General features: G+C 67.0%; 48 protein-coding genes (1 of these 48 only partly in view). 19 read left to right on the top strand and 29 right to left on the bottom strand.

The window, feature by feature from the left end; all coding sequences use genetic code 11:
* Positions 1 to 379 precede the first annotated feature (379 nt).
* From ASD86_RS23185 to ASD86_RS23195, 3 genes are all read right to left on the bottom strand, one after another.
* Complete coding sequence (locus ASD86_RS23185) at positions 380 to 3949, bottom strand: M1 family aminopeptidase (RefSeq protein WP_056116592.1); 3570 nt, start codon at positions 3947 to 3949, stop codon at positions 380 to 382.
* Between the two features lie 13 nt (positions 3950 to 3962).
* A complete protein-coding gene (locus tag ASD86_RS23190) occupies positions 3963 to 4859 on the bottom strand; it encodes an ABC transporter ATP-binding protein (RefSeq protein ID WP_056116594.1) in 897 nt (298 codons plus the stop codon).
* Between the two features lie 323 nt (positions 4860 to 5182).
* On the bottom strand, positions 5183 to 6067 hold the full coding sequence (locus ASD86_RS23195; protein ID WP_056116595.1) for an AraC family transcriptional regulator: 885 nt from the start codon (positions 6065 to 6067) through the stop codon (positions 5183 to 5185).
* A 115-nt stretch (positions 6068 to 6182) separates the two neighbouring features.
* Between ASD86_RS23195 and ASD86_RS23200 the strand changes: the two genes are divergently transcribed.
* From ASD86_RS23200 to ASD86_RS23220, 5 genes are all read left to right on the top strand, one after another.
* Complete coding sequence (locus tag ASD86_RS23200; RefSeq protein WP_056116598.1) at positions 6183 to 6956, top strand: SDR family oxidoreductase; 774 nt, start codon at positions 6183 to 6185, stop codon at positions 6954 to 6956.
* 146 nt (positions 6957 to 7102) lie between these two features.
* Positions 7103 to 7387 carry a hypothetical protein gene (locus ASD86_RS23205; protein WP_056116600.1) on the top strand — a complete coding sequence of 95 codons (285 nt, stop codon included), beginning with the start codon at positions 7103 to 7105 and terminating at the stop codon, positions 7385 to 7387.
* Between the two features lie 14 nt (positions 7388 to 7401).
* Positions 7402 to 8601, top strand: coding sequence for a low temperature requirement protein A (locus ASD86_RS23210; RefSeq protein ID WP_056116602.1), 1200 nt, complete (start codon positions 7402 to 7404; stop codon positions 8599 to 8601).
* Positions 8602 to 8682: 81 nt separating this feature from the next.
* A complete protein-coding gene (locus ASD86_RS23215) occupies positions 8683 to 9198 on the top strand; it encodes a DUF3304 domain-containing protein (RefSeq protein ID WP_056116604.1) in 516 nt (171 codons plus the stop codon).
* A gap of 365 nt (positions 9199 to 9563) precedes the next feature.
* Entirely contained in the window at positions 9564 to 11108 is a 1545-nt protein-coding gene (locus ASD86_RS23220; protein ID WP_056117332.1) for a BCCT family transporter, read from the top strand.
* Positions 11109 to 11171: 63 nt separating this feature from the next.
* On the opposite strand, the gene ASD86_RS23225 is transcribed toward ASD86_RS23220, so the two are convergent.
* Both ASD86_RS23225 and ASD86_RS23230 read right to left on the bottom strand, forming a co-directional pair.
* The gene (locus ASD86_RS23225; protein ID WP_056116606.1) at positions 11172 to 11588 is read right to left on the bottom strand and encodes a hypothetical protein; all 417 of its coding nucleotides are present in this window, start codon (positions 11586 to 11588) and stop codon (positions 11172 to 11174) included.
* A 253-nt stretch (positions 11589 to 11841) separates the two neighbouring features.
* On the bottom strand, positions 11842 to 13215 hold the full coding sequence (locus ASD86_RS23230; RefSeq protein WP_056116608.1) for an MBL fold metallo-hydrolase: 1374 nt from the start codon (positions 13213 to 13215) through the stop codon (positions 11842 to 11844).
* Positions 13216 to 13582: 367 nt separating this feature from the next.
* Here ASD86_RS23230 and ASD86_RS23235 point away from each other — a divergent pair, with 367 nt between their 5' ends.
* Together ASD86_RS23235 and ASD86_RS23240 are read left to right on the top strand one after the other, a co-directional pair.
* Positions 13583 to 15688, top strand: a complete 2106-nt coding sequence (locus ASD86_RS23235) for a M13-type metalloendopeptidase (RefSeq protein WP_157477061.1) — start codon at positions 13583 to 13585, stop codon at positions 15686 to 15688.
* Positions 15689 to 16010: 322 nt separating this feature from the next.
* A complete protein-coding gene (locus tag ASD86_RS23240; protein WP_082578656.1) occupies positions 16011 to 18146 on the top strand; it encodes a M13-type metalloendopeptidase in 2136 nt (711 codons plus the stop codon).
* Positions 18147 to 18300: 154 nt separating this feature from the next.
* On the opposite strand, the gene ASD86_RS23245 is transcribed toward ASD86_RS23240, so the two are convergent.
* Positions 18301 to 18705: a hypothetical protein gene (locus tag ASD86_RS23245; protein ID WP_056116612.1), complete on the bottom strand. Its 405-nt coding sequence runs from the start codon at positions 18703 to 18705 to the stop codon at positions 18301 to 18303.
* 308 nt (positions 18706 to 19013) lie between these two features.
* On the opposite strand from ASD86_RS23245, the gene ASD86_RS23250 reads away from it, so the two are divergent.
* On the top strand, positions 19014 to 21026 hold the full coding sequence (locus ASD86_RS23250; protein WP_056117338.1) for a M13 family metallopeptidase: 2013 nt from the start codon (positions 19014 to 19016) through the stop codon (positions 21024 to 21026).
* A 279-nt stretch (positions 21027 to 21305) separates the two neighbouring features.
* On the opposite strand, the gene ASD86_RS23255 is transcribed toward ASD86_RS23250, so the two are convergent.
* The 4 genes from ASD86_RS23255 to ASD86_RS23270 are packed head-to-tail and all read right to left on the bottom strand — an operon-like array spanning position 21306 to position 27488.
* Complete coding sequence (locus ASD86_RS23255) at positions 21306 to 24074, bottom strand: bpX6 domain-containing protein (RefSeq protein ID WP_157477063.1); 2769 nt, start codon at positions 24072 to 24074, stop codon at positions 21306 to 21308.
* Complete coding sequence (locus ASD86_RS23260) at positions 24067 to 25929, bottom strand: hypothetical protein (RefSeq protein WP_056116617.1); 1863 nt, start codon at positions 25927 to 25929, stop codon at positions 24067 to 24069. Before ASD86_RS23260 ends, ASD86_RS23255 begins: the two co-directional genes overlap by 8 nt.
* Before the next feature lie 3 nt (positions 25930 to 25932).
* Complete coding sequence (locus ASD86_RS23265; RefSeq protein WP_056116619.1) at positions 25933 to 26349, bottom strand: hypothetical protein; 417 nt, start codon at positions 26347 to 26349, stop codon at positions 25933 to 25935.
* Positions 26346 to 27488, bottom strand: coding sequence for an AAA family ATPase (locus ASD86_RS23270; protein WP_056116621.1), 1143 nt, complete (start codon positions 27486 to 27488; stop codon positions 26346 to 26348). Before ASD86_RS23270 ends, ASD86_RS23265 begins: the two co-directional genes overlap by 4 nt.
* 262 nt (positions 27489 to 27750) lie before the next feature.
* On the opposite strand from ASD86_RS23270, the gene ASD86_RS23275 reads away from it, so the two are divergent.
* The 3 genes from ASD86_RS23275 to ASD86_RS27345 are packed head-to-tail and all read left to right on the top strand — an operon-like array spanning position 27751 to position 30517.
* Positions 27751 to 29118: an ATP-binding protein gene (locus tag ASD86_RS23275; RefSeq protein ID WP_056116623.1), complete on the top strand. Its 1368-nt coding sequence runs from the start codon at positions 27751 to 27753 to the stop codon at positions 29116 to 29118.
* Positions 29118 to 29594, top strand: coding sequence for a hypothetical protein (locus ASD86_RS27340; RefSeq protein WP_056116624.1), 477 nt, complete (start codon positions 29118 to 29120; stop codon positions 29592 to 29594). The genes ASD86_RS23275 and ASD86_RS27340 overlap by 1 nt, the downstream gene beginning before the upstream one ends.
* The gene (locus tag ASD86_RS27345; RefSeq protein ID WP_056116626.1) at positions 29591 to 30517 is read left to right on the top strand and encodes a tetratricopeptide repeat protein; all 927 of its coding nucleotides are present in this window, start codon (positions 29591 to 29593) and stop codon (positions 30515 to 30517) included. Before ASD86_RS27340 ends, ASD86_RS27345 begins: the two co-directional genes overlap by 4 nt.
* A gap of 10 nt (positions 30518 to 30527) precedes the next feature.
* Here the strand turns inward: ASD86_RS27345 and ASD86_RS23290 are convergent, their stop codons facing one another.
* The 3 genes from ASD86_RS23290 to ASD86_RS23300 all read right to left on the bottom strand — a co-directional run bounded on the left by ASD86_RS23290 (position 30528) and on the right by ASD86_RS23300 (position 32075).
* A complete protein-coding gene (locus tag ASD86_RS23290) occupies positions 30528 to 30830 on the bottom strand; it encodes a hypothetical protein (protein WP_157477065.1) in 303 nt (100 codons plus the stop codon).
* Between the two features lie 43 nt (positions 30831 to 30873).
* Entirely contained in the window at positions 30874 to 31602 is a 729-nt protein-coding gene (locus ASD86_RS23295; protein WP_082578658.1) for a rhomboid family intramembrane serine protease, read from the bottom strand.
* Between the two features lie 92 nt (positions 31603 to 31694).
* Complete coding sequence (locus tag ASD86_RS23300; protein ID WP_082578659.1) at positions 31695 to 32075, bottom strand: MGMT family protein; 381 nt, start codon at positions 32073 to 32075, stop codon at positions 31695 to 31697.
* Between ASD86_RS23300 and ASD86_RS23305 the strand changes: the two genes are divergently transcribed.
* Positions 32074 to 32481, top strand: coding sequence for a hypothetical protein (locus tag ASD86_RS23305; protein WP_046656072.1), 408 nt, complete (start codon positions 32074 to 32076; stop codon positions 32479 to 32481). The two genes, ASD86_RS23300 and ASD86_RS23305, sit on opposite strands and share 2 nt — an antisense overlap.
* Positions 32482 to 32896: 415 nt before the next feature.
* Here ASD86_RS23305 and ASD86_RS23310 read toward each other — a convergent pair whose 3' ends face one another.
* Both ASD86_RS23310 and ASD86_RS23315 read right to left on the bottom strand, forming a co-directional pair.
* Entirely contained in the window at positions 32897 to 34024 is a 1128-nt protein-coding gene (locus ASD86_RS23310) for an inorganic phosphate transporter (protein ID WP_056116634.1), read from the bottom strand.
* Between the two features lie 10 nt (positions 34025 to 34034).
* The gene (locus ASD86_RS23315) at positions 34035 to 34661 is read right to left on the bottom strand and encodes a DUF47 family protein (protein WP_056116636.1); all 627 of its coding nucleotides are present in this window, start codon (positions 34659 to 34661) and stop codon (positions 34035 to 34037) included.
* Positions 34662 to 35068: 407 nt separating this feature from the next.
* On the opposite strand from ASD86_RS23315, the gene ASD86_RS23320 reads away from it, so the two are divergent.
* Together ASD86_RS23320 and ASD86_RS23325 are read left to right on the top strand one after the other, a co-directional pair.
* Positions 35069 to 36409 (top strand): hemolysin family protein, encoded by a 1341-nt coding sequence (locus ASD86_RS23320; protein ID WP_056116638.1) that lies wholly within the window; start codon positions 35069 to 35071, stop codon positions 36407 to 36409.
* Entirely contained in the window at positions 36393 to 37088 is a 696-nt protein-coding gene (locus tag ASD86_RS23325; protein WP_056116640.1) for an exopolysaccharide biosynthesis protein, read from the top strand. Before ASD86_RS23320 ends, ASD86_RS23325 begins: the two co-directional genes overlap by 17 nt.
* 265 nt (positions 37089 to 37353) lie before the next feature.
* Here ASD86_RS23325 and ASD86_RS23330 read toward each other — a convergent pair whose 3' ends face one another.
* The 3 genes from ASD86_RS23330 to ASD86_RS23340 all read right to left on the bottom strand — a co-directional run bounded on the left by ASD86_RS23330 (position 37354) and on the right by ASD86_RS23340 (position 41448).
* Positions 37354 to 39486 carry an EAL domain-containing protein gene (locus tag ASD86_RS23330; RefSeq protein WP_056116642.1) on the bottom strand — a complete coding sequence of 711 codons (2133 nt, stop codon included), beginning with the start codon at positions 39484 to 39486 and terminating at the stop codon, positions 37354 to 37356.
* Positions 39483 to 40361: a phosphate/phosphite/phosphonate ABC transporter substrate-binding protein gene (locus tag ASD86_RS23335; protein ID WP_056117341.1), complete on the bottom strand. Its 879-nt coding sequence runs from the start codon at positions 40359 to 40361 to the stop codon at positions 39483 to 39485. The genes ASD86_RS23330 and ASD86_RS23335 overlap by 4 nt, the downstream gene beginning before the upstream one ends.
* A 217-nt stretch (positions 40362 to 40578) precedes the next feature.
* Positions 40579 to 41448, bottom strand: a complete 870-nt coding sequence (locus ASD86_RS23340) for an RNA methyltransferase (protein ID WP_082578660.1) — start codon at positions 41446 to 41448, stop codon at positions 40579 to 40581.
* Positions 41449 to 41544: 96 nt separating this feature from the next.
* Here ASD86_RS23340 and ASD86_RS23345 point away from each other — a divergent pair, with 96 nt between their 5' ends.
* Positions 41545 to 42363, top strand: a complete 819-nt coding sequence (locus ASD86_RS23345) for an inositol monophosphatase family protein (protein WP_036102003.1) — start codon at positions 41545 to 41547, stop codon at positions 42361 to 42363.
* 106 nt (positions 42364 to 42469) lie between these two features.
* Here ASD86_RS23345 and ASD86_RS23350 read toward each other — a convergent pair whose 3' ends face one another.
* From ASD86_RS23350 to ASD86_RS23395, 10 genes are all read right to left on the bottom strand, one after another.
* On the bottom strand, positions 42470 to 42886 hold the full coding sequence (locus ASD86_RS23350; RefSeq protein WP_056116644.1) for a hypothetical protein: 417 nt from the start codon (positions 42884 to 42886) through the stop codon (positions 42470 to 42472).
* A complete protein-coding gene (locus ASD86_RS23355) occupies positions 42883 to 43755 on the bottom strand; it encodes a class I SAM-dependent methyltransferase (RefSeq protein WP_056116646.1) in 873 nt (290 codons plus the stop codon). The genes ASD86_RS23350 and ASD86_RS23355 overlap by 4 nt, the downstream gene beginning before the upstream one ends.
* 207 nt (positions 43756 to 43962) lie before the next feature.
* Positions 43963 to 44928, bottom strand: coding sequence for a protein translocase subunit SecF (gene secF, locus ASD86_RS23360; RefSeq protein ID WP_056116648.1), 966 nt, complete (start codon positions 44926 to 44928; stop codon positions 43963 to 43965).
* Between the two features lie 16 nt (positions 44929 to 44944).
* Positions 44945 to 46807 carry a protein translocase subunit SecD gene (secD, locus tag ASD86_RS23365; protein ID WP_056116650.1) on the bottom strand — a complete coding sequence of 621 codons (1863 nt, stop codon included), beginning with the start codon at positions 46805 to 46807 and terminating at the stop codon, positions 44945 to 44947.
* 58 nt (positions 46808 to 46865) lie between these two features.
* Complete coding sequence (gene yajC / locus ASD86_RS23370; RefSeq protein ID WP_056116652.1) at positions 46866 to 47219, bottom strand: preprotein translocase subunit YajC; 354 nt, start codon at positions 47217 to 47219, stop codon at positions 46866 to 46868.
* Between the two features lie 276 nt (positions 47220 to 47495).
* Positions 47496 to 48602, bottom strand: a complete 1107-nt coding sequence (gene tgt, locus ASD86_RS23375; RefSeq protein ID WP_056116654.1) for a tRNA guanosine(34) transglycosylase Tgt — start codon at positions 48600 to 48602, stop codon at positions 47496 to 47498.
* Positions 48603 to 48761: 159 nt separating this feature from the next.
* Complete coding sequence (queA, locus tag ASD86_RS23380) at positions 48762 to 49811, bottom strand: tRNA preQ1(34) S-adenosylmethionine ribosyltransferase-isomerase QueA (protein ID WP_056116656.1); 1050 nt, start codon at positions 49809 to 49811, stop codon at positions 48762 to 48764.
* 443 nt (positions 49812 to 50254) lie between these two features.
* On the bottom strand, positions 50255 to 50857 hold the full coding sequence (locus tag ASD86_RS23385) for a response regulator transcription factor (protein ID WP_036101987.1): 603 nt from the start codon (positions 50855 to 50857) through the stop codon (positions 50255 to 50257).
* The gene (locus ASD86_RS23390) at positions 50854 to 52038 is read right to left on the bottom strand and encodes a sensor histidine kinase (protein WP_056116658.1); all 1185 of its coding nucleotides are present in this window, start codon (positions 52036 to 52038) and stop codon (positions 50854 to 50856) included. The genes ASD86_RS23385 and ASD86_RS23390 overlap by 4 nt, the downstream gene beginning before the upstream one ends.
* A gap of 298 nt (positions 52039 to 52336) precedes the next feature.
* Complete coding sequence (locus ASD86_RS23395; RefSeq protein ID WP_056116660.1) at positions 52337 to 52534, bottom strand: hypothetical protein; 198 nt, start codon at positions 52532 to 52534, stop codon at positions 52337 to 52339.
* Positions 52535 to 52960: 426 nt separating this feature from the next.
* Between ASD86_RS23395 and ASD86_RS23400 the strand changes: the two genes are divergently transcribed.
* The 4 genes from ASD86_RS23400 to upp all read left to right on the top strand — a co-directional run bounded on the left by ASD86_RS23400 (position 52961) and on the right by upp (position 56047).
* On the top strand, positions 52961 to 54460 hold the full coding sequence (locus ASD86_RS23400; RefSeq protein WP_056116663.1) for an aminotransferase class III-fold pyridoxal phosphate-dependent enzyme: 1500 nt from the start codon (positions 52961 to 52963) through the stop codon (positions 54458 to 54460).
* A gap of 103 nt (positions 54461 to 54563) precedes the next feature.
* Positions 54564 to 54806 carry a hypothetical protein gene (locus tag ASD86_RS23405; RefSeq protein ID WP_056116665.1) on the top strand — a complete coding sequence of 81 codons (243 nt, stop codon included), beginning with the start codon at positions 54564 to 54566 and terminating at the stop codon, positions 54804 to 54806.
* A 75-nt stretch (positions 54807 to 54881) separates the two neighbouring features.
* On the top strand, positions 54882 to 55280 hold the full coding sequence (locus ASD86_RS23410; protein WP_235567878.1) for a hypothetical protein: 399 nt from the start codon (positions 54882 to 54884) through the stop codon (positions 55278 to 55280).
* Positions 55281 to 55411: 131 nt separating this feature from the next.
* Positions 55412 to 56047 (top strand): uracil phosphoribosyltransferase, encoded by a 636-nt coding sequence (upp, locus tag ASD86_RS23415; RefSeq protein ID WP_056116669.1) that lies wholly within the window; start codon positions 55412 to 55414, stop codon positions 56045 to 56047.
* Positions 56048 to 56391: 344 nt separating this feature from the next.
* Here upp and ASD86_RS23420 read toward each other — a convergent pair whose 3' ends face one another.
* A protein-coding gene (locus ASD86_RS23420) for a TMEM43 family protein (RefSeq protein WP_056116671.1) crosses the window boundary here: on the bottom strand, positions 56392 to 56736 show its 3' portion. Its footprint extends 441 nt past the window's final position; 345 of the gene's 786 nt are visible here — the last part of the coding sequence; its start codon lies off the right edge, out of view; it ends in the stop codon at positions 56392 to 56394.

Below are 56736 nucleotides of genomic sequence, written 5' to 3' on the forward strand. Positions count from 1 at the left end.
CGGTGGCGCGCGGCGCACATCCATGTGCGCCGCCCTTCGGGTGTCCTGTTGCTAACGCGAGTTGCAAGCCTCGCAGCGCTGGATGAACTGCGCGGCTGCGGACTCAAGCAAAGGCCATATGAGCTACCTGTAGGAGCGGCGCAAGCCGCGACCGCGAAATCCCGACTACGGCGCAGATCTCGACACCGCTTCGCGAGCCGGATACGTCGCCGGGGCAGAACAACAGAGGTGCAAAGGGCAAAAAAAGCAAATCCCCCGCGCACGGGGGATTTGTTTACCGCATCGTTGTAACGCCGGGCGTCCGCCCCCCCTTTTGCAAAGGGGGCATGCGGTTCACCGAGAAAAGCCCGATCTCGGCCGCCTATCTACACCAACCCAATCACAACTTCTTGCGATTATCCGCCGGCACCCGATCAATCAACTTGTTGTACGGATCGAACCCGACCTCGTACGGCGCCTGATCGACCACCACCGTCACCGTCTGATCGTTCTTGGTGATGCGACGACGCTCCAGCGACAACACCTTCTCGTCGCCCTCCTTGCCCGACGGCCCGCGCGCGAACACGCCGATCTCGATCCAGTCGTCCAGCGGCGCGGCGGTCTCCTTGCCCTTGCCGTCGGCGTACAGCTTGGCCGCGTGCAAATTCAAAGTGACCTCGTACTTGCCGTCGGGGCGCTTCTTCGAACTCGCCTCGACCACGCGGTTGTCGTAGAAGCTGATCTTCTCGAACAGGTCGGTGATCAGCTGCTGCTGCTCGGGCTTGGCTTCCGCGCGCAGGTACTCCAGCAACTCGGCCGAAGTGGTGTACGGCGGGTTCTGGTAGCCCTTGTCCTCCAGGAAGCGCTTGAGCGCGCGATTGACCGTCGCTTCGCCCAGTTCCTCGCGCAGGCGATAGAACACCAGCGAGCCCTTGCGGTAGTGGATGTACTGCTGGTTCTCGACCCGGTACAGCGGCAATTCCTCCAGACGCTCGCCGCCGCGCTCGGACAGGTAACGGTCCAGTTCGTACTTGAGGAAGCGGCGCATCTTGGCCCGGCCGTATTCCTTCTCCATCACCATCAGCGCCGAATACTGCGACAGCGACTCCGACAGCATGGTCGAACCCTGCACGTTGGCGCCGATCACCTGATGCGCCCACCACTGGTGCGCGACCTCGTGCGCGGTCACGTAGAACACGTAGTCGACCGCCTCGGGATCGCGCAGGTCGGCGACGAAGCCGATCGATTCGGAGAACGGGATGGTGTTGGCGAAGCTCTGGGCGAAACGCGAGTAGCCCGGGAACTCAAGGATGCGTACCTGCCGATGCTGATACGGGGTGAAGTTGGCCTGGAAATAATCCAGCGACTTCTTGACCCCGTCGATCATGCGATCGACGTTGTAGGCGTGCTTGGGATCGTAGTACACCTCGATCGGAATGCCGGCGTGCTCGGCGCGGCGCACGTCCCAGCGCGCCGACAGGTACGAGTAGAACGGCAGCATCGGCCGGTCCATCGCATACTCGAAGCAACGGCGGCCCTCGCGACGGAACTCGCGCTTGAGATAGCCCGGCGACAACGCGATCTGGTCCGGCGCGGTGCACACCGTGGTCTTGAAGTCGATCCAGTCGGCATCGGCGGCGATGTAGTGGTTCGCGCGCGCGGCCTGATCCTCCAGCTTGGGCATGCGCGGCGCTTCGCCGAGGCCGCGCTTACGGCGTTCGTTGCGGTCGCTGAGCTGGCGGCCTTCGCTGTAGCCGAAGCTCGGAAACACCGCCGAGTTGAAGAAGCTGCCGTTCGCGACGATCTGGGTATTGCCCGGTTCGTTGGAGAAGCCGCGCTGGGCATAGGACTGGACGAAGTTCAGCTGACGGTGTTCGCCCGGCTGCATCGGTTTGTCGAGGCGGTAGATGCGATAGCCCACGCGTGCATCGTCATGGATCAGCTTGGCGCCGCCGAATTCGAGCTTCTCGACCGTCGCCTCGGGATCGACCGCGATATGGAACTCGGCGATCGGCGCGGCGTGCTGGTTGACGATCTCGTAATGACCGCGGGTGCGCACGCTGAGAGTTTCCGGACGCAAGTCGACTTCGTTCTCGACCGCGACGATCCGCGGCTGCGGCAGGTTGTGGTACTTGCGGTAGTCCTTCTCGTAACGCGCCTGCTCGTCCATCGCCACGTCCGACGGCACGTAGCGGTTGAGCACGTTGGTGTTCCAGAAGATCCAGCCGCCGGCCGCAACCCAGGCCAGCACCGCGACCGCGAGGGTAACGCCGCGGCCGCCGCGCAGGCGCGAACGCGCCAGCTTGATGCGTTCGCGCAGGCTCGGCGCCACGCCGCGCACCCAGAACGCCGCGGCCAGCAGCATCAAGGCGAGCAGCAGCAGGCCCCAATAGGTCTGGAACCACAGCCGCGCGCCGAGGAACTGGCCGTAGCCGTTCATGTCGGAATACGGCGCGGCCGGTGCGTTGGCGTAGTTGTAGAGGTTGTGTTCGAAGTGCATCAGGCCGAGCGTGGCCTGCAGGATCACCACCACGATCAACAGGCCGTAGCCGATGAACTTGTTGTTGGTCAGCACCTGCAGCACCAGCGCCAGCCCGCCCATCAGCACGAACGGAATCGCGTCGAGCAGCAACTGCTTGACGTAGAGCAGCGGCTCCAGGGTGCTGTAGCCCTTGAACAACTGCATGACCATCGAGGCCACGCCGCCGATCGCCTGGAACACCAGCACCACCGCGATCAAGGCGATGAACTTGCTCAGCAACGGCAGCCAGTTGGGCACCGGCATGGCGTCGCTGACTTCGGCCAGCTTGACTCCGCGTTCCTTGAACACCAGTTCGCCGGCGTAGAACATCACCACGAAGATCAGCATGAAGCTGTAGCTGCCTTGCAGCGCGGTGAGCATCAGCGAGGTGGTCGGATAGGTCTTGGTGCCGAAGATGCTCTGGACCGAGCCGGCGCTGGCCAGGAAGCTGGTCACGGCGAAGGCGAGCATGATCAGGAACGGCACGCTCTTGAGCACGCCGACGGTATCGAAGCGCAGCGCATGCAGGAACTGGGTGCGCACGGTCGCGGCCGCGAACGTCGGCTGCACTTTCGGCGCCGGCTTACCGGCGCTTTGCGTGTCGACCGCCACGGCCTTGCGCTTGCGCCGGAACCAGGCCTTGCCGGTACCGGTGCGCTGCGGTTTGAACAGGGCGAACGCGGCGGCGATCATCGCCACGCCGACGCCGAGCCACAGCGCGCGATTGACCAGCAGATAACCGGCGATCGCAGGCAGGCGGGTGTTGAGTTCGGGCGCGGACCAATAGCGGACCGTGCGCCGGAACGCGGTCAGGCCGAACGGGTCCATCATCGTCGCCAGCCACTCGTTGTCGAGATCGGCGAGCAGGCTGTTGGCCACGCCGCGCAACACGAAGAAGCCGATCACGCCCAAATACACGATCAACAGGCTGCGCCCGGTGACCGCCAGCAGCGCCAGCAAGGCGCCGATGAATATCAGGTTGGGCAGCACGAACACCGCGAAACTCCACAGGTACGGCTGCAGCGAGAACGCGCCGACCCGCTCGGGATCGACCCAGGGCATGTACGGCGCGATCAGCAGGCCGACGGTGATCATCAAGAACACCAGCAGGCTCGCCGCCAGCGCGCCGGCGAAGCGGCCGATCAGGAAGTCGCGCTTGCGCATCGGGCTGGAGAAGAACAGGTCGGCGGTGCCCAGTTCGAAATCGCGCAACAAGGCGCCGGACACGAACACCGCGATCACCAGCAGCCCGAGCAGGCTGAACATGCCGTAGAAAGTGGCGATGGTGGTCGGCGCATTGCGGTTGACGTTGCCGACGCCGCCGCCGATCTGGATCGCGTCGCTGGAGGCGGCGCCGAAGGCCATCAGGCCGAACAGCAGCGCGAACAGCCATAGCAACGGCGAGCGCAGCTGCTGGCGCAGCTCGAAGCGGAAAAATTCAAGGATCATCGGGATGCTCCGCTCAGGCCGCGACGCGCGCGTGCTGGCGCAGGCGCTGGAAGTACACGTCTTCCAGATCGGGCGCGACGCGTTCGAAGCCCTCCTCGGGCGAGTCCGGACTGAACACGTGGATCACTGGCTGGCCGCCGACCAGTCGGGTCGACAGCACGGTGAAACGGGTTTCGTAGCTCGACAAGGTGGTCTTGCTGACCTGCTTGCGCCAGACCTGATCGCTGAGCGCGGCGATCGCCGCGTTCGGCTCGCCGCTGAGCAGCACCTTGCCCTTGTTGATGATGGCCATGCTCGGGCACAGGTCGGTGACGTCCTCGACGATGTGGGTCGACAGGATCACCGCGACGTTCTCGCCGATCTCCGCCAGCAGGTTGAGGAAGCGGTTGCGTTCTTCCGGATCGAGGCCGGCGGTGGGTTCGTCGACGATCACCAGGCGCGGATCGCCGAGCAGCGCCTGGGCGATGCCGAAGCGCTGGCGCATGCCGCCGGAGAAGCCGCCGAGTTTCTGCTTGCGCACGTTCCACAGGTTGACCTGGTGCAGCAGGCCGTCGACCACTTCGCGGCGCTGCTTGCGCTGGGTCAGGCCCTTGAGCACGGCGAAGTGTTCGAGCAGGTCGAGTGCGCTGACCTTCGGGTACACGCCGAAATCCTGCGGCAGGTAGCCCAGTTGCCGGCGCACCGCGTCCTTGTCGCGCAGCACGTCGATGGCCGGGCCGTCGCCGTTGTCGAGGATCGCGCTGCCGGCGTCGGCCTCCTGCAAGGTCGCCAGGGTCCGCATCAGCGAGGACTTGCCGGCGCCGTTGGGACCGAGCAAGCCGAACATGCCGCGCGGAATGTCCAGCGAAATGCCGTCGAGCGCGCGCACGCCGTTGGCATAGGTCTTGGTGAGGTCGCGAATGGTCAGCATGCGGCGGGCTCCAGGGAAAAGGACTCGGCCGCGGCGGTGGCGCGGCCCGTGCAGATTGAGACGATGCTAGTAAGACGATCCTAGCCAGAAAACGTGACCCGGCCATGGGCGCTTGGTCGGCATGACCGATGGCAGGGCCGGGTCGCGCGCGCGGCGGACGCGATCGTCGACGCCATCATGCTGGAGCGCGGGCGCGCCCGCGCCATGTCCGAATGGTCAGCGTGACCGACGACAGGGATCGCCGCGCATGGGTAGGGAGTGGCGGCCGATCTGCGTTGGCGACCAAGGTCGCGGCGCTCACGGACCGGCGCGCGTGTCCGCGCTCAGCCGCGCTGGCGGTACTCGCTCGGGGTGATGCCGTACTGCCGCTTGAACACCGCCGACAGATGACTGTGGCTGGAGAAACCGCTGCCGATCGCGATCGTGGTGATGTCGTCGTCGCCGCGGCGCAGGCGCGTGCAAACGCGTTGCAGGCGCTGCCCGAGCACGTACTGGATCGGCGTGGCGCCGAAACTGGCGCGAAACGCGATCAGCAAGCGATGAGTGCTCAGGCCGGTCAGCGCGGCCAACGCGGCCAGACGGATCGGCTGGTCCAGATGCGACTGGATATAGTCCTCGACCCGTTGCCGCTGCGGCTCGCTCAAGCGCGGCGCCAGTTCGCGCAACGGTCGCGGCGGCGCGGCGCCGCCGTGTTCGCGCAGCAGATGCAGGCACAGGCTCTGGCTCAACGCCTCGCACAGCATCGCCGCGAGGTCGTCGGATTCACCGCTCAGTTGGGCGAGCCGAGCAGCCAGCGCATGCACCAGCGGGTCGTGGTATTTCATGCGCGCGGCCAGGCCGGGGTAGCGGGCCGGGTCGATGGTCAGTTCGGCGTAGGCGATCTCGCCGCCGCGGGCCTCGCCCTGGTAACGCCGGCCCGCCGGAATCAGCCACAGGTCGCCCACCGCGGCCGGCGCGCGCAGGCGGCCGACGCCGTCGATGCGGGTTTCGAGCCGGCGCATCGCGCCGTCGAGATGCACGATCAAGGTGTGGCGGTCGTGATGCACGCTCCACTGGGTCGGCTGAGCGATGCGTTCGGTGGCGAAGGCGAACTGCACCCCGTCGCCCAGCGTCAGCTCGCGGCGCATCACCTCGCGCTGGCCCGGCCCATGGCCGGGCACAACCGGGATCGCCGGCGGCGGCGGAGAAACTGACAGCGCGTCGGACATCGTGAAAGCACCGGGGACCCAGGCCGATGTAAACACGACTTCGGTCACATGCGCGTCAACGCGGCGGGTGGCCAGCGCCCTCACTCACTCCCCTGTTTACCGGAGCAAGCACCCCATGCCCAACCGTTCCCTCACCGGCAAGGCCGTCGTCATCGGCGGCGGCGCCAAGAACCTCGGCGGCCTGATTTCGCGCGAACTCGCCGCCGGCGGCGCCGGCGCGATCGCCGTGCATTACAACAGCGACGCCACCCGCGCCGCGGCCGAAGACACCGTCGCCGCGGTGCGCGCGGCCGGCGCCTACGCCTTCGCCCACCAGGGCGACCTGACCCGACCCAGCGAGGTCGCCGCCCTGTTCGACGCGGCCAAGACGCGGTTCGGCAAGCTCGACATCGCCATCAACACCACCGGCATGGTCATCAAGAAGCCGCTGATCGAAGTGACCGAGGACGAATACGACCGGATGTTCGCGGTCAATTCCAAGGCCGCGTTCTTCTTCATCCAGGAAGCCGGCAAGCAGCTCGCCGACGACGGCAACATCTGCACCATCGTCAGCTCGCTGCTGGCCGCGTACACGCCGCTCTATGCGGTCTACCCCGGCAGCAAGGCGCCTATCGAGCACTTCACCCGCGCCGCGTCCAAGGAGTTCGGCGAACGCGGCATCTCGGTCAACGCGGTCGGCCCGGGGCCGATGGACACGCCGTTCTTCTATCCGGCCGAGTCGAAGGAATCGGCCGCCTACCACGCCACCGCCGCGGCGCTGAGCAGCCGCACCAAGAGCGGGCTGACCGAGATCGCCGACATCGCGCCGCTGATCAAGTTCCTGGTCAGCGACGGCTGGTGGATCACCGGCCAGACCATTTTCGCCAATGGCGGTTACACCACGCGTTGAGGCGGCAAGACCGTCGGCGCGTGCGTGCGCGCCGCATGCACGCGCCGCGGCCAACCATGAGCGCGGTAAATGGTTGGCTGCGCACGATATGCCGACAACCGCGCTAAGGTGACCACGACAGAGCGCCATCGACCCAGGGGATCGGCATGCACACGGTACTGGTGATACTCGGCGGTTTCGCCCTGCTGGCGCTGTGCCTGCTGGCCGCGCGCGTGCTCGTCGGCCCCGGCACGGCCCCGTTGCGCAGCGCGATCAGGATCTTCCTGCCGCTGTGGTTGATCGGCGCGGGCATCAACATGGCGGTCGGCGTGATCCACGCCGGTTACAGCGTGGCCGAGGAACTGCCGATCTTCCTGCTGATCTTCGCCGTGCCGGCCGCGGTCGCGCTCCTACTTGGGTGGATACTGTCGCGAACCCGATCCACGCCCTAGCCCAAGGCCGCGCCATGACCGACCAACGCCCCACCCTGCTGCGCAGCCGCGAAGGCCACGCCAAGGTCGGCTATGCCGAACTGTTCTTCGACCTGGTGTTCGTGTTCGCGGTGACCCAGCTGTCGCACACCCTGCTCGAACACCTCAACCCGGTCGGCGCCCTGCGCACCGGCCTGTTGTTCCTCGGCGTGTGGTGGCTGTGGATCTACACCTCCTGGGTCACCAACTGGCTCGACCCGGAGAAAGTGCCGGTCCGGATCATGATCTTCGGGCTGATGCTCGGCGGCCTGCTGCTGTCGTCGTCGCTGCCCGATGCGTTCGGCGAACGCGGGCTGATCTATGGCGCGGTGTTCGCCAGCATGCAGGTCGGCCGCAGCACCTTCATGCTGTGGGCGTTGCGCGGCGGGCGCAGCCCCGGCAATTTCCGCAACTTCATCCGCATCACGTTATGGCTGCTGGTATCGGCGGCGTTCTGGATCGGCGGCGGCCTGGCCGAACCCGAGGCGCGGGTCGGCTGGTGGCTGATCGCGGTGGCGATCGAATACCTCGGGCCGATCGCATTCTTCCGCGTGCCCGGCCTGGGCCGCTCGACCCTGTCGGACTGGGACGTGGAAGGCGGCCATCTGTCGGAACGCTGCGGCTTGTTCATCATCATCGCGCTCGGCGAATCGATCCTGATCACCGGCGCGACCTTCGCCAAGCTCGACTGGAACCCGACCACCGTCGCCGCGTTCTGCATCGCCTTCCTCGGCAGCGTGGCGATGTGGTGGATCTATTTCGACAGCGGCGCGGCGCGCGGCGAACACCGCATCGCCCACGGCGACGACGTCGTCCATCGCGCGCGCCTGGCGCGTTTGGCCTACACCTACATGCATCTGCTGATCGTCGGCGGCATCATCGTGTGCGCGGTCGCCGACGAACTGGTGCTGGTCCATCCCGATCACGCCGACGCCGCCGGCATCGCCGCGATCGTCGGCGGCCCGGCGCTGTACCTGCTGGGTTGCGGCTTGTTCAAATGGGTGACCAATACCCGCCGGTTCCCGCCGATTTCGCACTGCGCCGGGTTGCTGATGCTGGCGGCGCTGTGGTTCGCCAGCGCGCCGCTGCACTTGTCGGCGTTGATGCTCGGCGCGGGCACGACGCTGGTGTTCGTGATCGTGGCGGGGTGGGAGACCGCGGCGTTGCGGCGGATGCCGGCGAGCGCGACCCACTGAGTCCATGCTTCTTGGTCAGGCGCTCGCTGTCGACGACGCGACGGTCACGCCACTCAACAACGCCGAAGACGACAACACACTATGAGCCTGTGGAAAAAACCGCTGATGGGCCTGCTATGCGCAGGCACGATGGCATTGGCGGCCTGCGAAGATCCGATGACGATCGCATCGATCACCGGCTACAACCACAACACCGAAGCATTGGGGCTGCACGTCCAGGGATTCTCGGTCGATGACGCGAGCGGCTCGAACGCCGAGCCCGAGGGCGGGGCCGGCGCCACTTGCTGCGTCCAGATACCCAAGCGCTGGCACCCTGGGTTACAGGCCAAGGTGAAATGGAGCTACAGCCGTCTGGCGAACGACAAGCGCCCGATTCCTCCTCCGCGCGAAGCCACGGTGGGTATTCCCGATTACAACGCGAGAGGGCCGGGCTCGCTGCAGGTTCACTTCTACCCCGACGACAAGATCAAGATCGTGATCAGCAGCCTCGGCATCGAGCATCCGTACTATCCGATGAGCGAAACGGACAAGCGTCCTTGGCAAACCAGCAAGGAGCGCCTCGAATACCTGCGCGCCAACCCGGAACAGAAAGACTGAGGCACATCCCCAGAAAGAGCGATATCGGGGGACAGATGCGAGTCGCGCCACCCGGATTTTTCCCGCGCACCGCACTATCGCGACAGCGTGAAGGCCGAAAAACTCACGTCTGTTAAAATCGCCCCGCTCCGCGCACCGCACCGGACTTGCACGTCCGCTTGCGCCGTCACCGCTACGGCCATGGCTCGCAGCGCGGATCGCCCTCAACAGCCTTGCTGTCGACTCACCCGCCCGCTGATCGCGGCGGTGATCGCGCGTGCGTGATGCGCGCGTCGACGCGGCTGTGCCTCATGCCTGTCAACGCGCCGCGCGCGTCCGGCACGCCTCACGCGCGCGATGCGTCGCGCGCCTGTCTGGAGTGGATTTTGGTTTTCCGACTTTCGATCGTTCTGCTCGCCGCGCTGGTGGCCGCCGGCGTGCTCGCCCCGCAATCGTTCAACGAAACGATCCAGCACGCGCTGTCGCTCACGGTGGCGCGGGCCGGCTGGTTGTACCTGTTGATCGTGTTCGCCTCGCTGCTGTTCCTGCTGTATCTCTCGCTCGGCCGCTTCGCCGATCTGCGCATCGGCGGCGACGACGCCGAGCCGGAATTCTCGCGCCTGAGCTGGCTGTCGATGCTGTTCGCCGCCGGCATGGGCATCGGCCTGGTGTTCTGGGGCGCGGCCGAACCGGTGTCGCATTACCTGCATCCGCCCGAAGGGCTGACGGCGCAGAGCATGCCGGCCGCGCGCGCATCGATGCGCTACGTGTTCTTCCATTGGGGCCTGCATCCGTGGGCGGTGTACGCGCTGGTCGGGCTGGCGATGGCGTGGTTCCAGTTCAACCGCGACGGCCGCGGCCAGATCAGCGATTTGCTGCAACCGGTGATCGGCCGCTGGCACCAACGCTGGCCGGGCCAGTTGATCGATGTCGCGGCGGTCGTCGCCACCGCGATCGGCGTGGCGACCACGCTGGGCTTCGGCACCGTGCAGATCAGCGCCGGGCTGGCGCGGGTGTTCGGCCTGAGCGTGACCCCGGCGCTGCAACTGTGCGTGGTCGCGGTGGCGTTCGCGCTGTACATGGCGTCGAGCCTCACCGGCCTGCACCGCGGGATCAAATGGCTGAGCAATCTCAACCTCGCCCTGGCCGCGCTGTTGCTGGCGTTCGTGCTGGTGGCCGGGCCGACCAGTTTCATCTTCGAGACCTTCACCACCACCCTGGGCAGCTACATCAACCAGTTGCCGAACATGAGCCTGCGCATGGCGCCGTTCTCGCGCGATCCCTGGGTCGGCGAGTGGACGATTTTCTACTGGGCGTGGTGGATCGCCTGGGCGCCGTTCGTGGGCAGCTTCATCGCCCGCATCTCGCGCGGCCGGCGCGTGCGCGAGTTCGTGTTCGGCGTGGTGCTGGTGCCTTCGCTGATGAGCTTCGTGTGGTTCGCCGCGTTCGGCGGCAGCGCGCTGTGGGCGCAGATGTTCGGCGGCGGCGACCTGGCCGGCGCCTTGAGTCAGGGTTACGAGCAGGTGCTGTTCGCCTTGCTCGAAAGTCTGCCGTGGGCGCCGCTGTTGATGGCCGCGGCGATCGCGCTGTTGATGCTGTTCTTCGTGACTTCGGCCGACTCGGCGACCCTGGTGTTGGCCAGCATGTCCAGCGAGGACCGCGCCGATCCACCGCTGTCGCGACGCGCGACCTGGGGCGTGATCCAGGCGCTGATCGCGGTCGCGCTGTTGCTGGCCGGTGGCCTGGACGCGTTGCAGGGCGTGATCATCATCGCCGCGTTGCCGTTCGCGCTGCTGCTGGTGCTGATCATGTGGTCGCTGTATCGGGTGCTGGATCAGGACTATCTGCACAAACAGCGCGAGGCCGCGCGCTTCCGGCATGCGATGCAGCGCTGGATCGCGCGCGAGAACGATGGCGCGGCGCCGCCCTAACGACGCGCACGCCGCTCAGCGTGCAGAAAGCTCAACTTGCGAGCGACGCAGCGCGCAAGTTATTCAGCGCGAAAGCCGACGCAACGCGATGCCGAGCGCGATGCGATAACTCATCGCCAGATCGCCGTTGATCACGATCGTCGCCAGCGGCGGCGCGTGCGCATGCAGGCGTTCGTCCAGCGTGGTAGCGCTGGCGTCGTGAACTTCGATGTAAGCGCTGGGCAATTCGTCCAGCGCCTGACGCAGGGCGTCGGGTTCGGCCAAGGCTTGCGGCGCGAGCTCGCCCGGGTCGAGCAGCACGAATTCGCTGCGGCGACGGCGCGCGGCGCGCAGGCTGCCGACCAGCTCGCGCAGGCTGGCGCAGGGGCGCAGCTCGAGGTTGCGGCCGACCGCCGCGGCGAGGCCGCGCAGTTCGAGCAGGAATTGCGATTGCAGCGGTTGCGAAGACAGATGACGGCCTTGCAGAATCAGGATGCTCACGGGAAGTGTTGACGGGGAAGACGCCGACAGCTTGCGCGCGGGTCCGGTAAAGCTTCCATGCCTTCGCCGCGCCGGCCGCATAAATTCTGCGCAAATCGTTGCGGTCATTGTTCGCCGCGGCCTCAACCTGCACGATGGGCCGGCATCTGCGAGGTCAGCGCGCGTGCGCGCAATCGCCGCCGCGCGGTAAAAGCCCGCGCCCGCTGGTTGCTGGCCGCATCGCGCCGGCCGCGATCGGGCGCGGCGCACTCGCCTACACCTCCAGCGTCATCCCCGGCCGCGCCAACGCCACCTTGGTGCCGAAGCGTTCGCCGATTTCCCCGGCCAGCGCCTCGCGCGCCTTGTCTTCGCCATGCACCAGCACCAGCGGCGGATGGCCTTCGATATTCCCGTACCACTCGATCAAACCGTTCTGATCGGTATGCGCAGACAAGCCGCCGATGGTGTGGCGCTGCGCCTCGGCGCGGGTGTCGCGACCGTGGATGCGCACCCACTTGGCGCCCTCGACCAGCCGTCGGCCGATCGTGCCCTCGGCCTGATAGCCGACGAACACCACATGGGTCTGCGGCTTGCCGAGGTTGTGTTTGAAGTGGTGCAGGATGCGGCCGGCGTTGGCCATGCCCGAGCCGGCGATGACGATCGCGCCGCGTTCGATCTGGTTGATCGCCATCGAGTCCTGCGCCGATTCGGTCAGCTGCAGGTTCGGCAGATGGAACGGATCGGGCTTGTGCTTCCACACCCGCAGCGCGTCTTCATCGAACAGTTCGACATGGCGGTCGTAGACGCCGACCACCTTGCTCGCCATCGGGCTGTCGAGAAAAATCTTGAAGCGGCCGACGTTCCACTCGTCCCAGTATTTGGCGAACCAGTACAGCAACTCCTGGCTGCGGCCGACCGCGAACGCCGGGATCAGCACGTTGCCGCCGTCGTTCCAGGCCGCCTCCAGAATGCGGCCGAGTTCGAGGATGGTCTCGGCGCGGTCCTTATGCAGGCGATCGCCGTAGGTCGATTCCATCAACACCAAGTCGGCTGTGTCGATCGGCGCGGGGTCGCGCAGGATCGGCGTGCCCTTCGGCCCCAGATCACCGGAGAACACCAGCTTGCGACCATCGGCGAACAGCTCGACCACCGACGAACCCAGGATGTGCCCGGCCTCGCGGAACTGCACCGTCACGCCCGTCAGGATTTCGCGGCGCGTGTCGTAGGGCAGCGGCTGCACCCGTTGCATGGTCGCTTCGACGTCTTCGCGGGTGTACAGCGGCAGCAGTTCGGGTTCGCCGTGCGCGCGCCTGCGATTGCCGCGCTCGGCCTCGCTTTCGGCGATCGAGGCTGAGTCCAGCAGCATGATCCGCATCAGGTCGGCGGTCGCAGCCTGGGCGAAGATCGGCCCGCGGAACCCACGCTTGACCAGCAGCGGCACGCGGCCGATGTGATCGATATGAGCGTGGCTGATCACCAGCGCGTCGAGCGTCGCCGCATCGAACGCGAACGGATCGAGATTGCGCAGTTCGGCCTCGGGGCTGCCCTGGATCATGCCGCAGTCGAGCAGGATGCGATGACCGGCGGCCTCGACTTCGTGCAGGGAGCCGGTGACCTCGCCGGCGGCGCCGTGAAAGTGGACGCGCATTGCTATCGACTCCTTCGCTGAGTGCGGCGGCCGGGCGCGGCCGCAGTGTGGGTCTGGAACTTAGCATGCAGGCGATGCGGGCGAGGTCGCGCCCTCGATCCGAGGCGAACCCGCCGATCCCGCGCACCCCACATGACTGACGACACCCTTCCGCGCGCGCGAACGGGTTTATCGTCGGCCGATCACGTTGAGGGCCGACGACGACGGGCCGCATCGAGAGCCATCGCCAGTCACGCAGGCGTCGCAGCCGTGGGCGTTCGCGCCATCGCCGCTGCATCGTGGCCGCCGCCACGCCGCCGTTTCGTTCACAACCCCGATCTGCGCCACGTCAGATCCTTCCCATGCCCGTCGGCCCGGAGTCTCACTGATGCCCATGAAATCGTCCCCCCTGCTGCTGTCGCTGGCGATCGCCGCCGCGCTCGCGGCCTGCAGCAAGCCCGAAACCCCGGCTCCGGCCGCGAGCGCGCCCGCGGCCAAGCCCGCCGAAGCCACCGCGCTCACGATCGACGAAAGCCAGCTGCCGCAGCCGGTGCGCTTCGCCGTCGGCGATCTCGATCCGGCCAAGAACGCCTGCGACAACCTCGGCGAGTACGTCAACGGCCGCTGGTTCGCCGCCAATCCGATCCCCGGCGATCGTTCGTCCTGGGGCGTGTCCGACGTACTGGCCGAACGCTCGCTGGCGGTGCAGCACCAACTCGCGCAGCAGGCCGCCGCCGATCCCAAGGCCAGCGGCATTGAAAAGCTGATCGGCGACCTGTGGTCGACCGGCATGGACGAAGCCAAGATCAACGCCCAAGGCCTCACGCCCGTGCAGGCCGACCTGGCCGCGATCGCCGCGCTCGACAGCCCGGACAAGATCGCCGCCTACCTGCGCAGCAGCGCCGCGCAAGGCCATAACGTGGTGTTCGATTTCGGCGCCGAGGCCGACTTCAAGAATTCCTCGATGAACATCGCCTTCGCCACGCAAGGCGGCCTGGGCCTGCCCGACAAAGGCTACTACTTCGACAAGGACAAGCACGACAAGCTCGCCGCGTACCAGCAGCACATCGCCAAGGTGCTGGAGCTGTCGGGCGTCGCCGCGGCCGATGCCGCGCAGCAGGCCAAGGCCGTAGTCGATTTCGAAACGCGGCTGGCGCGCGCGTCGCTGTCGAGCGAACAACTGCAGCGCGACGTCGCCCTGTACTACCAGCCGATCAGCGTCGCCGCCGCCAACGAACTCACGCCGAATTTCTCGTGGACCAAGTTCTTCGAATCGCAGGGCGTGGCCACGCCGGCGCAGTTCTCGCTGGCGATGCCCGACTTCCACAAGGAAGTCAGCAAGATGATCGCCGACACGCCGGCGGCGACCTGGCAGGCGTATCTGCGCTATCACACCGTCGACGACGCTTCGCCGTACCTGGCCGACAACTTCGTCGCCGAGCACTACGAGTTCCACAACAAGACCATGCGCGGGCAGAAAGAACCCAAGGCGCGCTGGAAGCGCGTGCTCGGCGACATCGACGATCAGGCCGGCGAAGCGATGGGCCAGTTGTACGTCAAGGTCGCGTTCCCGCAGCAGTCCAAGGCGCAGATGGAAACGCTGGTGCAGGGCCTGCGCACCGCGCTCAAGACACGGATCGAGAATCTGAGCTGGATGAGCGATGAAACCAAGAAGAAAGCGCTGGAGAAATGGGCCAGCTTCACGCCCAAGATCGGCTATCCGGACAAGTGGCGCGACTGGTCGGGGCTGAAGACCGATCGCGACAGTTATTACGCCAACGCCCAGGCAGCCAATCGTTTCAATTACCAGTGGAACCTGAGCAAGATCGGCAAGCCGGTCGACAAGACCGAATGGGGCATGTCGCCGCAGACGGTCAACGCGTACTACAACCCGCTGCAGAACGAGATCGTGTTCCCGGCGGCGATTCTGCAACCGCCGTTCTTCGATCCCAAGGCCGACGAGGCCACCAACTACGGCGGCATCGGCGCGGTGATCGGCCACGAGATGACCCACGGTTACGACGACCAGGGTTCGCGTTTCGGCCCCGACGGCAATTTCAACAACTGGTGGACGCCGGCCGACGCCAAAGGTTTCGCCGAGCGCAGCGCCAAGCTGGTGCAGCAGTTCGATGGCTACCAGGCCGCGCCCGGGTTGAAGGTCAACGGCAAGCTGACCCTCGGCGAGAACATCGCCGACCTCGGCGGCATCGCCACTGCGTACGATGCGATGCGGCTCGCGGTCGGCGACACGCCCGATCCCAAGACCGACGGCCTCAGCCGCGACCAACGCTTCTTCTACAGCTTCGCCACCAGCTGGCGCGATCGCTACACGCCGGACATGCTCAAGGTACTGGTCAATTCCGACCCGCACGCGCCGAGCGATTTCCGCGCGATCGGCGCGCCGTCGAACCTGCCGGCGTTCGCCGCGGCGTTCTCGTGCAAGGCCGGCCAGCCGATGGTGCGCGGGGCTGGTGAGCAGGTCGTGATCTGGTGAGATGTTGAAAAAACAGTGGAGAGGAGTGAGGAGTGAGTCAGAGCGGCTTTGCTCGTTTCTCACTCCTCTTTCTCGTTTTCCTCGCCGCAGCGTGAGTAAGCGACGAGCGGCCTTTACTCACTCCTCACTCCTCTCAACTCGTTCCTCGCTTCCCGCCTCGCTTCCCGCCAGACGGGGCAAAACTGAACGGCCCCCGCCCCACCCCACATGACCTTCGACACCCTTCTCACGAGCGGAACGGGACTATCGTCCGCCCGTGTCCTGGCTGCGACCTCACCTCGTGGTCGGAAATCCGCGACAATTCCCGATTCGTTTCTCGCCTATGCCTTCCCGGCTGGAGCCCGCTGTGACCTTCAAGAAACCGCAAGTCCTGCTGTTGTCCCTCGCCATCGCCACGGTCGTGGCCGCCTGCGGCAAGACCGAAGCCCCCGCGCCGACCGCGCCGGCCGACACCACCGCCGCCGCGCCCGCCGAGGCCACCCTCAAGCTCGACGAAAGCAAGCTGCCGCCGGTCAACCGCTTCCTGGCGACCGACCTGGACACCACCAAGGACGCCTGCACCGATTTCGGCGGCTACGTCAACGGCAAGTGGCTCGCCGCCAACACCATCCCGAACGACCGCACCTCGTGGGGCGCGTTCGAAATGCTCGATGAGCGTTCCAACGCCGTGCAGCGCCAGCTCGCCGAGCAGGCCGCCGCCGACACCAAGGCCACCGGCGTGGAGAAGATCGTCGGCGACCTGTGGGCCACCGGCATGGACGTGGCCAAGGTCAACGCCCAGGGCCTGGAGCCGCTGAAGGCCGACCTGGCCAAGATCGACGCGGTCGACAGCCCGGAAAAGATCGCCGCCTACCTGCGCGATGCCGCCGCGACCGGCGACAACAACCTGTTCGGCTTCGGCGCCGAAGCCGACTTCAAGGATTCGGCCAACAACATCGCCTACGCCTCGCAGGGCGGCCTGGGCCTGCCGGACACCACCTACTACACCGACGCCAAGCACAAGGACAAGCTCGCCGCGTACGAAGTCCACGTCGCCAAGGTGCTGGAACTGGGCGGCGCGAAGCCCGAAGACGCCGCCAAGCAGGCCAAGGACGTGATCGCGTTCGAAACCCGCCTGGCCAAGGCCTCGAAGTCGCGCGAAGAACTCTCGCGCGATGTCTCGCTGTACTACAACCCGGTCAGCCCGGCGCAGGCCGACGAACTGACCCCGAACTTCTCCTGGACCAAGTTCTTCGAATCGCAGAAGGTCGCCGTGCCGGCGAAGTTCTCGCTCGCGGTGCCGGCGTTCCACCAGGAAGTCAGCAAGATGATCGGCGAACTGCCGGCCGCGCAGTGGCAGGCCTACCTGCGCTTCCACGCGATCGACGGCGCCTCGCCGTACCTGTCGGAAGCGTTCGTCAACGAAAGCTTCAACTTCTACAACAAGACCCTGCGCGGCCAGAAGGAACTCAAGGAGCGCGGCAAGCGCGTGCTCGACACCATCGAAGGCCAGACCGGCGAAGCGATGGGTCAGCTGTACGTCAAGGTCGCTTTCACGCCTGAGTCCAAGGAGCGCATGCAGAGCCTGGTCAAGAACCTCAGCGAGGCCCTCAAGGCGCGCATCGAGAACCTGTCCTGGATGAGCGCGGACACCAAGAAGAAGGCGCTGGAGAAGTGGGCGAGCTTCACCCCGAAGATCGGCTACCCGGACAAGTGGCGCGACTGGAGCGGCCTGAGCACCGGCCGCGACAGCTACTACGCCAACGTCAAGGCGGCCAACGAGTTCAACTACAAGTGGAACCTGAGCAAGATCGGCAAGCCGGTCGACAAGACCGAATGGGGCATGCCGCCGCAGATGGTCAACGCCTACTACAACCCGTTGCAGAACGAGATCGTGTTCCCGGCCGCGATCCTGCAGCCTCCGTTCTTCGATCCGAAGGCCGACGACTCCGCCAACTACGGCGGCATCGGCGCGGTGATCGGCCACGAAATGACCCACGGTTACGACGACCAGGGCTCGCGTTTCGGACCGACCGGCAACATGGAAGTGTGGTGGGCGCCGTCGGACGCGAAGGCGTTCTCGGGCCTGACCGACAAGCTGATCAAGCAGTTCGACGGCTATGAAGCCGCGCCGGGCGCACACGTCAGCGGCAAGCACACCCTGGGCGAGAACATCGCCGACCTGGGCGGCCTGGCCACCGCGTACGACGCGATGAAGAAGGCCGCCGGCGACACGCCGGACCCGAAGACCGACGGCTTCACCCGCGAGCAGCGCTTCTTCCTCAACTGGGGCACCGTGTGGCGCCGCAACTTCACCCCGGAAGAGCTGAAGGTGCGTCTGCAGACCGACGAGCACGCGCCGGCCAACTTCCGCGCGATCGGCGCGCCGTCGAACCTGCCGGCGTTCGCCGCGGCGTTCTCGTGCAAGCCTGGCCAGCCGATGGTGCGCGAAGGCGACAAGCAGGTGGTGATCTGGTGAGGAACGCGGCGCGGGGATAGTCCCGCACCAACGCGAATCGCCTGACGAAGGCCCGGGGATTCCCGGGCCTTTGTTTTTTGGGCGTTTTGTGGCTTCGAGAGGCGGCTCGTCTACGCCGGCAGGCCATCGGCGCGGTGTGTCCGCGCGCGATCGCTCACGCCTCGCTCCAGCTCAGGTACTCGCCGTGCGCGGCGGTGAAAAACCGCATCCGCGCCGCGACGATGTGGGCGAACCACGGGCGATGGACGCCTTCGACCGCGAAACGGAAGACCTCGCCACCGTTGCCGTCGAAGAAGCGCTCGCGCATCTCGTCCGGCAACGTGGCTGGATCGATGTTCGAGAACACATGCGCGTCGGTGGCGGTGCGCCAGGTCATCGGGCAATCGAGATAGCCCACATCGCCGAACTCGATCTGCAGCTGGTAGCCGCAGCTCACGTCCAGGGTGCCGCGGACGATCAGGCTGACCTCGTCGTAAGCGACCAGATGAAAATCCATCCACGGGTAGGCCCGGATGGCCGCGTCGAGCGCCTGCTCGCCGGTTTTGTAGTCTGGGGTCATGGGTATCCGGATGTACGCAACGCGTCGCCGAGTCTACTTCGATCGACTGCCCGTCCTGTCCAAACACCCTCTTCAAGCTCCCTCTCCCGCTTGCGGGAGAGGGTTGGGGTGAGGGCCCGCCTCAAGCAGCGACAGTTCACATCCCGCGCACCCTCATCCGCCCTTCGGGCACCTTCTCCCGCGTTGCGGGAGAAGGACCGCATGCACCGTCCCAGCACAACCGCACCGCCCGCCACAACCGCCAAACCCGTTCATCGCCTCACCCGCCCCAGTTGTTAAACTCCCGCATCCCCAGGATGGAATACGCGATGTCGACCCTACGCCCGCTTGCCTGTGCCCTCGCCCTGAGCCTGATCGCCGGCCTGGCCTCGCCCGCCGCCGATGCCGCCAAGAAGAAGGCCGCCGCCAAGCCGAAGGCGCCGGCCGCCGCCAACGCCTGCGGCGATTTCTACGCCAGCGCCAACGCCGATTGGCTGCGCGCCAACCCGCTATCGGGCGCCGCATCGGTGTCCTCGCTGGAAACCCTGGCCGCCAACGCCCGCCGCCAGCAGCTGGAACTGCTCAACAGCGCGATGACCGCGCCGCAGGGCAACGTGCAGAAGCTGCTCGGCGACTTCTGGGCCAGCGGCCTGGACGAAGCGGCGGTCGAACGCGACGGCTCGCAGCCGATCGCACCGCTGCTCGGCCGCATCAACGCGATCAAGAAGGCCAAGGAAATCCCGGCCTCGATCGCCGCGCTGCATCAGGTCGGCATCCCGGTGCTGTTCAACTTCGGCGCCGACATCGACCTGCAGGACCTCGACCGCCACATCGGCTACTTCAGCCAGGGCGGCCTCGGCCTGCCCGACCCGGCCTATTACACCCGCAGCGACGCCGACACCCGCCAGCTGCTCGGCCACTACAACAACTACGTGCAGAAGATCCTGACCCTGACCGGCACGCCGAAGGAAAAACTCGCGGCCGAGTCGCAGCAGGTGATCGACCTGGAAACCCGCATCGCGCGCGCGTCCAAGGCGCTGCCGGACCTGCGCGATCCGCGCGCCAACTACGCGCCGGTGCAGGTCGCCACCCTGGCCAAGACCTACAAGGGCCTGCAGCTGGCCGACTTCCTCAAGGCCCAGGGCGTCAGCGACGACAGCGTCTCGCTGGCCAACCCGCAGCTGTTCGCCGAACTCGACAAGCTGCTGGGCAGCCTCAAGCCCGACCAGTGGAAGACCTACCTGCGCTGGCGGGTCGGCGATTCGATGGCGCCGTACCTGGCCAAGCCGTTCCGCGACGCCGAATTCGATTTCCGCGGCAAGGTCCTGCGCGGCCAGCGCGAACAGCCCGCGCGCCAGCAGGCCGTGCTCGACGCGATCACCCTCGCCGCCGGCCCGATGGTCGGCCACGAATACGCCGCGCGTTATCTGCCCGCCGCCACCGACGCGCGCGCCGAGCAGATCGCCTCGCAGGTGCGCGAAGCGCTGGGCAAGGACGTCGACGCCGACACCCGCTTCAGCGAGGCGGTCAAGAACGAAGCCAAGGCCAAGCTGGCCAAGCTCAAGATCGAAGTCGGCACGCCCAAGCGCGACCTGGATTACACCGTGCAGCCGATGGGCCGCGGCAGCTTCGGCAGCAACATGCTGATCGCCTCGACCTGGCGCCATCGCGAGGAAATGAAGCGCATCGGCCGCGGCAACGCCGACCGCCGCTGGGACGTGCTGCCGCAGGAGCCGTCGCTGGCCTACGACATCGCCCAGAACCGCCTGATCGTCACCGCCGCGATGCTGCAGGCGCCGGTGCTCGACATGAGCAAGCCCGAAGCCGCGCAGTACGGTTCCTACGGCGCGCTGGTCGGCGCCGAACTGACCCACGGCATCGACGGCCGCGGCCGCTACGTCAACGCCAAGCAGGAAGTGCGCGACTGGTGGACGCCGACCGAAGTCGCCGCCTGGGAAGCGCTCGGCAGCCGCGTCGCCGCGCAGTACAGCGCCGAATCGTATCCGGGCCTGACCGCGACCAAGATCAACGGCGGACAGGTGCGCGAAGTCGCGATCGCCGATCAGGCCGGCGTCGAACTCGCCTGGTCGGCCCTGCATGCCGCTCAGCCTTCGGCCAGCAAGGACGCCAATCAGGCGTTCTTCCGCGCCTGGGCCGGCCTGTGGGCGCAGCAGCTGAGCCCGGAAGTCGCCGCCCAGCGCGCCGCCACCGGCATCCACGCGCCGGGCCCGGCGCGCACCAACGTGCCGCTGTCCAACCTGCCCGCGTTCGGCGAAGCCTTCGGCTGCAAGGCCGGCACCGCGATGCAGCGCAAGGCCGATCAGCAGATCAAGATTTTCTGATTGGTTTCGCCGCGGCATTGCGCCGCAAATGCGATAACGCGAAAAGCCCGGCGCACGCCGGGCTTTTTGTTGGGCGATGATGATTCGTCGTAGTCGGGGTGTCGCGGTCGCGGCTTGTGACCGAAGGAAATCCAGTAGGACGCCGCTCCTACAGGGGGATACGCAAGCCACGTTTCAAACTGTAGGAGCGGCGCGAGCCGCGACCGCGAACCATCGACTTCCGCGCAACGTCATCGCGGCGACGCAACCACACACCCGACGCCAGGCAAGGCGCACGAATCACAGCAACGTAAACGTCCGCACCTTCGAGGTATCACTGGCGATATCCATCACCCGCCCCTGGTGATCGAACAGCAACACCCCGCCCTCGTACTCGCGCGTGCGCAACGCCGCCGACGGCCAATCGATGCTCGCCGCCACATCCGCATGCAACGGCCGCACCAGATGCAATCGCATCGCACGGTCGCCGCGCAACCACACCAGGCAACCCTGGGTCAGCGGGATCACGCCGTGCCCGCTGAGCTCGCCGGACGGCGGCGACAGCCGTATCTGGAAATCGCGCGTGCCCCAGGTGTAAGCGAAGCGGACGGCGCCATCGTCGTCCTGGGTCAGTTGCAGCGGCAACACGCCCATCGCCGGATGCAATTGACGGAAACGTCCGTCCTCGACAATCGGATCGCGCGACAGCAAGCGCCGCTGCGGCGCATTGCGATAACGCCACAGCACCTGCTCGCGATCGCCGCGCACCAGAAACGATTCCTCGATCGGGAAGAATTCCGCCGCGATCACCGGGCCGCCCAGATCGCCCACGCTCCACAGCACGTCCAGCGACGCGCGCGCCGCATCCACCACCATGATCCGCTCGCCCGACACCACCGACCAGGCGATGCCGTCGAAGCGATCGGCGAAGAACTGCAGCGGCATCGCGCCCAGATCGGTGATGTCGTGATGGGGCAGATCCAGCCGCGCGATCCGCGACACCGAATCGCGCCGCGCGATCGCCAGCGCGATCTGGCCGCTGTGGCTCATCACGAACCGGTACGCGGGCACCGCATAGCTGCGCACGCGTCGGCCGCCGCGATCGACCACCGCGGCGCCGGCCTCGCCCAACGCCACCAGATAGCGGCCGTCGCCGAGCGCGGCCACGTCGTGCAGCGATTGCAGGCCCGGCGCATCCGGCGCGCTCGCGTTCAACGCGCCCGTCGTTTCCCACAAACGGCGCCGGCCCGGCGGCGTTGGCAGCGACCATCCGGGCAGATCGGCGTTGAGCCACGGATCGTCGGCCAACTTGCGCAGGCGTTCGAACTGCACGCGCTCGATATCGTTCGCGCACGCGGCGCGATCGGCGGCCAGCGCCGGCAACACCTGGGCCGCGAGCGCGCGCAGCGCCGGGTTTGTTTGCTTGACCTCGGCCAGATCGCGGCCCAAGGCCTCGCGTGGCGCGGCCGGCGAAGCCGGATCGGCCAGGCGCGCGATGCGTTCGGCGTAGTGGTGCACGGTATCGGGCAACAGACTCGCGCGTTGCACCAGCGCGCGCGCGGACAATTCGGCGCCGGCCGCTTCGGCCGCCAACAGCCAGCGCCCGGCTTGCTCGCGCGCCTGCGGATCGGGCCACACCGCGTCGACCGCGGCCAGCCACAGGCCCTGCTCGGCCAGCGCCTGTCCCCACTCGCCGCGCAATTGCCGCGCCTGCTGCGGATGGCCGTTTTCCAGCAGCGCGACCGCCGCGGCGAAGGCATTGTCGCGACGCGCGACCAGCACCGCGCGTTCGCGGTCGCCGGCCAACATCAGCAAACGGATGATCAGATCCGGCGCCATGTCCCAGCTCAGCGCCAGTTCGGCGGCCTGGGCGAAACGCTCGTGCTTGACCAGATAGTCCAGCGCTTCGTTGCGCGCGCTCAGCAATTCGGCGAGCACGAACACTGCTTCGTCGATCTTGCCCTGGCGATCGAGTTGTTCGAACGCGTTGCGGTACAACTTGCGCAAGCGATCGCGCGCGCTGTCGCCGAAATCGATCGAAGGCGCCGCGCCGTTGCCCTGGCTCAGGCGCAGACTGTCGCGCCGACCCGGCGCACTGAACGCCTGCCCCAGCGAATCGCCGCTGCCGTCGATCGGCAAGGCATTGCGCAAGGCTTCGTTGAGATCGCCGCGATCGAACTGCTCCATCAGCCGGCGCAGGTACGCGCCGTGACGCATGCCGATCAGCCGCGACGCGCGGCTGGCGATGGCGAAACGCACCAGCATGTCGCGCCAGCGTTGCGGCACGATCGAGGGATTACGCGGCCGCACGCTGCCGCCGCCGGTGCCCACGCCCCGGCCGCTGTTCGCCGCGCCGCCACCGCCACCGGCTGGCGCACCGCCGCCCGACAAACCGGGGAAACGCTGCAACAACCAGTCGGCCATGCGATCGCGCGTGCCGACCGCGCGTTCGCGCAAACTCGGCTTTGCGCTGGAGAATCCCTCGCCGACGGATTTTCCGCTGGCGTCCCTGCCCGCGCCGCGCGCCGCCGCATCGCGCAGGAACGCTTCGCGCTCCTGGCTCGGCGGCGGAATCTTGTCGCCCAATACGTCGCGCAAGGGTTTGCCGGTCAAGCGGCCGGCCTTGGGCAAGGCCAGGCTGCGGCGGCCGTCGTAAGTGTCGTGCAAGGCGTAGTCGTCGATGTCGATCACCAGCGACGGATCGAGCGCCTGCGCCTTGGCGAACTGCAGCGCCTGCAACTGTCCGCCGATCACCAGATGTACGTCGCCCGCTTCGAGCGTGGCGCGTTCCTCGGCGGTCAGCGGGCCGGCGTACAGACCCTGCGCGCCGACCTGGCGCAGCGGCGTGCCGCCAGCGAATTCGCATTGCAGCATGCGCGGCGCTTCGAAACACAGCACATCGCCGTGCTCGAATCGCCATGCGCGGCAGCCGGGCATCCATTCGTGCAGGATGCGTTCGCTGCGCTGCTCCGGCGACAGCCAGTCGGCGGCCAGCCACAGCCCGTCGACCGTCTGCCGGCCGCGCCAGATCGGGTAGCGCACGTTCGCGCGAGCGGTCGGCTCAGTCATCGCCGCCTCCGGCATACACCAGCACGCTCTTGGCGCGATCGCGCAACACCACCAACCGGCCTTGCAGATCGATCAGTGCGATCGCGTCGCAATCGGTGGCGACGCTGATGGCCGAGATCTGATAGGGCGATTCGTACAACGTCGCGCGGCCTTGCGCACCGATGCTGACCACCGCTCTGCGATCGGGCCGCAGCGCGATCAGGTCGAGTTCGTCGGCGTCGTTCATGCTCAAGCCCACGACCTTCCAGTCCGCCGGCAGCACGATCTCGTGATCGGCGGACTTGGCCCGATGCTTACTGCGCAGGAACACGCGCCAGATGCTGGAGCGCTCGCCGCCATGACCACCCACCGGCTGTTCCACGCAACAGCCGCCGTGCCAACCGGGCCAACCTGTGCCGACCCAACGCCCACACAGGAAACCGGTACGGGCTTCGCCCGACAACGCGATCTTTTCCAGGAGTCGACCGGTTTGTACACCCAGCAGCTCGCAACGCAGCTCATTGCCCAACTGGCGCAAATGCAAGGCATGATCGTTGCCGGCATGGGCGATCGCCAGAGTGCGGCCGGCGAAAATCTCGTACTCCGCGCGCGGCGCGCCGAAGTTGGTCTGGGTCCACGACAACAGCCGCCCCTGGCCGGACAGCAACAGCAAGCGTGCGTGCGGGCGGGCATTCGAAGTTCCCCTGAGCGCGGCGCAGGGCAACCACCGCGCCCGGCTGGCCGCTGGATCGAACTCCTCCACCGGCGGCAAATCGACGCCGCGCAGCGGCGCGAGTTGCCAGAATTCGAGTCGCTCCGAATGCGCCACCACCCCGCCAAAATGCCGACCGACCAAGGTCGCCGCCAGCAGCGTTTTCTCCCTGGCCCAGCGCGTGATCTTCGGCGGCGACTGCGGTCGCATCGTCGCGCGCGGCAGCCGGTAGACGTTGGCGGCGTTTTCCCCGAGCAGCGGCACGGCGACGCTGTGGCCGTCGAACGAAATCAATGGCGGTTGCTTCAGCGACAACCTGCCGGTGCCGGACAGCACCGACTCATCGCGTAAGACCGACGCGAACTGCCCGCGCAACAGGCGTGAGGACAATTTCGGATCCGGCAGATTCAGCCGCCCCTCGCGCCGCGCCTGCCGCGCGGCGATCACGATCGCCAACTCGCTTTCGCTCGCGCGCTGCACGTCGACGCGATGACCCAGGCCATAACCGTGCGCATGCGAGCCGATCGACCAGCGTTCGCCCGGGCTGGGTTGCGCCGCATCCAGCCATTGCTGCCATTCGCGTTCATGATCCTCGCGCGGCGGCGGCAGTCCGGCCTGCGCCGCGCGTTGCCACGCGGCTTCGCCGCCCGGGGTGAAGCTGCGTTCGTTCAACAGCCGCTTGAGCGCATCGGCGTTGTCGGCGTCGAACAACTCGCCCGGCTTGCCGAGCACGCCCCAGGCGAAGCGCGCCTTGGCCGCCTGCGCGCGCTGCGCCAGCAGGATCCACATCGCCACATGCACCAGCCGCGGCGCGCCCAGTTGCGAGGGGCCGGTGTCGAACACCGCCACGGTCAGCGCATCGACTTCGCGCGCGACCAGTTTCGGCGACAGGAACAGATGCTCGCCGGCGGCGGCGCGGCGATCGAATTCTTCCGGCACCACGTCGGCCATCGCCCATTCGCTCAGCAACAGGCGTTCGTAACTGCCGCGCCGGCGCAGGTCGTCGATGCCCTCAGGCTCGACCGCCCCGCGCAACGCGCGCATGCGGAACGCACCGAGCATCGGATGCAGGCGCAGCATCAACTCGCCGAGCACGCCGGCCAGTTCCGGGTCGAACCACCCCAGCCAGGCATGCCACGGTTTGAGCGTATCGGGCAGGCGCATCGCTCAACCCCGCCAATGGCTGCGGATCTGCGCGATCAGCGCCGCCGTCGCCGGCAAGGCGCGATGCAGCGGCACGATTTGCGCCGGTTCGCGCAGCAGCAACAACGGCGACTGCGGATGCCGGCGCGCGATCGCGCGATGCAGCAGGTCCAGCGGCAAGTCGGGACGTTCCACCGTCGACAGCCACAGCGCCGGCGCATCGGCGCGCGGCGCGACATAGGCCACGCCCTCGCTCCACGGCAGCGATTGCGCCGCGCCGGTCACGATCACCACATCGTCGTTGGCGGTCAGCATCAGGCGCTCGCGCAAGGCCTCGTCCAGACGCTCAATCGCGTCCAGCAGCCCCCGCGCCGCCGCGCCGACCCCGACCGCGCCCTGCGGCGGCGGCGGATCGGCTTCGCTCCGCCAACCCCACTTCATGTCGGCGTCGCGACCCGTTCGATCAGCCGCGCGCGCTCGGCGGCGAGTTCGGGCGGCAGCGATTTCGCGTCGAAGTTCGCATCGATTTCGCGCAGCAGCGCTTCGGCGATGGTCGCTGTGCCCGGTGCGTCGGCGCCGGCCTGCAGGCAGCTGCGCGCGGCTTCGACCAGGCGCGCGGCGCGCGACACCGGCTGCAGCACCGCGTGTTCGACCGCGGCGCGCAGGGTCGGATTGGCCGCGGCCGACATCGAATCGCGCAGCACGTCCTGGGCGCTGGCCTGCGCCTCGCGGGTCGGCATGACGTAGAACAGCGGCCACAGATCGGCATCGGTCGCGGTGTCGCGGCCGGCCAGCACCGTGGCCGCGGCGATCAGGCGCTGGACCTTGACGATGCGGCGGTCCGACAGGCTCAGGCCGGCGCCGCGCAATTTACGGATCGCATCGGCGAGTAAGCCGCGCGCGTGGGTCAGATCGACCAGCGGCACGCGCCGGCTGAGTTCGTCGATGTCGGACAATTCGGTGCGATGCGCCAGCGGCGCGCGCTCGGACTGCCAGCCGCCTTCGAGCAAGGCTTCGAGCTGATGATCCGGCACCGGCTCGACGAACAGATGCAGCAGGAAACGATCGGCGAACGCGGCCAGCGATTCGTCGTCTGGCAAGGCATTGGCCGCGCCGACGCAGACCCGCAGCGGGCATTCGATCTGGGTGTGGCCGCGACGGAAACGGCGCTCGTTGAGCACGCCGAGCAAGGTGTTGAGGATCGCGGTCGAACCCAGGAACACTTCGTCGAGGAACGCGACCTCGGCCTCCGGCAGCATGCCGCTGACATCGGTCTCGACCACGCCCTCGCGCAGCCGGCGCAGGTCGACCGGGCCGAACAATTCCGACGGCTCGGTGAAACGGCCCAGCAGGTATTCGAAATAACGCCCGCCCAATGCGCTGGCGACGCGGCGCACGACCGCGCTCTTGGCGGTGCCGGGCGGGCCGAGGATCAGCAGATGCTCTTGCGCGACCGCGGCCAGCACGATCAGCTCGGCGAGTTGCTCGCGTTCGATCAGGCCGACGGTGGCCGAATGCACGGCATCGCGGACGCGGGCCGCGGCCTGCTGCGCGGCGGTGGGTTCGATCGGAAGAGTCATGGAGTGGACGGCCTGGATCCTTGGCGGCCCGCGCGAGGCGGACAACGGCGACGTGCGGACGGGACGCGGCGCGCGTTCGGCTTGCGACCGGCGCCACATTGCGCACTGTAGGCGCGCGCCCGCGCGTCCCGCAACCACGGCATGCGAGGATCGCGCGCGGCGCCGTCGCGACCGGCTCGGCGTTGACACATGAACGGCCTGTGCCGGCCGATTTTTCATTACCCTATCGGCTCGCGACACCGGCCAGGATCCCGCTCACGCCATGCCCGACACCTCTCTCGACGACCTGCTCGCCGCGCTCGCGGCCAGTCCGCAGAACCCGGCCCTGCGGATGCTGGTGGTCAACGCCTGCCTGGCCGAGGCCGATGCCGAGGCGCTGAGCCGCGCGATCGAACTGGCCGGCGACGATCTGCTCAGCGATCCGACCCAGCGCGACGCCGCCGTGCGCGTGCTGCTGCAATACGGTCGCGACGAACTGGTCGCCCGGATCGCCCCGGACGATTCCGCCGCCGCGCTGTTCGCGCTCGCCCGCCTGCGCCTGGCCGAAGGCGATCGCGACAGCGCGCGCGGGTTGTACCAGCAGGCGGTCGCGCTCAATCCGGCGTTGGAAGACGCCGCGCTCGCGAACGAACTGGCCGGCAAGGTGATTTCCTTCGCCAACGCCAAGCGTCAGCAGTCCGAAGGCCTGCGCCCCGGCGCGCAGGCCAGCCTGGCCAACGACGACACCGACGCCGACGACGTGACCCGGCTGTTGCAGCCGCCGCAGGCACGGATCGCGTTCGGCGACGTCGGCGGGCTCGACGAGGTCAAGCACCAGATCCGCCGCCGCATCATCACCCCGTTCCTCAAGCCCTCGCTGTTCGAGCGCTTCAAGCGCCGCTCCGGGGGCGGCATCTTGCTGTATGGCCCGCCCGGCTGCGGCAAGACCCTGCTCGCGCGCGCTACCGCCGGCGAATGCGGGGCGAAGTTCTACAACGTGGCGATCACCGACGTGCTCGACATGTATATCGGCGAATCCGAGCGCAAGCTGCACGCGATCTTCGAAACCGCGCGGCGCACCGCGCCGGCGGTGGTGTTCTTCGACGAAGTCGAGGCGATCGGCGGCAAGCGCCAGTATTCGCGCGAGGCGACGTCGGCCAAATTGGTCAGCCAGTTCTTGACCGAACTCGACGGCTTCGCCCAGAACAACCACGGCGTGCTGATCCTGGGCGCGACCAACGTGCCGTGGGCGGTCGACGCCGCGTTCCGCCGTCCCGGCCGCTTCGACCGCGTGCTGTTCGTGCCGCCGCCGGACGAAACCGCGCGGCGCTCGATCGTCGATCTGCTGCTGCGCGATCGCCCGCTCGGCGAGGGCATCGATGCGGGCGAACTGGCGCGGCTGACCTCGGGGTTTTCCGGCGCCGACCTGCGCAACCTGGTCGAGACCGCGATCGACGAAGCGATCGAGGATTCGATCGAACAGGGCCGCGAAACCCCGTTGACCATGACCCACCTGCGCGCCGCGCTCAAGGACACGCGCTCGACCACGCTGGAATGGCTGACCACCGCGCGCAATCACGCGCGCTATGCCAACCAGGGCGGCCAGTACGACGAGGTGCTGGATTTCCTCAAGCGCCACGGAGGCGGCTGATGGCGGCCCTGCCCTATCGCCTGCCGGACGAACCGCGGCCGTCCGGGCTGTCGCGTTACGCGGTCGATCCCTTATGGCCGTTGCTGACGCTGATGCTTGCCGGCGGCGGCTTCGGCCTGGCCTGGTTCGCGTTCAACAGCGCCGCGCTCGGCAGTCCGACCCGCGGCCGCGAATGGGCCTGCGTCGCGCTGAGCGTGTTCGGCACCGTCGCGCTGGTGTTCACGATCGGCGTGCTGCTGGGCAGCGGTTGGCTGCGGCCCGAGCATCAGGCCTACGCGTTCTTGTCGTTGTTGCTGCTCAAGGTCGGCGTGGCCTATGCGCTGTATCTGATGCAGCAACGCTGTTTCGAAATCTTCGAGCACTACGGCGGCGAGCCGCGCAACGGCATGCCGCTGATGATCCTGCTCGCCGTGGTCGGCCGCGGCGCGCTCGACATGACCGGCTGGCCGCTGATGCTGCGGTTGGTGCTGCAATGAGCCGCCACGATCATTTTTACCGCATGGCCGAGCGTTATTACGCCAACGGCCAGATCGACGACGCCATCGGCATGCTGCTGCAGGCGCTCGGCGAAGACCCGGACCAATCCGATGCGCATGCGTTCCTGTCGCTGTGCCTGATCAAGCGCCAGCGCCTGCACGCGGCCGAACTGGAAGCCGCGCGCGCGCTCGAACTCGAACCCGAATCGCCGTTCGCCCACCTCGCCGCCGCGATCGCGGCGATCGCGCGGCGCAATCTGAAACAGGCGCAGGCGCATCTGGACTCGGCGCGCGAACTGCAACCCGACTCGGCCGCGATCGCCGACGCCTACGCCCGCCTGTACCTGGCCTGGGGCCGCGACGCGCAGGCGCTGGAGGAAGCGCGACGCGCCTGCGAACTCGACCCGGACGATCCCGATTACCCGGCCCTGCTCGCCTCGCTGGAGCTGCGTCGCGGCGATCGCGCGCGCGCCGAAGCTTTGGCGCGCGACGTGCTGCGCGGCCATCCCGAACACGTCGAGGCCTTGTGCGTGCTAGGTCACTGCGAACTCGCCGCCGGCCGCACCGACAGCGCGCGCGATCACGCCGCCTGGGCCTTGCAGATCGATCCGATGGACGGCGAAGCGCTGACCCTGATGGCCGCGGTCAAGGCGCGGCGCAGCTGGCTGCTGGGCCTGTGGTGGCGTTTCCAGAGTTTCGTCAGCGCCGGCTCGCGCACCCGCGCGGTGGTGCTGCTGATCGGCATGTTCCTGATCTACCGCATCGCCCTGATCGCGCTTCCGCAGAACGGCCTGCCGCAGTGGACCGGTCCGCTTTCGTATGCGTGGCTGCTGTTCTGCGCCTATACCTGGATCGCGCCGAGTCTGTTCTGGCGGTCGGTCAAGAAGGAACTGGAACAGGTGAAGCTGCGGCCGGGTTTTTAAGTCCGCGAGCTCAGACTCGGCGCATCACACTGGCGCGAACAGTCGGATCGAATCGGAGCTCGTCCACGGCGATGACGTCGGCGGCAGCAACATCGCCGATCGTGCCCGTATCGAAAACGGCCCGTGCGGCCTCAAGTTCGTTGCCAACGAACTTGACCCGGAAGAACGGCGGATATTCGTCGGCGTCATCGTCGAACTGCGAATCCAGCAGCCAAAAACCATCATCGTTGTTGCCCGCGAGCGCCCATCGCGGGACATCGCAGAAATCAGCGTAAACAACGATAGACAACCACGTCGTAACGGGCATCTTCACTGAAGTCGCTCCAACATGAGACCGTTGCGGCCGGGCAAAGGCCTTACTTCACCACCCGCAGCTTGGACGCCTTTCTGCGCTCGCGCAGTTCCCGCATCCGCGCATCGCGGCGGGCGGCGTCGCTGTTACCGCCACCGCCGTTCTTCGGCGGGTACTTGCGCCAATAGCGGATCACCATCCAGCCCACGATCATCCCGCCCAGATGGGCGAAATGGGCCACGCCGGTGCCGGTGGTGAACACGCCGTAGAACACCGACGCCAGCGCGTAGATGATCACCAGGGTGCGCGCCTTGAGCACGATCGGGAACGGCAGCAAGGTCACGCGGCGATTGGGAAACAACACGCCGTACGCAAGCAGCAAGCCATAGATCGCGCCGGATGCGCCCAGGGTCAGATACAGCTGGCCCTCGTAGATCGCGATCGAGGCGAACAGCAACTGCAGCAACGCCGAACCGATCAGGCAGACGAAGTAATAGATCGCGTAACGGCGCGCGCCCCAGTGATATTCCAGCGACGCGCCGAACATCACCAGCGCGAGCATGTTGAACACCAGGTGGCCGATGCCGCCGTGCATGAAACCCGAGGTCAGCAACTGCCACGGCATGAAGCCCGGGCCGTCGACTTCGAACTGCGACGGCACCCACGGCCACAGCTCGAACCACAACGGCCAGGCGCGGGTGGACTCGCTCAGGCCCAGCAGCGATTGCAGGACGAATACGACGACATTGGCGATCAACAGTCGGCGGGTGATCGACGGGATACTGGAAAACATCGCGACTCCTCGGGGCGGGCGCTATGGTAGCCGCGAGCGCGCCGCGAGGACGTGAGCGCCGCGTGCAAGCCGCGCGCCCGCGCAGGAGGCGTTCAGTCCTCCGGCGGACCCCAGATCTGCGCGTCGATGGTCGGCGCCGCGCGCTGGCCGCGGACCCGGCCGTTTTCGACCGTCACCCCTTCCGCGCGCAGCCGTTGGCATTGCTCGCGATAGCCCTTGGAGCCTTCCGGCAGCGCGATCCGGCCGTCCGAGCGCAATACCCGGTGCCAGGGCAGCTTGGGGTCGTCGTTTTCGCTGAGCAGGCGCGCGACCAGGCGCGCGCGGCCGGGCAGTCCGGCGCGGCGCGCGACCTCGCCGTAACCGGCGACCTCGCCCTTGGGAATGGCGCGGATCGCGGCGCGGATGCGTTTGGCGGCAGTTTCGCTGTCCATCGCGGTAGCATATGCGCTGCAACGCGCAGGAGTCGCCCCCATGCAATTCGAACAAATCCGCCATCAACTGACCCGGGCCGGGTTCCACCTCACCGTTCACGACGAGAGCGTGATCTGCATCGAGCTGTCGCTCGAACAGGGCACCCGCCATCAGGCCTTGTTCCTGTCCGAGATCGAGGACGACGACGGCCGTGCGTTCCTGCGCGTAAGCACCGCGGTCGCCCCGACCACCGGCCTGGACGCGCGCCGCGCGCTGGCCTTCAACTGGGAAAGCCACGTCGGTTATCTGGCGATCGGCGACCTCGACGGCGTGCCGTACCTGCAACTGTGCGAGAACCGTCCGCTGGAAACCCTGGACGCGGCCGAGGTGCAGCGCCTGGTGATGGAGATCGGCGGCGTGGGCGATCGGATGGAGCGGGTGCTGTCGGCTAATGGGGATCTGTTGTAAGCGGATCGGAATCTGCTTTAAGCGGATGTGCTGAGTCTTGGGTTTGCGGGGCTTGGTTATGTCCGGGACGGTTTTGGTCCTAGGGATTAGTGCAAGTCGCATCGACGACATGCGACATCAATCCAGGCGCATCTAAGCAACAACCGCGCCCCCTCCCGACCGTCATTCCCGCGAAGGCGGGAATGACGATCTGAAAGATGGCGCTGAAGTCTCTGGATCCCCGCCTTCGCGGGGATGACGACCTGAAAGATCGCGCTGAAGTCTGTGGATGTTCGGCTTCGCTGAAGTAAAGCGGAGCCCGCCTACGCGGCAATGACGACTCGGAAGGCCGCGCCTGCCATGACACCCAAACAAAAGGCCCGCATGCGCGGGCCTTTTGCGTACCGTTAACGACCTGCGGCCAACACCGCCGCGATCAAATCCACCCCAAAAACCGCATCAATTCAAACAACCCATAAGCGATACCACCCGCGGCCGGAATCGTCAGGATCCACGCCCAGATCATCTTCTCGACCACGGTCCACTTGATCGAGTTGAAACGCTTGGCCGTGCCCACGCCCATGATCGCGGCGGAGATGTTGTGGGTGGTCGAAACCGGGATACCCAACGAGGAGGCGAACATGATCACCGTCGCGGCGCTGGTCTCGGCGGCGAAGCCGTGGATCGGGTGCAGCTTGACCAGCTTGTGACCCAGAGTCTTGATGATGCGCCAGCCGCCCGCGGCGGTGCCGGCGGCCATGACCACCGCGCAGGTCAGCTTGATCCAGGTGTCGATGTCGTTGTTGGCGATCGCTTCGGGCGAAGGATGCAGGAACGCCAGCCACGCCGGCAGGTTGTCCAGGGTGCCGGCGGCCTGCGCGCTGATCAGGGCCAGGGCGATGATGCCCATGGTCTTCTGCGCATCGTTCATGCCGTGGGCGAAGCCCATGCCGGCGGCGCTGAGCAGCTGCGCCTTGCCGAAGAAACCGTTGACCCAGCGCGGCCGCGCCAGCCGGCGCAGCACGCCGCCGCTGCGCGCCATGAATGAGATCAGCGCGAACAACACGCCCATCACCAGGAAACCGGCGGCGAAGCCGAGCACCGGGGATGTGAACATCGGCACGATCACCTTCCACAGCACGCCGGCGCTCTTCCAGATCGGCTCGGCCGGATGCGACCAGACCACCGCGTGCCAGTTGTTCGACGAGGCCGCGACCGCCGCGCCGCACAGGCCGCCGATCAGGGCGTGCGAGGACGAGGACGGCAGGCCCAGCCACCAGGTGATCAGGTTCCAGATGATGCCGCCGAGCAGCGCGCACAGCAGCAGCTGCGAACCGACCTCGACCACGCCGGCGTCGATCAGGCCCGAGGCGATGGTCTTGGCCACCGCGGTGCCCCACAGCGCGCCGATCAGGTTGGTCGAGGCGGCCAGGATCACCGCCTGCATCGGCGACAGCACCTTGGTCGCGACCACGGTGGCGATCGAATTGGCGGTGTCGTGGAAGCCGTTGACGTATTCGAAGATCAGCGCGGCCAGCACTACCACGATGACGAGCGTAAGCATCGCGCGCGCCTCAGGAGTTTTTCAGGACGATCTGGTAGGCGACCACGCCGGCCTCGCGGCAGCGGTCGATCGCCTTTTCCAGGATCTCGAAGAACTCCTTCAGCAAGAACATCTGCAGGTTGTCGAGTTGGCCGGAATAGATGTCGCGGTACAGCTCCAGCATGAGGCGGTCGGCCTCGTTCTCCAGCGCGCGCAGCTGGTCGTTGAGCGCCTTCATCGGTTCCAGCTTGAGATGGCGCAGCTGGTGGACCATCTTGACCACGACCTCGGCGGCCTGCTCCAGCATCGCCGCGCGCGGCGCGAAGTCGATGTGTTCCAGGTGGCGGGTGGCCAGCGAATAGCGGTCGGCGAACTTCTCGACCTGCTTGGGGATCTTGTACAGCGCGGTGCTCAGCGACTCGATGTCCTCGCGCTCGATCGGGGTGATGAAGCTGTCGACCAGCTCCTGGCTGATCTTGTCGGACGCCTCGCGCTCGCGCTGGCGGGCGAGCTTGAACGCGTCCAGCGCGGGCTGGCGGTCGGCGGCCTTGAGCATGGCGTGCAGGGCCTTGGTGCTGTCGTGGGCGGCGACGGCGGCCTCCTCGAGCAGGGTATAGAACTGGTTGCCTTGGCCGAAAATGGTCTGCAGGGAAAACATGCTGGAAAGCCTCTGGGCCGTAAGCCGCTGATTTGCCGGCCGCGCCGGTGGGTGTTCTGGCGCCGGCTGGGCCGGCACGGGTTTGCGGGCGCGATTATGACCGTTTGACGACGCCGCGCCCACCTTGGCCTGTCCGGACGGCCGGCGCGCTTCGCAAAAACGCCGTCGCGGGCCGATCCGCGCGCCACCGGCGCCCGGTCCGGTCCGGCCGCTTTCACGAAGAGGCGTCGTGAATGCCTGCTAAGATCGGCCCCGGTCCGGCTCCGGCCATGCCGCCTTTCCCTACCGTTTCCCCCGCAACCCATGGACGACGACCCAAAACCGCGACCCAGCCGGCACTTCCCGGCCCGTTCCGCCCGCAATGCGCGCTCCTTCCGTGAACCCACCGGCCACAGGAGGCATTGCCGATGCTGGAACTACTGATCGTCATGGCCCTGATCGTCCTCAACGCTTTCTTCGCGATGTCGGAGATGGCGCTGATGACCTCGCGCAAGCTGCGCCTGAAGCAGATGGCCGAGAACCCGACCCACCCCAGCCGCGGCGCCCGCATGGCCCTGCAACTGGCCGAACACCCCGACAACCTGCTGTCGACCGTGCAGGTCGGCATCACCGCGATCGGCGTGCTGACCGGCACCTTCGGCGGCGAGTCGATCGGCCTGGCGATCGCCGGCTGGATCGGCGGCATCTTCCCGGGGGCGGCCGAGTACGCGCGCACCATCGGCATCGGCACCGCGGTCACCCTGATCACCGCCGCCAGCGTGATCTTCGGCGAGCTGATCCCCAAGCGGCTGGCCCTGACCAACCCGGAAAAGATCGCCAGTTCGGTGGCGATCGTGCTGGCCGGCCTCGCCCGCTTCGCCAAGCCGGTGGTCGCCACACTGGGCGCGATCAATCGCTTGGTGCTGCGGCTGCTCGGGATCAAGGACGATGCGCGTAGCGAGATCAGCGAAGAAGAGATCCGTCTGTTGGTGAGCGAAAGCCACGAGCAGGGCGTGATCGACGCCGACGAACGCAAGATGATGAACCGCGTGCTGAGTTTGGGCGACCGCACCACCGACAGTCTGATGACGCCGCGCACCCGCATCACCTGGCTCGACGCCAGCGCTTCGATCGAGGACAACCTCGCGGCGATGCGCGAATCGCCGTTCTCGCGCTTCCCGGTCTACCGCGGCAGCGATCAGGACGTGCTCGGCGTGCTCGAGGCCAAGTCGCTGCTGCGCAACCTGGGCGTGGGCAATCTGCCGGACCTGTTCGGCCAGTTGACCGAAGCCTTGTTCGTGTCCGAATCCACCCACGCGCTCAAGCTGCTGGAAATCTTCCGCGAGGAACAGCAGTCGCTGGCGCTGGTGGTCGACGAATACGGCGACGTGACCGGTTTGATCACCGTCAACGACCTGATGGGCGCGGTGATAGGCCGGGTCCAGACCGCCGAGTCCGACGACCAGGCCGGGCCGGTGGTGCAGCGCGAAGACGGCTCGTATCTGATCGACGGCGCGCTGCCGGTGGAAGAACTGCGCGAAGTGATCGGCGGCGGACGCCTGCCGAACGAGGACGAGCACGACTTCCATACCGTGGCCGGCATGGTGATCGCCCACTTCGGCCGGATTCCGCATGTGGGCGAATACTTCGCCTGGCATGGCTGGCGGATCGAGGTGATCGATCTGGACGGCCCGCGCATCGACAAGCTGCTGCTGCAGCGGCACCTGCCCAAGCCCGCCGAGTCCACCGACGATGACGGCAGCGGCTGACCGCGGGCCGGACGGCGGCAAGCGTGGCGGCGATCGCGACGGCGCGCGTCGCCGCGACGTCCACGAGGCCGGTACCCGCGCCTTGCTCGACGCCATCGTCGCCGGCGATCCGGACGAGGTGGTCAAGTTCGGGGATGTGTTCAACGGCCTGGGCAACCGCTCGTTCGGCATGCTGCTGTTCGTCTCCACCCTGCCCGCCTTCATCCCGATCCCGGGCGTCGGCGGCGCGATCAGCGGCCCGCTGGTGGTGCTGGTCGGTCTGCAACTGCTGATCGGCCTGCGCCGGCCGTGGCTGCCGGGCTTCATCGCCCGGCGCGGCCCGCATCGCAGCGCGATGGCCAGGTTCCGCAATCTGCTGGCGCCATGGCTGACCCGGCTGGAGCGTTTCGTCAGCCCGCGCGCGACCGCGCTGCTCGATCATCGCGCCGCCAATGCCTTTACCGGTTTGTTGCTGGTGCTGCTCGGCATCCTGTTGTCGCTGCCGATCCCGTTCACCAATTTCCTGTTCGGCGCGCTGCTGCTGTTGTTCGCGTTCGCGCTGCTGGAACGCGACGGCAAGCTGATGGGCATCGCCTGGGTCGCCGGGGTGATCGCGGTGGCGGTGTTCGGGGTGCTGTCGGGCAGCCTGGCGCAGGCGGCGGCGGAGTGGATTGCGTTGTTGCGGGCTAAGTTGGGCTGACTCGCGGGCGCCTTACGCCGCGTCTTCGCTTTTGCTCGTCATTCCCGCGAAGGCGGGAATCCAGGGCTTCACCGCGACATGACTCTGAAGTCTCTGGATTCCCGCCTTCGCGGGAATGACGAGCAAAAGCAAAAAGCGCTGGTGCGGGACGCAAGCGGAACCGAACGCCATCGATCAACACAGTGATGAGTAGAGAACAGTGAGGAGTGAGTAAAAGCCCAGAACCCTTACTCACTCCTCACTCTTCTGCACTCACTTTCTCGCTTCAAGCCAGCAGCAGCAAAAACTCCTGCGCATTCACCGGATGCCCAAGCCAGTACCCCTGCGCCAGATCGCAGCCGCGCTCGCGCAGCACCGCGTACTGGCCTTCCTTCTCCACGCCCTCGGCGACGACGATGATGCCCAGCGAATGCGCCATCGCGATGATCGCGGTGGTCAGCGCCAGATCGTCGGGATCGCGCAGCACGTCGGCGATGAAACTGCGGTCGATCTTGACCCCGTCCACCGGCACCCGGCGCAGATGGCTCAGGCCGGAGAAGCCGGTGCCGAAGTCGTCCAGCCACACCTTCACCCCGCTCGCGCGCAACCGCGACAGCAGGCTGCTTGCGTGGACCTCGTCGCCGATGACCGCGGTCTCGGTGAGCTCCAGATGCAGTTGCTGCGCGGGCAGTCCGGTTTCGTGCAGACAGGCCGCGACCACGTTGGGCAGGTCGCCGCTGCGCAACTGGCGCGGCGAAACATTGACCGATACGAACAGCGACTCCGCGCCAATACGCGTATTGCGCCACGACACCGCGTCCTCGCAAGCCGCGCGCAACACCTGCGGACCGAGGGTTTCGATCAGGCCGCTCTGCTCGGCGACATCGATGAACACCGACGGCGCGATCAGGCCCTGCTCGGGATGCTTCCAGCGCAACAGCGCCTCGGCGCCGACCATCTTGCCGTCGGCGAGGCGGAACACCGGTTGATACACCAGACTCAGTTCGCCGCGATCCCAGGCGCCGCGCAATTCGTGCTCCAGGTGAACCCGGCGCTCCACCGCCTGATCCATCGCCCGGCTGTAGAAGCGATAGCAATTCTTGCCGGCGACCTTGGCCTGGTACATGGCGATGTCGCCGTTCTTCATCAGCGCTGTCGCGCCGGACGCGTCTTCGGGATACAGGGTCACGCCGATCGAAGTGCCGAGAAACACCTGACGATCGTGCACCACGATCGGCTGGCCGAGTTCGGCCACCAGCACTTCGGCCAGATGCGTGGCGACGGTGCGCGCCTCGCCGTTGCGCTCGCGGCTGCCCTCGACCAGGATCACGAATTCGTCGCCGCCGAAGCGCGCCAACAGCGCGCGTTCGCCGCCGATCCGGCGCACCGTGTCCTGGATGCGCTGGGCGAACTGCAGCAGCACATCGTCGCCGGCATCGTGGCCGAGGGTGTCGTTGACGCGCTTGAAATCGTCGATATCGGCGAATAGCAGGCCGAGCTGGCCGCCGTCGCCGCGCAGATGCAGCAGCCGCTGGTCCAGCCACTCGCGAAACGCGAGCCGGTTGGCCAGCCCGGTCAGCGCGTCGGTGTAGGCCATGCGGCGGATGTCGCGATCGTGCCGCGCGAGGCTGTGGCTCATGCGGCTGAACGCATGCATCAGGTCGCCGACTTCGTCGTTGGGATGCCCGGCCGGAGGCGCGCTGTCGAACTGTCCGTTCTCGATCGCCTGGGCCGCGTCGGCGAGTTCGCGGATCGGCTTGACCAGCCAACGCTGGATCAGCCACACCATCAGCACGCCGAGCGCGAGCAGGCCCACGCTGAGCAGCCCGACCCACAGCAACTGGCGCCGGCCCAGTTCCTCCAGCCGTTGCCGCAGTTGATCGAGGGCGCTGTCCTGATACGTGCGCATCGCCTTGAGGTCGTAGCCTACGCGCACGCCGCCGAGCCGCTGTTGGCCGATCTTGATTGGCATCGACACGTCGAAGGTGTGCTCGCCCCATTGAGTGTGCAGCGCGCGCGCGGCGACCACCTGCCTGGCCATCGCATCGTCCATGCGCTTGCCGTAGCTGGGAATCTCCTCGCTGCCGTCGTGGACGATGTTGCCGTCGCTGTCGTAGACGATCACGTAGCGCACGCCCGGATTGGCCAGCGCCGCGCGGCTGAGTTCGCCGATCGCGTCCAGGTCGAAGTAGTACAGCGGGTTGGTCAGCGAGCCGGCGAGCTGCGCCACCTCGCCTTCGCCGTGACGGCGCAGGCTTTCGACGAAGCTGTCGCGCATCGCATCGCGGCTGACCCCGACCACTTCGGCCTGAATGCGCTCCTGCCGATACAGCAACAGCGCGATCAGCGTGACCACGACCAGAAACGCCACTCCCATGATCGACAGGAACTTGGCCTGCAGGCCGGCGCGCAGTCTCATTCGACCTCCGCGCGCACCCGCGCCACGCCCGAACCGATATGGTCCAGCGCGCGCTGCGATTCGGCGTCGATCGGCATGAAGCGGGTGGTCTTGAAGAAACGCAGCAGCGCTTCGCCGGCCTCGGGATCGCCGGCCGCGTCCATCAGCACCTCGCGCAGGCGCGCGGCGACTTTCGGATCGAGATCGCCGCGCACGACTTCCAGCGCGCGCGGATAGTCCTCGCTGCGGCCGATCTCGATCAGGTCGCGGCGGAACGCTTCGGGCATGCGCCGCGGGTTGTTCCAGTCCAGGTTGCTCATCACCCCGGCGTCGACCAGGCGCTTGTGCACCCAGGTCGAGACGTTGAGCTCGGAGCGCGCGAACAGATAACCGACCCCGCCGCGGTTGATGCGGTCGGTCGGCGACAACAGGATTTCCAGGGTCAGGCCGCGTTCGAGCAAGGTCGCGGCCGGGACGAAATAGGCGCTGGTCGAGGTCGGCCGTTGAAACGCGACGTTGTGGCCGCTGAGGTCTTCGAGCGAGCGCAGCCCGCTGTCGCGACGGGCGAAGAACACGCTGTGGTAGTGGCTGACCCCGTCGCGCTCGGTCAGCAGCAACGGCCGCGCGTCGGCGCGCTGCCGCAGCAGCATCGCGGTGCCGGCGGTCTCGCTGACCCAGTCGACCCGGCCGCGGCGCAGATAGCTGCCCATCTGCTGCACATCCTTGGCCATCAGGATGCGGCCCTCGCGGATGCCGACCTCGGCCATGCGCGGGACCACGTAATCCAGCAGCGGCTTGAGCTGTTCGTAATGGGCCTTGGGATCGTCGCTGATCCGGCCCAGCACCAGCACATGCGCATCGGTGTCTTCCGGGTGGCCGCCGCGCCCGTCGTGCATATCGGGCGACGCCGCGACGCAGGCCGACGCCCCGGCCAGGACGAGCCCCCACAGCACTCTCAGAATCCGCGCGCTAGCGATCAACTCAAGTCACCCGGTCGGATTGCCACCGCAGCGTAATCGAACCGCCGCCGCGCCGATACGCCCGCGTTGTGCCCCCGCAACGGCCCGGCGGCGCGCGCGCAAGGCGGGTGACGGCCCGCCCATGCCCACCGGCTCAGCGACGCTGGCCGGCCAGCATCGCCATGCGCTCGACGTCGGCGAGCACCCCGCGCAGCAGGCGCACTTCGCGCTCGTCCAGGTCGGCGCGCAGGAACAGCCGGCGCAGCTTGCGCATCGCCGATTCGGGCGCGCGGCCCTTGTGGAAGTCGATCGCGTCCAGCGCCTCGCCGAGCTGGCCGAAGAAGCCTTCCAGTTGCGCGTGCGAGGCCGGCGGGTCGCGGTGATCGCCGGCCGGATCGGCGGCGGCCGCGGCCAGCGCCGCGATGCGCAGCTCGTAACTGAGCACCTGCACCGCCGCGCCGAGGTTGAGCGAGCTGTAATCGGGATTGGCCGGGATATGGACCGCGGCATGGCACAGTTGCAATTCGTCGTTGTTCAGACCGGTGCGCTCGCGCCCGAACACCAGCGCGACCTGCGCGCCTTCGCGGGCGCGGGCGTCAACGCGCTCGGCGGCGAAGCGCGGCGCCAGTTCCTCCAGCGCGATCCGGCGGCTGCGCGCGGTGCAGCCCAGGACCCAGTGGCAATCGGCGATCGCCGTGGCCAGGTCGGGCAGGATCGGCGCGGCCTCCAGCACGTCGTCGGCGCCGGCGGCCATCGCGTAGGCATCGCGGTCGAGCGGTTTCTCGGGCGCGACCAGGATCAACCGCGACAGGCCCATGGTCTTCATGGCCCGGGCCGCCGAGCCGATATTGCCCGGGTGCTGGGTGCCGACCAGGACGATGCGGATGCGGGCGGCGGCCGGGTCCGGTTCGGCGGCGGGTTGGGCCGCGCCGGGCGCGGCGGCGGGGTCGCCCTGGGCCGCGGCGGAGTTGGCACTTTCGGGCCGCTCGGGCGGCGGCGTGGTTTCGCGAGGATCGGAGTTCATGCGCAAATGGTAAACTCCCCGCCCCGGCCATACGCGCCGGCCCGCTCTTTATCCCCGTCAGTCCTGCCCCACCTCACCCGTTCGAGGCCGTAAACCATGCAGAAACCCGCCGTCACCCTCATGGTCAAGGCCGCTCGCTCCGCCGGCAACGTGCTGCTGCGCCACATGCACCGCCTGGATGCGCTGAACATCGTCGAGAAGGACCGCATGGACTACGCCAGCGAAGTCGACAGCCTGGCCGAAGCGGAGATCATCAAGGAATTCCGCCGCGCCACCCCCGACTACGCCATCCTCGGCGAGGAAAGCGGCCCGATCGGCCAGGCCCGTTTCACCTGGGTCATCGATCCGCTCGACGGCACCAGCAACTACCTGCACGGCATCCCGCATTTCTGCGTGTCGATCGCGCTGTGCGAAAACGGCGAACCGATCCACGGCGTGATCTTCGATCCGCTGCGCAACGACCTGTTCACCACCAGCCGCGGCAGCGGCACCCAGCTCAACGAAAAGCGCGTGCGCATCGCCGAGCGCAAGGACCTGACCGGCGCGATGCTGATCACCGGCTTCCCGCCGCGCGAACGCGCCCGCGCCAGCGCCCACCTCAAGTGTCTGGACAATCTGCTGGTCGACGCAGAGGACGTGCGCCGCACCGGCTCGGCCGCGCTCGACCTGGCCTACGTCGCCTGCGGCCGCGCCGACGCTTATTTCGAAGCCGGCCTGAAGCCGTGGGACATCGCCGCCGGCGCCCTGATGGTGCGCGAGGCCGGCGGCAAGGTCTGCGACTTCAAGGGCCGTTCGACTGGGCCGATGGACAATCGCGGCTTGCCGCCGCGGCAGTTGGTCGCTGGTAATTTGAAGATCGCCGATGCGTTGCAGAATCGGATCGTCAATACGGGGTATGCGGCGGCGTTTGATTGACGCGCATGCCGTAGCATTGACTGGGCATAAATGAAAAACGCCGCGATTTTCGCGGCGTTTCTCGTATTGCGTCCGATCCAACGTTGCAGACCGTTTGCTCCGGCGCCTAAGTGAGGCTAATGAACTCCTTGCGCAAAGGGTCGAAAACAAAGGCGCCCTCGATGCCACACAAGTACTCCATCATCCAGATCACGTGATTGGTGTATACCCTGTCATCGTCCGAGCCAAACACCACGCGTACTCGACGCCCGATACCGGAAAGGTCCGGGATATCAGGCGTTCCCGCGATGCGCTGTATTTCCCGCGAGTCGGCGAGAACCGACGGCCCATCCTCGTAAAACACCAAGATTGCCCAGTTCGGCCAACGCAGCCTCAACGAACGCTCGGTCGTGAACGGCAGCACTTCGAATTGCGCGACCAGATCGGTTTCCAGGGCGAAACACCGGCCCAGTTCAGTATCGATCCGTTCGATCGACGTCAGCGGCGAATCCTCGCCGAGCAATGCGTACAAGACGAAGCTCATGATATGTCTGCGCGCTTGTTGATCGCGGTCACCACCCAAGTCGCTCCGTTCACCGCGATGCCCTCATCGGTGGCGATCGCCTCCAAGGCCTCTTCGATGGCCTGCGCCGCCCGCGCACGAACATCTTCGCTCTGCGCCGCCAACAGCCGCTGGATTGGCCCGACCCGGAACACCTGCTGCAACGCATCCTCGGCCATGGCCTCGCGAGTGTCGCCGCGGCCGTGGTAGAACGGCGCCTCGAAGGCGCGCAGTTCGATCTGGGCGAATCCGGCCTCGGTCAGAATCCGCTCGACCCGCTGCGGGTCGCTGAAGGCGAACGGGCCGGGCGCGCTCGTGTCGACGCTCGGCTGTTCGACGATCCCGGCGATCGCGTTCAACGGCAGCACGTACCAGTCGTTCTTCGCCGGTTCCTGCCAGCACGCGAAGGCGATCCGGCCGCCGGGCTTGAGGGTTTCGCGCAGTTCGGTGAACGCGGCGACCGGGTCGTCGAAGAACATCACGCCGAAGCGCGAGAACAGTAGATCGAAGCTGTGCGGCGCGAACAAGGGCGCGCTGGCGTCGGCGAGGTGGAACTCGACCGGCAGCCCGGACGCCTGCGCGCGTTCGCGCGCGCGACCGATCAGCGGTTCGGACACGTCCACGCCGATCACGTTGCCATCCGCTCCGACCGCGCGTGCCAGCGCTAGCGAGGTCGCGCCCGCGCCGCAACCGATGTCGAGCACTGATTCGCCGGGTCGCGGCGCGGCAGCGGCGAACGCCACCTCGCCGTAGGCGGCGGTGCGCTCATCGAGCCAATCGTTGTAGGTCAGCCAGCGATCGCCGACCGGGCCGTTCCAGTCGTTGATCTGTTGTTGGTTGCGTGCGGACATGTTCGCTCCAGGGAATCAGGTCTGGCCTTCGCCTTTCGATAAGGATATCGCCATGGCCGGCGAAGCCGATCTGCCACCGCATCATCGAACGACGACACGAAAATATCGACTACGCCCCGCCTCGCCAGCGCCATCAGCCGGGCGGCACCGCCCAAGAAAAAGGCCGCGCAATGCGCGGCCTTTTTCGTCCAACCAACCCGCCGTCGGTTACGGACGACGCGCTAGCGCCGCGTCGTCCTTGGCCTTGGGCAGCAAGTCCTGCTTGGTGACCTTGAGGAAGCCCAGGGTCAGCAACGGACAGGCGACGAAGATCGAGGACACGGTGCCGATGATGATGCCGAGCATCTGCGATTCGGCCATGCCGCGCAGCGAACCGCCGCCGTAGATGTACAGCGCGACCACGGTCAGGAATGCCACGAACGAAGTGATCACCGTGCGCGACAGGGTCTGGTTAATCGACTTGTTGAGGATGACCTCCGGATCGGCACGCATCGAACGGAAGTTCTCGCGCACGCGGTCGAACACCACGATGGTGTCGTTGATCGAGTAGCCCATCACCGACAGGATGCCGGCCAGCACGGTCAGGTCGAATTCGTGGCCGCTGAGCGCGAACCAGCCGGCGACCACAATCACGTCGTGCAAGGTGGTGATGATCGCCGCCACCGCGAACTTCCATTCGAAGCGGAAGGCGATGTAGATCAGGAAGCCGACGACCACGAAGATCAGCGCTTTCAGGCCGTTGAGGGCCAGTTCCTTGCCGATCTGGGGACCGACGAATTCGTTGCGCAGGATCTTGCCGGTGTTGCCGCTGGCGGTGACCGCCTTCATCACCGCCTGGGCGGCGTGCGCGGTGGCGGCGGAGGAATCGTCGCCCTCGCGCGGCTGCAGACGCACCAGCAGTTCGTTGCCCGAGCCGTAGGTCTGGACCTGGGCGCTGTCGTAACCGTCGGCGGCGAGCTTGTCGCGGATGGCGTCGAGCGAGGCGGCCTTGTCCAGGTGCACTTCGACCAGGTTGCCGCCGGTGAAGTCGAGGGCGAAGTTGAAGCCGCGGGTGGCCATCGCCCCGATCGCGACGAACATGATGATGGCGGCGATGGCGATCGACAGCCACCGCATCTTCATGAAGTTGATGTTGGCGTCGTTCGGCAGCAGGGTCAGCGGGAAAATTTTCATGTCTGGAGTATTCCCGTCAGATCGCGATGGACTTGAGCTTGCGGCGGTTGCCACCGTAGATCAGCGTGGCGATGCCGCGCGACACGGTGACGGCGGTGAACACCGAGGTCAGGATGCCGACGATCATGGTGATCGCGAAGCCCTGCAGCGGACCGGTACCGAAGGCGTACAGGGCCACGCCGGCCAGCAGCGCGGTCATGTTGGAGTCGAAGATGGTGCCCGAGGCCTTGTCGTAACCGGTCGCGATCGCGGTCTGCGGCGGTATCCCGGCGCGCAACTCTTCTCTTATTCGTTCGTTGATCAGCACGTTGGCGTCGACCGACATGCCCACCGACAAGGCCAGGCCGGCGAAGCCGGGCAGGCTCATGGTCGCGCCGACGATCGACATCAGCGCCACCACCATCAGCAGGTTGAGCACCAGCGCCATGCAGGTGATCAGGCCGAACATTCGGTAATAGATCAGGAAGAAGCTCAGCGCGAAGATGAAGGAGTACGCCACCGCCATGGTGCCACGCTTGACGTTCTCGGCGCCCAGGCTCGGGCCTACCACGCGCTCTTCGACGAAGATCATCGGCGCGGCCAATGCGCCGGACTTGAGCTGGCTGGCCAGGGCCTTGGACTCTTCCGCGCTCAGGCCGGTGGTCTGGAAGCTCTTGCCGAACACGCCCTGGATGGTGGCCGAGTTGATCACGCGCTCGTCGGTGCGGATGGTCTGCACTTCCTTGCCGTCGACGATCGAGGTGATCGGGGTCTGCTCGACATACACGATGCCCAGGCGCTTGCCGACGTTTTCCAAGGTGTGGTCGAGCATGCGCTGGCCGCCGACGCTGTTGAGCGTGATCTGCACGCCCTGGCGGCCGTCCTGCGGATCGGTCATCGGCTGAGCGTTGACCAGTTGCTCGCCCGACACCAGCAGGCGCTTGGACAGCAGCAGCGGCTGCTTGGTCTCGGTGTAGTACACGCGCGCATCCGGCGGGACGCTGCGGTCGCGCACCGCCGCGTCGGCGGTGGCTTCGTTGCCGATCACCGCGCGGAACTCCAAGGTCGCGGTCGCGCCGATCTGGCGCTTGGCCTCGACCGTGTCCTGCAGACCCGGCAACTGAATCACGATGCGGTCGGTGCCCTGGCGCTGGATCACCGGCTCGGCCACGCCGAAGGCGTTGATGCGGTTGCGCAGGGTGTTGAGGTTCTGTTCGATGGCTTCCAGCGAGATGCGCTGCAGTTCAGCCTGCGGCACTTCCAGAGTCAGGGTCTGGTCCTGGAGATTCTGGGTCAGGGTCGGGAACGCGGTGCGCAACTGGGTCTGCGCCTTGGCGGTATCGGCGCCGGTGCCGAGCGTGGCGACCAGCGCCTCGTTGCCGCGGCGGACCACCGAGGTGTACGGCACGCGGTTGTCGCGCAGGGTCGAGCGGACGTCTTCGACATAGGCGTCCAGACGCTTGTCGATCGCGCTGGCCTGGTCGACCTGCATCACGAAGTGCACGCCGCCCTGAAGGTCGAGGCCGCGCGGCATCGGCTTGGCGCGCAGGAATTCCAGCCAGGCCGGAGCGGTCGGCGCCAGGCTCAGCGCGACCACGTAGTCGTTGCCCAGTTGCGGACGCAGCAGGTCGGCGGCGCGGGTCTGCTGGTCGGTGTCTTCCAGCCGCACCAGCAGGTTGCCCTGGTCCTCGATCTTGATCGACTTGGACGGGATCTTGGCCTGACTCAGCAGGCTTTCGACCTTCTTGGCCAGGCTCGCGTTGACCTGGATGCCGTCACTCCGCGACGCGGAAATCTGTACCGATGGGTCCTGCGGGTAGGCATTGGGCAGCGCGTAGATCACGCTGACCGCAAGGACTAGCAGGATGACGAAGTATTTCCAGCGCGCGAAGGTCAGCATCGAGAACCCCTGCGGCGACCTCCCCGGTCGCCGCTTGTAAAAATGGCGTGGCGTCGGCTCAGGCCGACTTCAAGGTGCCCTTGGGCAAAACGTTGGCGATCGCGCCCTTCTGCACGCGGATGCGCACGTTGTCGGCGATTTCCACGGTGATGAAGTTCTCGCCGATATCGGTGACGGTGCCGGCGATGCCTCCGTTGGTCAGCACTTCGTCGCCCTTGGACAGCTTCTCGAGCATGCCGCGGTGTTCCTTGGCGCGCTTGGCCTGCGGGCGGAAGATCAGGAAGTACATCACCGCGATCAGCACCAACGGCAGGATCAGGCCGCCGAGGCCGCCGCCGAACAATCCGCCCTGCGCCGCGGCTGGAGCGGCTTGGGCATGGGCGGGAGCGATCAGGAGGTCGAGCAGATTCATCGGAAAGTCCTGGAGCGAAAAATAGCCGGGGATTATGCCACGGCTGGGTGGGGGCTACGGCCGGGGCCCAAATGGGCGCCAGCGCACGGTTTTATGGGCTTTCGCCGGTCTGGGTTGGGGCCCGGAGCCGGCGGTGGCGGCCTTGGCGACTTGGCCGCCTTCCGGGATTCCGGTTGGGGGATGGGTCGAGGCCGGCAGGTGAGCCCTCAGCCCTGCCCTCTCCCGTGGACGGGAGAGGGGGACAGGGAGTTCGTCCGCTCGCGGACGAACGGCTTCTTATTGGCGTGCGGCGTAGAAAGACTCGCGGAAGGCCGCAAAGGTTCCCTGCTCGATCGCCGAGCGCATCTGCGCCATCAGCCGCTGGTAGTAGCGCAGGTTGTGCAAGGTGCCCAGCATCGGCCCGAGCATCTCGTTGCAACGGTCCAGATGGCGCAGGTAGGCGCGGCTGAAACCGTTGCGGCAGGCGTAGCAGTCGCAGCCTTCCTCGATCGGGCGCAGGTCGCGTTCGTACTTGGCGTTGCGCACCCGCACCGTGCCGTGGGCGGTGAAGTAGTGGCCGTTGCGCGCGTTGCGGGTCGGCATCACGCAGTCGAACATGTCCACGCCGCGCGCGACCGATTCAACCAGGTCCTCGGGCCGGCCCACCCCCATCAGATAGCGCGGACGGTCTTCGGGCAGCTGCGGGCAGGTGTGTTCGAGCATGGCGTTGCGCTCCTCCTCGGGCTCGCCGACGGCCAGGCCGCCGACCGCGTAACCGTCGAAGCCGATCGCCTTCAGGCCGTCGGCCGAACGCGTGCGCAGGTCGTGGTGCACGCCGCCCTGGACGATGCCGAACAGCGCCGCGTCGTTGCCCTCGTGCGCCTTCTTCGAGCGCTCGGCCCAACGCAGGCTCAGTTCCATCGACTTGCGCGCGACCTCCTCGGTCGCCGGATACGGCGTGCATTCGTCGAAGATCATCACGATGTCCGAATCGAGCACGCGCTGGATGTTCATGCTCTCCTCGGGACCGAGGAACACCTTGCTGCCGTCGACCGGCGAGGCGAAGGTCACACCCTGCTCGGTGATCTTGCGCCGGTGCGCGAGCGAGAACACCTGGAAACCGCCCGAGTCGGTCAGGATCGGCCCGTTCCAGCGCGCGAACCCGTGCAGGCCGCCGTGATCGCTGATCACGTCCAGGCCCGGACGCAAATACAGATGGAAGGTGTTGCCCAGAATGATCTGCGCGCCGAGTTCGGCGACGTGCTCGGGCATGATCCCCTTGACCGAGCCGTAGGTGCCCACCGGCATGAACGCCGGGGTTTCGACCGTGCCGCGCGGAAAGGTCAGCCGGCCGCGGCGCGCGGCGCCGTCGTTGCCGAGCAATTCGAAGGACATGCGGCTCATGCGCGGGTTCCTTTATATGGTGAGGCGCATGTGGTGTCGCGCGGGTGGGAGCGGTCGGAATTCATTGGCTTGGGTTGCGAGGGCGCCCGGTTGCCGTCGGTTGCGGGTGATTCCACCAGGACGGCTTACGGTTTTTCGCTTCTTGAGAGGACGGCGGGGCTAAGTAGCTTCGAGTGGCCACAGCAGCATCGCGTCGCCATAGGAAAAGAAACGGTAGCGCTGCGCGATCGCGTGTTCGTACGCGGCGAATACCTGCTCCTTGCCGGAGAACGCCGAGACCAGCATCAGCAGCGTGCTTTCGGGCAGATGGAAATTGGTGATCAGGCCGTCGACCGAGGTGATCCGATAGCCCGGCAGGATGAACAAGCGGGTTTCGCCCGCGAACGGCAGCAGCTCGCCGTCTTCGGCCGGGTTCAGCCGGATCGCGCTTTCCAGCGCGCGCACCACGGTCGTGCCGACCGCGATCACCCGCCCGCCGCGCGCCCGGCAGCGACGGATCTGTTCGATCAGGCCGGCGCCGACGTTGAGCCACTCGCTGTGCATCACGTGCTGGTCGAGGCTGTCGGCGCGCACCGGCTGGAAGGTGCCGGCGCCGACGTGCAGGGTCACGTGGCCGAATTCGATCCCGCGCTCGCGCAACCGCGCCAGCAGGGTTTCGTCGAAATGCAGGCCCGCGGTCGGCGCGGCGACCGCGCCGATCTCGCGCGCGAACACGGTCTGGTAACGCTCGTCGTCGTCCTGCCCAGGCTCACGCTGGATGTACGGCGGCAGCGGCAGGCGGCCGGCGTGCAGCAGCCATTGCTCCAACGATTCGGGCACGTGGAAGCGCAGGCGGTAGAACTCGCCGTCGCGGCCGAGCACCTCGGCCTCGCCGCCAGCGTCCAGGGCGATGCGCGCGCCTTGCTTCGGCGATTTGCTCACCCCGAGCTGGGCCCGCGCTTCGCTGCCGCCGAGCAAGCGCTCGATCAATATCTCGACCCGCCCGCCGGTGCTTTTCTGCCCGAACAGCCGCGCCGGGATCACCCGGGTGTCGTTGAACACCAGCAGGTCGCCGGGCTGCAGCAGTTGCGGCAGATCGCTGAACACCCGGTCCTCGCGCGGCGCGGGAGCGGGCGGGACCACCAGCAGGCGGCTGGCCGAACGCTCGGCCAGGGGCGCCTGGGCGATCAGCTCGGGCGGAAGTTCGTAGTTGAAATCGGACTTTTTCAAGAAACCGGATCGTTGGACGCGATGCGCCGCGGGCGTCGGGACCGGTGCAAACCGGCTCGGACGGGCGGACGCGGGCGATGCCGGACGGCGGCTAATGCCGGGGCCGGGATCGGGGAGGCGGTCATTATCCGGGGTGTTGGGTGGATCGGCAAAAGTGAGGGGCTTGGGGCGGGTGGGGCAAAAGCGAATCCCCCCTGCCCCCCTTTTGCAAAGGGGGGAAAAGCAACGGCGTCGGATCGGGATTGAGATCGGACCGGATCGGATCGGATCTGCGCGAAAGAGCTTGCCGCGCCCTCAAAAGCTAGCGACTCATCCGCCCGCCGCGCCAGTACGAGACGGGTTCCCCCCTTTGCAAAAGGGGGGCCAGGGGGGATTCGCTTTTGCTTTGCTCCGCCTTTGCTTTGCTTCGCTTTAGCGCTGCCAAGCCCTTGTCGCCCGCCCCCTCACAACCACCCGTTCTGCCTCGCCCGCCGATACGCCTCAATCCGGTTGCTGCTGTCGAGCTTGCCGATCGCCTCGGACAAATAATTGCGCACGGTCCCCTGGCTCAAATGCAGCCGCTCGCCGATCTCGGCGGTCGACAGGCCCTCGCCCGCCAGCCGCAGCACCTGCCGCTCGCGTTCGGTCAGCGGGTCTTCGTCGCTCCACGCGGCGACCGCGAGCTGCGGGTCAATCGCGCGGCCGCCGCGATGCACCTGACGCAGCGCTTCGGCCAATTGCCCGGCCGGCGCGTCCTTGAGCAGGTAACCGCGCACGCCGGCGTCCATCGCCCGGCGCAGATAACCGGCGCGGCCGAACGTGGTGACGATCACCACTCGGGTCGGCATGCCCGAGTCGCGCACCCGCATCGCCAGGTCGATACCGGTCATGCCGGGCATCTCGATATCGGTCACCACCATGTCGGGCTGGACGCGTTTGACCGCTTCCCAGGCGGTGGCGCCGTCGCCGGCTTCGGCGACGACTTCGATGTCGGGTTCCAGGTTCAGCAGCGCGGCGAGCGCGCCGCGTACCAGGGCCTGATCTTCAGCGAGCAACAAACGGATCATGCGGTACCTCGTTCTAGCAGGACCGGCTCGCGCGCGGTCCCGGATGTGGCGGCGGGCGCCGGCAGCCGGCGCGCGGCGGCGAGCGCCTCGCGCGACACCAGCAGACTCAGGCGCGTGCCGGCGCCGTTCGGACTTTCGATTTCGACCACGCCGCCGACCGAGTGCAGGCGTTCGCGCATGCCGGTCAGGCCGTGGCCCTCGCCGCTCACGCCGCCGCGGCCGTCGTCGGCGATGCGCAGCACGATGCCGCCGCGCGCGTCCTGGGTCAGTTCGACATCGACCCGGCGCGCGCGCGCATGCCGCAGCACGTTGGTGACGGACTCGCGTAAGGCCAGCGCCAGCGCGGCCTCGACGTTGAGCGGAATATCCACCGGCGCGAGCTTGTGATCCAGGCTGATCTCGCCGCCAAGCAAGGCCAGTCGCGCCGCCGCGAGTTCGGCCTGCAGGCCGTTGGCGCGGATGCCGGCGACTGCTTCGCGCACCTGGGTCAGCGCTTCGCGCGCGACCCGCTCGACTTCGCAGATCTGATCCTGCGCGGCCTTCTTATCGTGTTCAAGCAGGCGCGCGGCAAGCTGCGACTTGAGCACCACCACCGACAAGGTGTGGCCGAGCAGATCGTGCAGATCGCGGCCGATGCGTTCGCGCTCGGCCAGGCTGGCCAGGCGCCGCACTTCCTCTTGCGTCAGGCGCAGCTCAGCGTTGCGCAGTTCGCGCGAACGCGCGGCCAGCACGCCGGCGTAGACGATCGCGCCGACCAGGGTCTGTATCAGCACGCTCGACACCGGCGAGAACTCCGGCGGCAGGATCATCAGCGCCTCGACGCTGAAGATCGCGAACAGCGCCACCGCCAGCGCCATCCCGTGCCAGCGCGGCAGGAAGCTGGCGATCATGCCGGCGGCGAAAATCAGATAGGTGCCGCCGCCGATGCCGTACGGCAACACCCCGTAACCGATGCCCGCGACCGCCAGCACCAGCCACAACCGCAGCTTGGAACCGCCGCGATAGAACGCCCAGTACATCGGCAGGAACGCGACCACCGAGGCGATCGCCATGGCGATGATCCACCACGGCGGTTGCCAGAAAAACAGCGGGATGAACACGAAACTCAGATACAGCAACGACGCCAGGTGCCAACCCAGCAGGTTGTCTTGGGTGTCGATCGGCGGAGTGTGCAGACGCATGTTCGAAGGTCCTACGGTGCGATCGGCACCCGCGCCGGGCGGGTGCGTGCAGCTCGACGGCGAGTGATCGGAGCGCAACGATGCAAACGGGTCGATCTGAACAATTCAGGCCGACCGCGGGTCACGGTCGTTGCGGACTTTAACGGAGTTCGACGGCTTCGATCCCGAATGCGTAGATCGCCGGCATCACAGCCATGCCTCGCGCGGCATGAGCAACACTGCGCGACCGCGTCGATGCGCGAGCGGATGCCGGCGCAATCGTCCGCATCCGCGGCATGGCGGGCGCGCGGCGGCGACCTCAAGAGATTCGCACCGGGCCAGTGGTGCTCCGGTGCTCGACGCCGGCGAGATTCGCGATCGGCGTGGCGCTCGCGGTGCCGCAGCGGTAACGCAGCCACGGCGCCAGCACGGCGGGCACGGGCGCTACCACGGCCGCTGCGCCAGCGGCGCGCACGGTGGCGGCGACGACACGGTGGAACGGATGGATCGCGGTCATGAGCGGCTCCACGCGACTGGCCGGAAGGTGACTTCACTGTCGGCGCCACGCCGCGGCCGCGGCAGTGGGCGAAAGCATCCATCGCCGGTGACAAGCGTCACCAGCGGCGGAAACAGCGGCTCGGCGCGGCCCGTGAACCGCCCGTAGCCAGGGGGTTATCGGCGCTCGGGGGACGTGATAGACTCCCATAAATCATTGAAATGAAACGAAAAAACGTCGAAAGGCGATAGCGCCACGCAAAATTCTTGCGCGACGTTCCGGCATTTCAAGGAGTTAGCGAAGCGACCGTTTCCGGGCCGCTTCGGTTTGTGAGAGATGGCGCTTGGCAGCCGGGGGCTGCTGCAACTGCGAGCGTCCAGCCATGAAGGCGGACGGTCTCCCACGCAGTCAACCCGGCCGGACGCCGGACACCTTTTGGAGATCGAGATGACCAACCTGCTCAACCAACTCGCGCCGCTGCGCGCCCATGCCGGCAAGCGCCGCACCCTCGGCCTGGACGACGACACCGTCGTGCGTTTCGCGGTCAATCATCCCGACCTGACCGAAGCCATCGCCGCCGCCGCCGCCGAATACGCGCTGATCCGCGACCTGCACGCCGACCTGCTCGACCTGGACGAAGACGCGCAGATCCACGCGGTCCAGGACGGCTACGTCAATTTCTACCCCGACGACGCCGTCAACCCGTACATCGCCCTGTCCGCGCGCGGCCCCTGGGTGGTCACCCTAAAGGGCGCGGTGCTGCACGACTCCGGCGGCTACGGCATGCTCGGTTTCGGCCATACCCCGTCGGCGGTGATCGCGGCGATGGCCAAGCCGCAGGTGATGGCCAACATCATGACCCCGTCGCTGTCGCAGCTGCGCTTCGAGCGCGCCCTGCGCGCGGCCATCGGCGTGGAACGCGGCGGTTGCCCGTACGAGCGTTTCTTCTGTTTGAACTCGGGTTCCGAATCGGTCTCGCTGGCCGCGCGCATCGCCGACGTCAACAGCAAGCTGATGACCGACCCGGGCGCCAAGTACGCCGGCCGCGCGATCAAGCGCATCGTGGTCAAGGGCAGCTTCCACGGCCGCACCGAGCGCCCGGCGCTGTATTCGGATTCCTCGCGCAAGGCCTACGTGCAGCACCTGGCCAGCTTCCGCCACGAGGACTCGGTGATCACCATCGAGCCCTACGACATCGACGCGCTGAACAAGGCCTTCGCCGACGCCGACAGCAACGGCTGGTTCGTCGAGGCGATGTTCCTGGAACCGGTGATGGGCGAAGGCGACCCGGGCCGCGGCGTGCCGCCGGCGTTCTATGCCGCCGCGCGCGAACTCACCCGCAACCAAGGCTCGATGCTGCTGGTCGATTCGATCCAGGCCGGCCTGCGCGCGCACGGCGTGCTGTCGATCATCGACTACCCCGGCTTCGAAGGCCTGGACGCGCCGGACATGGAGACCTACTCCAAGGCGCTCAACGCCGGCCAGTACCCGCTGTCGGTGCTCGCGGTCGGCGAACGCGCCGCCTCGCTCTATCGCAAGGGCCTGTACGGCAACACCATGACCAGCAACCCGCGCGCGCTCGACGTCGCCGTCGCCGTGCTGCAGCAGGTCACCCCGCAGCTGCGCGCCAACATCCGCGCGCGCGGCATCGAGGCGATTGAAAAGCTGGAGAAGCTCAAGAGCGAACTCGGCGGCCTGATCACCAAGGTCCAGGGCACCGGCCTGTTGTTCTCGTGCGAACTCGCCCCGCAGTTCAAGTGCTTCGGCACCGGCTCCACCGAGGAATGGCTGCGCGAGCGCGGCATCGGCGTGATCCACGGTGGCGTCAATTCGCTGCGCTTCACCCCGAACTTCACCATCGCCAGCGACGAGCTGGAACTGCTGGTGTCGATGGTGGGTCGCGCCCTGCGCGAAGGGCCGCATGCGCAGCAGGCGGTCGCGGCCTGAGACCTAAGAGTGAGTTAAGAGGAGTGAGGAGTGAGTGGGCGGCTTGTCGCTTATACTCATTTCTCACTTTTCTCCACTCACTTCTGCTTCAAGGGGCCCAGGAATGATTCGTTTGTCGAACAAGGAAACCGGCGCCGACATCGGCGAGATCAGCGAAGAGGAACTGCAGATCCTGGTTGCCGCGCTGGAAGAAGAAGACAGCAAAGATCAGGACTACTGGATCGATCACGCGGTGGTCGACATGATCGAGATCGATCATCTCAACGCCGGCTCGCTGATCACCGTGCTGCGCGCGGCGATCGGCGGCAGCGACGGGATCGAGATCAAGTACGTGCGTACCGCCTGAGCCGGGTCGGTAATCGAGCACGACACCGCCACGGTGTTTCCCCGTATCGTCGCCACCGAGTCGTTCGAACTGCCGGTGGCGAACGGCGTGCGGCTCAAGGACGGGCGTTGGTTCGCTCTACACGGAAGTCCCTTCGACCAGCTGCAATTGGCCGATCAGGATTCGCTTCCACCGCCTTGCGACGATGCCGGCATGGCGACGCTCTATCCCGGGTTCGAAGCTCGGGCCGCGGACGGGCGCATCGCCATCGGCGGCGGCGGGGCCTTCGAAGCGGAAGGCTTTCTCGCTTTATTCGATGCCGGCATGCAAACGCCGCGCTGGCTGCTGTATTGCGATTGCGCCGAAATCTTCGTTTCGGTGATATTCGAAGCGCGCGGCATCGTCGCGATTTCCGAAGACCCGCCTTACCGTTATCGCTGGACCTTCGACGACGCCATGCCGCCAAGCTTGCGGGTGGAACGCATCGCGCCGTGAAACCGCGCCGCGTGCCCGAATCGGATGACAAGCCGCGGCTTCCGATTCGGTCGACGCCCAAGCCGCGCTTGCGCGTCGACCCGTAACCATCAATCCTTGCGGCAACCGCCGCCCGCATCCCCAGGCCCCTCATGAAAATCGTAGAAGTCCGCCACCCCCTGGTGCAGCACAAACTCGGCCTGATGCGCCGCGCCGACAACAGCACCAAGTCGTTCCGCGAACTGGCCTCGGAAGTGGCGACCCTGCTGACCTACGAGGCCACCGCCGATCTGGAAACCGAAGAGGCCGTGGTCGAAGGCTGGGCCGGGCCGGTGGTCACCCGCCGGATCAAGGGCGCGAAAGTCACCCTGGTGCCGATCCTGCGCGCGGGCCTGGGCATGCTGCCCGGCGTGCTGGAACTGATTCCGGCGGCGAAGGTCGGCGTGGTCGGTTTGCAGCGCGACGAACAAACCCTGCAGCCGGTCGGCTACTACGAAAAACTCACCGGCCGCATGGACGAGCGCACCGCGCTGATCCTCGATCCGATGCTCGCCACCGGCGGCAGCCTGATCGCCACCGTCGACCTGCTCAAGAACGCCGGCTGCAAGCGCATCAAAGGCTTGTTCCTGGTCGCCGCGCCGGAAGGCCTCAAGGCGCTGGAAGCCCGGCATCCGGACGTGGAAGTGTTCACCGCTTCGGTCGACGAACGCCTCAACGAAGTGGGTTACATCCTGCCGGGGTTGGGCGATGCGGGCGACAAGATTTTCGGGACCAAGCATTACGCTTGATGGTTTACGCGGTTTGCGCGGCTTAGAGGTTTAGAGGCTTACGCGTAGTCGAATCGGCCCGCGCTTCACAGGAAGCGTCGATCCCACCCGCCGTCATTCCCGCGAACGCGGGAATCCAGCGACTTTCGTGCCGATAAGGTCAGACTGTCGATGCATCGACGGACAAGTAGCAAGATCAAAGTCGCTGGATTCCCGCGTTCGCGGGAATGACGAGCTATAAGGGCGAAACGCGTCGCCTCGAATCAAAGTCGATGCGGCGCGATTCACGGCCAGCTCGACGCGATGCGAATGCGCTCCGAAGCCATGCGACCCAAAGCGACGCACCCCGAAGCAAAAACGCGCGCCTACGACTTCGCCGCCGCCTTCGCCCGCCGCCTCCTGCGCAAGCGATACAGCAACCCGAGCGCGAACACGACCGCCAGCGCGAACCACCCCGGCGACCAGCGCTTGTCCTCCGGCTCCGGCCCCGCCACGATCGCGCGCTCACGCGCCGCCGCCGGATTCAAGGCCGCGGCGATCGCCTCCGGCCGCAGACGCCACACGCCGTCGCGCAGTTCCAACTTGCCTTCCAGCGACGGCAGGCGCAGTTCGCGCCAGGTCACGCGCAAGTCGCCGATCTGCGGGTCGAGCGGATTTTCCGAACTGCCCAGACCATCGCCTTCGGGCTGAAACGTCGCCGCCAGATTCGC

This window comes from Lysobacter sp. Root690 (assembly GCF_001427785.1).
Taxonomy (GTDB): domain Bacteria; phylum Pseudomonadota; class Gammaproteobacteria; order Xanthomonadales; family Xanthomonadaceae; genus Lysobacter.

What these genes read in the sequence shown, in the direction of transcription:
- ASD86_RS23195 (WP_056116595.1), bottom strand. Translation starts at nt 6,067, where the DNA reads ATGTCCGACGCGCTGTCAGTTTCTCCGCCGCCGCCGGCGATCCCGGTT.
- ASD86_RS23315 (WP_056116636.1), bottom strand. Translation starts at nt 34,661, where the DNA reads ATGTTTTCCCTGCAGACCATTTTCGGCCAAGGCAACCAGTTCTATACC.
- ASD86_RS23275 (WP_056116623.1), top strand. Translation starts at nt 27,751, where the DNA reads ATGCCCGACACCTCTCTCGACGACCTGCTCGCCGCGCTCGCGGCCAGT.
- tgt (WP_056116654.1), bottom strand. Translation starts at nt 48,602, where the DNA reads ATGAGCCGCATGTCCTTCGAATTGCTCGGCAACGACGGCGCCGCGCGC.
- ASD86_RS23330 (WP_056116642.1), bottom strand. Translation starts at nt 39,486, where the DNA reads ATGAGACTGCGCGCCGGCCTGCAGGCCAAGTTCCTGTCGATCATGGGA.
- upp (WP_056116669.1), top strand. Translation starts at nt 55,412, where the DNA reads ATGAAAATCGTAGAAGTCCGCCACCCCCTGGTGCAGCACAAACTCGGC.
- ASD86_RS23185 (WP_056116592.1), bottom strand. Translation starts at nt 3,949, where the DNA reads ATGATCCTTGAATTTTTCCGCTTCGAGCTGCGCCAGCAGCTGCGCTCG.
- ASD86_RS23190 (WP_056116594.1), bottom strand. Translation starts at nt 4,859, where the DNA reads ATGCTGACCATTCGCGACCTCACCAAGACCTATGCCAACGGCGTGCGC.
- ASD86_RS23355 (WP_056116646.1), bottom strand. Translation starts at nt 43,755, where the DNA reads ATGTCCGCACGCAACCAACAACAGATCAACGACTGGAACGGCCCGGTC.
- ASD86_RS23305 (WP_046656072.1), top strand. Translation starts at nt 32,074, where the DNA reads ATGCAATTCGAACAAATCCGCCATCAACTGACCCGGGCCGGGTTCCAC.
- ASD86_RS23255 (WP_157477063.1), bottom strand. Translation starts at nt 24,074, where the DNA reads ATGACTGAGCCGACCGCTCGCGCGAACGTGCGCTACCCGATCTGGCGC.
- ASD86_RS23205 (WP_056116600.1), top strand. Translation starts at nt 7,103, where the DNA reads ATGCACACGGTACTGGTGATACTCGGCGGTTTCGCCCTGCTGGCGCTG.
- ASD86_RS23325 (WP_056116640.1), top strand. Translation starts at nt 36,393, where the DNA reads ATGACGGCAGCGGCTGACCGCGGGCCGGACGGCGGCAAGCGTGGCGGC.
- ASD86_RS23340 (WP_082578660.1), bottom strand. Translation starts at nt 41,448, where the DNA reads ATGAACTCCGATCCTCGCGAAACCACGCCGCCGCCCGAGCGGCCCGAA.
- secF (WP_056116648.1), bottom strand. Translation starts at nt 44,928, where the DNA reads ATGAAAATTTTCCCGCTGACCCTGCTGCCGAACGACGCCAACATCAAC.
- ASD86_RS23390 (WP_056116658.1), bottom strand. Translation starts at nt 52,038, where the DNA reads ATGCGTCTGCACACTCCGCCGATCGACACCCAAGACAACCTGCTGGGT.
- yajC (WP_056116652.1), bottom strand. Translation starts at nt 47,219, where the DNA reads ATGAATCTGCTCGACCTCCTGATCGCTCCCGCCCATGCCCAAGCCGCT.
- ASD86_RS23230 (WP_056116608.1), bottom strand. Translation starts at nt 13,215, where the DNA reads ATGCGCGTCCACTTTCACGGCGCCGCCGGCGAGGTCACCGGCTCCCTG.
- ASD86_RS23405 (WP_056116665.1), top strand. Translation starts at nt 54,564, where the DNA reads ATGATTCGTTTGTCGAACAAGGAAACCGGCGCCGACATCGGCGAGATC.
- ASD86_RS23395 (WP_056116660.1), bottom strand. Translation starts at nt 52,534, where the DNA reads ATGACCGCGATCCATCCGTTCCACCGTGTCGTCGCCGCCACCGTGCGC.
- ASD86_RS23345 (WP_036102003.1), top strand. Translation starts at nt 41,545, where the DNA reads ATGCAGAAACCCGCCGTCACCCTCATGGTCAAGGCCGCTCGCTCCGCC.
- ASD86_RS23400 (WP_056116663.1), top strand. Translation starts at nt 52,961, where the DNA reads ATGACCAACCTGCTCAACCAACTCGCGCCGCTGCGCGCCCATGCCGGC.
- ASD86_RS23235 (WP_157477061.1), top strand. Translation starts at nt 13,583, where the DNA reads ATGCCCATGAAATCGTCCCCCCTGCTGCTGTCGCTGGCGATCGCCGCC.
- ASD86_RS23240 (WP_082578656.1), top strand. Translation starts at nt 16,011, where the DNA reads ATGCCTTCCCGGCTGGAGCCCGCTGTGACCTTCAAGAAACCGCAAGTC.
- ASD86_RS23295 (WP_082578658.1), bottom strand. Translation starts at nt 31,602, where the DNA reads ATGTTTTCCAGTATCCCGTCGATCACCCGCCGACTGTTGATCGCCAAT.
- ASD86_RS23310 (WP_056116634.1), bottom strand. Translation starts at nt 34,024, where the DNA reads ATGCTTACGCTCGTCATCGTGGTAGTGCTGGCCGCGCTGATCTTCGAA.
- ASD86_RS23215 (WP_056116604.1), top strand. Translation starts at nt 8,683, where the DNA reads ATGAGCCTGTGGAAAAAACCGCTGATGGGCCTGCTATGCGCAGGCACG.
- ASD86_RS23350 (WP_056116644.1), bottom strand. Translation starts at nt 42,886, where the DNA reads ATGAGCTTCGTCTTGTACGCATTGCTCGGCGAGGATTCGCCGCTGACG.
- ASD86_RS23300 (WP_082578659.1), bottom strand. Translation starts at nt 32,075, where the DNA reads ATGGGGGCGACTCCTGCGCGTTGCAGCGCATATGCTACCGCGATGGAC.
- ASD86_RS23320 (WP_056116638.1), top strand. Translation starts at nt 35,069, where the DNA reads ATGCTGGAACTACTGATCGTCATGGCCCTGATCGTCCTCAACGCTTTC.
- ASD86_RS23245 (WP_056116612.1), bottom strand. Translation starts at nt 18,705, where the DNA reads ATGACCCCAGACTACAAAACCGGCGAGCAGGCGCTCGACGCGGCCATC.
- ASD86_RS23200 (WP_056116598.1), top strand. Translation starts at nt 6,183, where the DNA reads ATGCCCAACCGTTCCCTCACCGGCAAGGCCGTCGTCATCGGCGGCGGC.
- ASD86_RS27345 (WP_056116626.1), top strand. Translation starts at nt 29,591, where the DNA reads ATGAGCCGCCACGATCATTTTTACCGCATGGCCGAGCGTTATTACGCC.
- ASD86_RS23335 (WP_056117341.1), bottom strand. Translation starts at nt 40,361, where the DNA reads ATGCACGACGGGCGCGGCGGCCACCCGGAAGACACCGATGCGCATGTG.
- ASD86_RS23385 (WP_036101987.1), bottom strand. Translation starts at nt 50,857, where the DNA reads ATGATCCGTTTGTTGCTCGCTGAAGATCAGGCCCTGGTACGCGGCGCG.
- ASD86_RS23260 (WP_056116617.1), bottom strand. Translation starts at nt 25,929, where the DNA reads ATGCGCCTGCCCGATACGCTCAAACCGTGGCATGCCTGGCTGGGGTGG.
- ASD86_RS23210 (WP_056116602.1), top strand. Translation starts at nt 7,402, where the DNA reads ATGACCGACCAACGCCCCACCCTGCTGCGCAGCCGCGAAGGCCACGCC.
- ASD86_RS23265 (WP_056116619.1), bottom strand. Translation starts at nt 26,349, where the DNA reads ATGAAGTGGGGTTGGCGGAGCGAAGCCGATCCGCCGCCGCCGCAGGGC.
- ASD86_RS23270 (WP_056116621.1), bottom strand. Translation starts at nt 27,488, where the DNA reads ATGACTCTTCCGATCGAACCCACCGCCGCGCAGCAGGCCGCGGCCCGC.
- secD (WP_056116650.1), bottom strand. Translation starts at nt 46,807, where the DNA reads ATGCTGACCTTCGCGCGCTGGAAATACTTCGTCATCCTGCTAGTCCTT.
- ASD86_RS23250 (WP_056117338.1), top strand. Translation starts at nt 19,014, where the DNA reads ATGTCGACCCTACGCCCGCTTGCCTGTGCCCTCGCCCTGAGCCTGATC.
- ASD86_RS27340 (WP_056116624.1), top strand. Translation starts at nt 29,118, where the DNA reads ATGGCGGCCCTGCCCTATCGCCTGCCGGACGAACCGCGGCCGTCCGGG.